This window comes from Streptomyces sp. NPDC051219 (assembly GCF_040682335.1).
Lineage (GTDB): Bacteria > Actinomycetota > Actinomycetes > Streptomycetales > Streptomycetaceae > Streptomyces.
Window position 1 is genome coordinate 1 of the sequence record NZ_JBFBAS010000006.1, and the last position, 56,359, is coordinate 56,359.

The 56,359-nt window shown below is 68.4% G+C and carries 55 protein-coding genes and 1 tRNA gene (1 of these 56 cut by a window edge); 24 read left to right on the forward strand and 32 right to left on the reverse strand.

The annotated features are described in order from the left end of the window. Positions 1-158: 158 nt before the first annotated feature. The 7 genes from AB0M62_RS09565 to AB0M62_RS09595 all read right to left on the reverse strand — a co-directional run bounded on the left by AB0M62_RS09565 (position 159) and on the right by AB0M62_RS09595 (position 6,803). Positions 159-713 carry a hypothetical protein gene (locus tag AB0M62_RS09565; protein ID WP_366073560.1) on the reverse strand — a complete coding sequence of 185 codons (555 nt, stop codon included), beginning with the start codon at positions 711-713 and terminating at the stop codon, positions 159-161. 46 nt (positions 714-759) lie between these two features. Continuing rightward, the gene (locus AB0M62_RS09570; RefSeq protein ID WP_366073561.1) at positions 760-1,956 is read right to left on the reverse strand and encodes a cytochrome P450; all 1,197 of its coding nucleotides are present in this window, start codon (positions 1,954-1,956) and stop codon (positions 760-762) included. A gap of 120 nt (positions 1,957-2,076) precedes the next feature. Then, positions 2,077-2,574: an SRPBCC family protein gene (locus tag AB0M62_RS09575; RefSeq protein ID WP_366073562.1), complete on the reverse strand. Its 498-nt coding sequence runs from the start codon at positions 2,572-2,574 to the stop codon at positions 2,077-2,079. Positions 2,575-2,711: 137 nt separating this feature from the next. Beyond that, entirely contained in the window at positions 2,712-3,887 is a 1,176-nt protein-coding gene (locus AB0M62_RS09580; protein WP_366073563.1) for an acetyl-CoA C-acetyltransferase, read from the reverse strand. 24 nt (positions 3,888-3,911) lie between these two features. Continuing rightward, on the reverse strand, positions 3,912-4,544 hold the full coding sequence (locus AB0M62_RS09585) for a helix-turn-helix domain-containing protein (RefSeq protein WP_366073564.1): 633 nt from the start codon (positions 4,542-4,544) through the stop codon (positions 3,912-3,914). A 55-nt stretch (positions 4,545-4,599) separates the two neighbouring features. Then, positions 4,600-5,322 carry an SGNH/GDSL hydrolase family protein gene (locus tag AB0M62_RS09590; RefSeq protein ID WP_366073565.1) on the reverse strand — a complete coding sequence of 241 codons (723 nt, stop codon included), beginning with the start codon at positions 5,320-5,322 and terminating at the stop codon, positions 4,600-4,602. A 59-nt stretch (positions 5,323-5,381) separates the two neighbouring features. Next, complete coding sequence (locus tag AB0M62_RS09595; protein WP_366073566.1) at positions 5,382-6,803, reverse strand: DHA2 family efflux MFS transporter permease subunit; 1,422 nt, start codon at positions 6,801-6,803, stop codon at positions 5,382-5,384. Between the two features lie 166 nt (positions 6,804-6,969). On the opposite strand from AB0M62_RS09595, the gene AB0M62_RS09600 reads away from it, so the two are divergent. Then, positions 6,970-7,713: a hypothetical protein gene (locus AB0M62_RS09600; protein ID WP_366073567.1), complete on the forward strand. Its 744-nt coding sequence runs from the start codon at positions 6,970-6,972 to the stop codon at positions 7,711-7,713. A 141-nt stretch (positions 7,714-7,854) separates the two neighbouring features. Here the strand turns inward: AB0M62_RS09600 and AB0M62_RS09605 are convergent, their stop codons facing one another. After that, positions 7,855-8,688, reverse strand: a complete 834-nt coding sequence (locus AB0M62_RS09605; RefSeq protein ID WP_366073568.1) for an isocitrate lyase/phosphoenolpyruvate mutase family protein — start codon at positions 8,686-8,688, stop codon at positions 7,855-7,857. Between the two features lie 103 nt (positions 8,689-8,791). Further along, entirely contained in the window at positions 8,792-9,418 is a 627-nt protein-coding gene (locus AB0M62_RS09610; RefSeq protein ID WP_366073569.1) for a ScbR family autoregulator-binding transcription factor, read from the reverse strand. A gap of 567 nt (positions 9,419-9,985) precedes the next feature. Here AB0M62_RS09610 and AB0M62_RS09615 point away from each other — a divergent pair. After that, positions 9,986-10,729: an AfsR/SARP family transcriptional regulator gene (locus tag AB0M62_RS09615; RefSeq protein ID WP_366073776.1), complete on the forward strand. Its 744-nt coding sequence runs from the start codon at positions 9,986-9,988 to the stop codon at positions 10,727-10,729. A gap of 57 nt (positions 10,730-10,786) precedes the next feature. On the opposite strand, the gene AB0M62_RS09620 is transcribed toward AB0M62_RS09615, so the two are convergent. Then, entirely contained in the window at positions 10,787-11,776 is a 990-nt protein-coding gene (locus AB0M62_RS09620) for a DUF2156 domain-containing protein (protein WP_366073570.1), read from the reverse strand. A 268-nt stretch (positions 11,777-12,044) separates the two neighbouring features. Between AB0M62_RS09620 and AB0M62_RS09625 the strand changes: the two genes are divergently transcribed. Genes AB0M62_RS09625 through AB0M62_RS09710 form a run of 18 tightly spaced genes read left to right on the forward strand, consistent with a single transcriptional unit; the run spans position 12,045 to position 27,990 of the window. Further along, a complete protein-coding gene (locus AB0M62_RS09625) occupies positions 12,045-13,637 on the forward strand; it encodes an aldehyde dehydrogenase (RefSeq protein WP_366073777.1) in 1,593 nt (530 codons plus the stop codon). A 28-nt stretch (positions 13,638-13,665) separates the two neighbouring features. Then, a complete protein-coding gene (locus AB0M62_RS09630) occupies positions 13,666-14,802 on the forward strand; it encodes an acyl-CoA dehydrogenase family protein (protein WP_366073571.1) in 1,137 nt (378 codons plus the stop codon). A gap of 8 nt (positions 14,803-14,810) precedes the next feature. Next, positions 14,811-16,103: an aminotransferase class III-fold pyridoxal phosphate-dependent enzyme gene (locus AB0M62_RS09635; protein WP_366073572.1), complete on the forward strand. Its 1,293-nt coding sequence runs from the start codon at positions 14,811-14,813 to the stop codon at positions 16,101-16,103. After that, a complete protein-coding gene (locus AB0M62_RS09640; protein WP_366073573.1) occupies positions 16,096-16,608 on the forward strand; it encodes an SRPBCC family protein in 513 nt (170 codons plus the stop codon). Before AB0M62_RS09635 ends, AB0M62_RS09640 begins: the two co-directional genes overlap by 8 nt. Continuing rightward, on the forward strand, positions 16,608-17,090 hold the full coding sequence (locus AB0M62_RS09645) for a hypothetical protein (protein ID WP_366073574.1): 483 nt from the start codon (positions 16,608-16,610) through the stop codon (positions 17,088-17,090). Before AB0M62_RS09640 ends, AB0M62_RS09645 begins: the two co-directional genes overlap by 1 nt. After that, entirely contained in the window at positions 17,087-17,641 is a 555-nt protein-coding gene (locus AB0M62_RS09650) for a flavin reductase family protein (protein ID WP_366073575.1), read from the forward strand. The genes AB0M62_RS09645 and AB0M62_RS09650 overlap by 4 nt, the downstream gene beginning before the upstream one ends. Then, entirely contained in the window at positions 17,638-18,597 is a 960-nt protein-coding gene (locus AB0M62_RS09655; RefSeq protein WP_366073576.1) for a VlmB-like protein, read from the forward strand. Before AB0M62_RS09650 ends, AB0M62_RS09655 begins: the two co-directional genes overlap by 4 nt. Next, entirely contained in the window at positions 18,594-19,679 is a 1,086-nt protein-coding gene (locus AB0M62_RS09660) for an acyl-CoA desaturase (RefSeq protein WP_366073577.1), read from the forward strand. The genes AB0M62_RS09655 and AB0M62_RS09660 overlap by 4 nt, the downstream gene beginning before the upstream one ends. Beyond that, positions 19,679-20,680, forward strand: a complete 1,002-nt coding sequence (locus tag AB0M62_RS09665) for a beta-ketoacyl-ACP synthase III (RefSeq protein WP_366073578.1) — start codon at positions 19,679-19,681, stop codon at positions 20,678-20,680. The genes AB0M62_RS09660 and AB0M62_RS09665 overlap by 1 nt, the downstream gene beginning before the upstream one ends. A 46-nt stretch (positions 20,681-20,726) precedes the next feature. Beyond that, a complete protein-coding gene (locus tag AB0M62_RS09670) occupies positions 20,727-20,966 on the forward strand; it encodes an acyl carrier protein (protein ID WP_366073579.1) in 240 nt (79 codons plus the stop codon). After that, positions 20,966-22,204 (forward strand): beta-ketoacyl-[acyl-carrier-protein] synthase family protein, encoded by a 1,239-nt coding sequence (locus AB0M62_RS09675; protein ID WP_366073581.1) that lies wholly within the window; start codon positions 20,966-20,968, stop codon positions 22,202-22,204. Before AB0M62_RS09670 ends, AB0M62_RS09675 begins: the two co-directional genes overlap by 1 nt. Before the next feature lie 25 nt (positions 22,205-22,229). Further along, positions 22,230-22,553, forward strand: coding sequence for a ferredoxin (fdxA, locus tag AB0M62_RS09680; protein WP_366073582.1), 324 nt, complete (start codon positions 22,230-22,232; stop codon positions 22,551-22,553). Between the two features lie 44 nt (positions 22,554-22,597). Continuing rightward, entirely contained in the window at positions 22,598-23,302 is a 705-nt protein-coding gene (gene fabG / locus AB0M62_RS09685) for a 3-oxoacyl-[acyl-carrier-protein] reductase (protein ID WP_366073583.1), read from the forward strand. A gap of 5 nt (positions 23,303-23,307) precedes the next feature. Next, positions 23,308-24,081 (forward strand): enoyl-ACP reductase FabI, encoded by a 774-nt coding sequence (gene fabI, locus AB0M62_RS09690; protein ID WP_366073584.1) that lies wholly within the window; start codon positions 23,308-23,310, stop codon positions 24,079-24,081. 54 nt (positions 24,082-24,135) lie between these two features. Beyond that, positions 24,136-25,119 carry a cupin domain-containing protein gene (locus AB0M62_RS09695; RefSeq protein ID WP_366073585.1) on the forward strand — a complete coding sequence of 328 codons (984 nt, stop codon included), beginning with the start codon at positions 24,136-24,138 and terminating at the stop codon, positions 25,117-25,119. Then, positions 25,116-26,423, forward strand: coding sequence for an MFS transporter (locus AB0M62_RS09700; protein ID WP_366073586.1), 1,308 nt, complete (start codon positions 25,116-25,118; stop codon positions 26,421-26,423). The genes AB0M62_RS09695 and AB0M62_RS09700 overlap by 4 nt, the downstream gene beginning before the upstream one ends. Continuing rightward, positions 26,420-26,599: a hypothetical protein gene (locus tag AB0M62_RS09705; protein WP_366073587.1), complete on the forward strand. Its 180-nt coding sequence runs from the start codon at positions 26,420-26,422 to the stop codon at positions 26,597-26,599. Before AB0M62_RS09700 ends, AB0M62_RS09705 begins: the two co-directional genes overlap by 4 nt. Further along, a complete protein-coding gene (locus AB0M62_RS09710) occupies positions 26,599-27,990 on the forward strand; it encodes a YcaO-like family protein (RefSeq protein WP_366073588.1) in 1,392 nt (463 codons plus the stop codon). The genes AB0M62_RS09705 and AB0M62_RS09710 overlap by 1 nt, the downstream gene beginning before the upstream one ends. 13 nt (positions 27,991-28,003) lie before the next feature. Here AB0M62_RS09710 and AB0M62_RS09715 read toward each other — a convergent pair whose 3' ends face one another. From AB0M62_RS09715 to AB0M62_RS09740, 6 genes are all read right to left on the reverse strand, one after another. Further along, positions 28,004-29,542, reverse strand: a complete 1,539-nt coding sequence (locus AB0M62_RS09715) for an MmgE/PrpD family protein (protein ID WP_366073589.1) — start codon at positions 29,540-29,542, stop codon at positions 28,004-28,006. 5 nt (positions 29,543-29,547) lie between these two features. Further along, on the reverse strand, positions 29,548-30,597 hold the full coding sequence (locus AB0M62_RS09720) for a ferritin-like domain-containing protein (protein ID WP_366073778.1): 1,050 nt from the start codon (positions 30,595-30,597) through the stop codon (positions 29,548-29,550). A gap of 93 nt (positions 30,598-30,690) precedes the next feature. Continuing rightward, on the reverse strand, positions 30,691-31,620 hold the full coding sequence (locus AB0M62_RS09725) for a diacylglycerol kinase family protein (protein WP_366073590.1): 930 nt from the start codon (positions 31,618-31,620) through the stop codon (positions 30,691-30,693). Between the two features lie 30 nt (positions 31,621-31,650). Then, positions 31,651-31,738: transfer RNA gene (locus AB0M62_RS09730), tRNA-OTHER, on the reverse strand. An 81-nt stretch (positions 31,739-31,819) separates the two neighbouring features. Then, positions 31,820-32,542: a ScbR family autoregulator-binding transcription factor gene (locus tag AB0M62_RS09735; protein WP_366073591.1), complete on the reverse strand. Its 723-nt coding sequence runs from the start codon at positions 32,540-32,542 to the stop codon at positions 31,820-31,822. A gap of 149 nt (positions 32,543-32,691) precedes the next feature. Beyond that, positions 32,692-33,855 (reverse strand): magnesium and cobalt transport protein CorA, encoded by a 1,164-nt coding sequence (locus AB0M62_RS09740; protein WP_366073592.1) that lies wholly within the window; start codon positions 33,853-33,855, stop codon positions 32,692-32,694. Between the two features lie 136 nt (positions 33,856-33,991). Here AB0M62_RS09740 and AB0M62_RS09745 point away from each other — a divergent pair, with 136 nt between their 5' ends. After that, positions 33,992-35,110 (forward strand): winged helix DNA-binding domain-containing protein, encoded by a 1,119-nt coding sequence (locus tag AB0M62_RS09745; protein ID WP_366073593.1) that lies wholly within the window; start codon positions 33,992-33,994, stop codon positions 35,108-35,110. Between the two features lie 47 nt (positions 35,111-35,157). On the opposite strand, the gene AB0M62_RS09750 is transcribed toward AB0M62_RS09745, so the two are convergent. Further along, a complete protein-coding gene (locus AB0M62_RS09750; protein WP_366073594.1) occupies positions 35,158-35,616 on the reverse strand; it encodes a helix-turn-helix transcriptional regulator in 459 nt (152 codons plus the stop codon). A 92-nt stretch (positions 35,617-35,708) separates the two neighbouring features. Between AB0M62_RS09750 and AB0M62_RS09755 the strand changes: the two genes are divergently transcribed. Together AB0M62_RS09755 and AB0M62_RS09760 are read left to right on the forward strand one after the other, a co-directional pair. Then, entirely contained in the window at positions 35,709-37,457 is a 1,749-nt protein-coding gene (locus AB0M62_RS09755) for an AMP-binding protein (protein ID WP_366073595.1), read from the forward strand. Beyond that, positions 37,454-39,097 carry an AMP-binding protein gene (locus AB0M62_RS09760; protein ID WP_366073596.1) on the forward strand — a complete coding sequence of 548 codons (1,644 nt, stop codon included), beginning with the start codon at positions 37,454-37,456 and terminating at the stop codon, positions 39,095-39,097. Before AB0M62_RS09755 ends, AB0M62_RS09760 begins: the two co-directional genes overlap by 4 nt. On the opposite strand, the gene AB0M62_RS09765 is transcribed toward AB0M62_RS09760, so the two are convergent. The 3 genes from AB0M62_RS09765 to AB0M62_RS09775 form a co-directional block, all read right to left on the reverse strand. Beyond that, positions 39,082-39,570: a glutathione peroxidase gene (locus AB0M62_RS09765; RefSeq protein WP_366073597.1), complete on the reverse strand. Its 489-nt coding sequence runs from the start codon at positions 39,568-39,570 to the stop codon at positions 39,082-39,084. The two genes, AB0M62_RS09760 and AB0M62_RS09765, sit on opposite strands and share 16 nt — an antisense overlap. A gap of 113 nt (positions 39,571-39,683) precedes the next feature. After that, entirely contained in the window at positions 39,684-40,196 is a 513-nt protein-coding gene (locus tag AB0M62_RS09770) for a GNAT family N-acetyltransferase (RefSeq protein WP_366073598.1), read from the reverse strand. Positions 40,197-40,260: 64 nt separating this feature from the next. Further along, complete coding sequence (locus AB0M62_RS09775; RefSeq protein ID WP_366073599.1) at positions 40,261-41,034, reverse strand: hypothetical protein; 774 nt, start codon at positions 41,032-41,034, stop codon at positions 40,261-40,263. A gap of 293 nt (positions 41,035-41,327) precedes the next feature. Between AB0M62_RS09775 and gcl the strand changes: the two genes are divergently transcribed. Continuing rightward, positions 41,328-43,118, forward strand: a complete 1,791-nt coding sequence (gcl, locus tag AB0M62_RS09780) for a glyoxylate carboligase (protein WP_366073600.1) — start codon at positions 41,328-41,330, stop codon at positions 43,116-43,118. Between the two features lie 931 nt (positions 43,119-44,049). Here the strand turns inward: gcl and AB0M62_RS09785 are convergent. The 12 genes from AB0M62_RS09785 to AB0M62_RS09840 all read right to left on the reverse strand — a co-directional run. Then, a complete protein-coding gene (locus tag AB0M62_RS09785; protein WP_366073601.1) occupies positions 44,050-45,507 on the reverse strand; it encodes a catalase in 1,458 nt (485 codons plus the stop codon). A 211-nt stretch (positions 45,508-45,718) separates the two neighbouring features. Beyond that, on the reverse strand, positions 45,719-46,609 hold the full coding sequence (locus AB0M62_RS09790) for a 2-hydroxy-3-oxopropionate reductase (protein ID WP_366073602.1): 891 nt from the start codon (positions 46,607-46,609) through the stop codon (positions 45,719-45,721). A 50-nt stretch (positions 46,610-46,659) separates the two neighbouring features. Beyond that, entirely contained in the window at positions 46,660-47,499 is an 840-nt protein-coding gene (locus AB0M62_RS09795) for a TIM barrel protein (protein ID WP_366073603.1), read from the reverse strand. Positions 47,500-47,674: 175 nt separating this feature from the next. Then, positions 47,675-48,463 (reverse strand): hypothetical protein, encoded by a 789-nt coding sequence (locus tag AB0M62_RS09800; RefSeq protein ID WP_366073604.1) that lies wholly within the window; start codon positions 48,461-48,463, stop codon positions 47,675-47,677. A 45-nt stretch (positions 48,464-48,508) separates the two neighbouring features. Further along, the gene (locus AB0M62_RS09805; RefSeq protein ID WP_366073605.1) at positions 48,509-49,060 is read right to left on the reverse strand and encodes a hypothetical protein; all 552 of its coding nucleotides are present in this window, start codon (positions 49,058-49,060) and stop codon (positions 48,509-48,511) included. Beyond that, positions 49,057-50,337: an MlaD family protein gene (locus AB0M62_RS09810; protein WP_366073606.1), complete on the reverse strand. Its 1,281-nt coding sequence runs from the start codon at positions 50,335-50,337 to the stop codon at positions 49,057-49,059. Before AB0M62_RS09810 ends, AB0M62_RS09805 begins: the two co-directional genes overlap by 4 nt. Next, positions 50,334-51,641, reverse strand: coding sequence for an MCE family protein (locus tag AB0M62_RS09815; RefSeq protein WP_366073607.1), 1,308 nt, complete (start codon positions 51,639-51,641; stop codon positions 50,334-50,336). The genes AB0M62_RS09810 and AB0M62_RS09815 overlap by 4 nt, the downstream gene beginning before the upstream one ends. Then, positions 51,638-52,789, reverse strand: coding sequence for an MCE family protein (locus AB0M62_RS09820; protein WP_366073608.1), 1,152 nt, complete (start codon positions 52,787-52,789; stop codon positions 51,638-51,640). Before AB0M62_RS09820 ends, AB0M62_RS09815 begins: the two co-directional genes overlap by 4 nt. Continuing rightward, positions 52,786-53,766: an MCE family protein gene (locus AB0M62_RS09825; RefSeq protein WP_366073609.1), complete on the reverse strand. Its 981-nt coding sequence runs from the start codon at positions 53,764-53,766 to the stop codon at positions 52,786-52,788. Before AB0M62_RS09825 ends, AB0M62_RS09820 begins: the two co-directional genes overlap by 4 nt. An 8-nt stretch (positions 53,767-53,774) precedes the next feature. Continuing rightward, a complete protein-coding gene (locus AB0M62_RS09830; protein WP_366073610.1) occupies positions 53,775-54,812 on the reverse strand; it encodes an MlaD family protein in 1,038 nt (345 codons plus the stop codon). Beyond that, positions 54,809-56,080 carry an MCE family protein gene (locus tag AB0M62_RS09835; protein WP_366073611.1) on the reverse strand — a complete coding sequence of 424 codons (1,272 nt, stop codon included), beginning with the start codon at positions 56,078-56,080 and terminating at the stop codon, positions 54,809-54,811. The genes AB0M62_RS09830 and AB0M62_RS09835 overlap by 4 nt, the downstream gene beginning before the upstream one ends. Positions 56,081-56,085: 5 nt before the next feature. After that, positions 56,086-56,359 carry the end of an ABC transporter permease gene (locus AB0M62_RS09840; RefSeq protein WP_366073612.1) on the reverse strand. The gene runs 545 nt beyond the window's last position, so the window shows 274 of its 819 coding nt (coding positions 546-819); the start codon falls outside the window, past its right edge; its stop codon occupies positions 56,086-56,088.

Consider the following 56,359-nt stretch of genomic DNA (forward strand, 5'->3'; position numbering starts at 1 on the left):
CTTGGCATGCTGCGCCTCGGTGGCGCGCTCACTGGGGCCACGCCGCGCCTCCTCACGAAGGGAGTGCAGCTCGGCCACACGCCCACGGGAGTCGGCCGGTTCTCGGGGTGTCTTGAGTGTCACGCTGGTCATATGACTCTCTCGCTCACGATTTCCGATCAGTGAAGGCCGATGGACCGGTTCAGGATCTCCATGAATCGATCCTCGCCCATCCTTCGGTTCACCCGGCGTGCAACGCCCGGGCCTTCCAAGTCCTGCCGCTGGCGGGAGGATTCCTCATCGACGTTCCAGTCGACGCCCAGCTCCACGTCCAAGGCCTTCGCGGATTCACGGCATGTCAGTGCGCACTGGGCGGCGTGCAGCGGATCCCCGCTTGCTCGAAACAGAGCGGCCTCTCTTGCGGCCCTGACTGCGAACAGCGCCTGTGAGCCTGCCCAGTGGAGCGGCCGGTCTGATGCCGGGGCCAGTTCCGGGAAGTTCGCCAGCATGCCTGCGTGTTCTTGGAACAGTGAATCCGGCGCATCCGGATTCGACAGGTCCTCGGCAAGCCGCTGCAGTGATTCCACATGTCCGGTCTCCGATTCCCCCACAGTTCTCGAATCCCGCACGGCGCGGACACCGGCGAATACTGGAATCACGCGGTCGATGCAGCCGGAGAGCATCGAGTTGACCCTTGGGCGGTCGAACGGTCCGTACAGCAGGTCGGTTTCCATTTGTATGCCGAGACTCTCCGTCGCTCTGCTGATGACGACCGGCCGCCTACCAGGTGACCGGCACCCTCTCCCACCCTCCCAGCGCCGCGTAGTCCTTCCAGCGCAGTTCTTGGGGCGCGACGGTGAGTTGGAGTGTCGGGAACCTTTCGAACAGGCTGCGCAGGCCGATCTCGAGTTCGGCTCGGGCCAGCTGTGATCCGATGCAGAAGTGCGGGCCGTGTCCGAAGGCGATGTGGGGGTTCTCCGGCCGCTGAGGATGGAAGCCGTCGGGGTCGTCGAAGACGCGGGAGTCCCGGTTGGCCGAACTGATGGAGGCGATCACCGCACCGCCGGCCGGTATGGTCCTTCCACCGATCTCCACGTCGCTGGTCGCGATACGCACGAACGATCCGTCGCCCGGCTCGTTGAGACGTACCAGTTCCTCGATCGCCCCTGCGTACAGCGACGGATCCGCTCGCAGTTTCTCGAGCTGGTCCGGGTGGCGCAGCAGGGTCACGACCGAACCGCCGAGCACGGTGACCGTGGTGTCGTGGCCTGCCAGGAGCAGCACTACGCCCAGGCTCACCAGCTCCGCCTCGGTGAGCCGCTCCTCCTCGTCGTGCTTGCGCACCAGTGCGCTCAGCAGGTCCTCGCCGGGGTTCTGCCTCTTGGCGGCGACGAGATCGACGAAGTAGCCGCGCATATCGGCATTCGCCTTGCCTATCTCCTGCGGGGTGTACTTGGTGAGCGACATGAAGTGGTCGCACCATTCGCCGAACCTGTGGTGGTCCTCGAAAGGCACACCGAGCAGTTCGCAGATGATGCGTAGCGCCAAGGGCTGGAAGAAGGCATCGTTGAGATCCACTTCTCCTTCCCTCTTGCCCATGTCGTCCAGCAGTTCGTCCACCAGCCGTTGGATGTAGGGGCGCATGCCCTCTACGCGGCGGGGGCTGAACTCCCGGGTGACCATCTGACGCAGCTTCGTCTGCCGCGGCGGGTCAAGGTTGAGAATGCTGTCCGGGTCGGGTATTCCCACCTGGGCTCGCGACGCCCCCGGGCGGAAGAGTTCCTCACGGCTGAGCCGCGGATCCGACAGCACCGCTTTGACGTCCTCGTAACGGGAGACCATGAACGCCGGATCTCCGGTCGCCAGACTGACCGGGCACACCGGTTCATCCTTGCGCAGCTCGGCGTAGACCGGAGAAGGCTCGTAGGGGAGTGTCCGGGGAATGGGGTAGGAGTGCTTTGCGGACTCGGCGGACATGTCGGCGATCTCCTTAACCGTGCGAATGCGCAAGGGTCCGGTCGGCTCGTACGGGATTGCATCGCGAGCCGGTGTTCTCAGTGTGATGTATCCGCCTGACATCACACTGAGATCGCCATGTCAGGGATGCGTACGCCTCGTTGCCTCGGCGTCGGTCCGAAGGCGTCGGAGCGTCTCGCGCATCCCCTGCCGATTGACGGCGTACCGGGAGCTCGGCCGTGTGCCCGTGAATATGAGACCAAGGGTCTGAGAAAGCCATGCGCCGCGACCGGAGCGCAGGTCGGTCCAGTGTTCGGTCACGGTCGTCGTGCCGTGACCGTCCTGGGTGAGGCGGTACCCCCAGCGCGCGACCGGGAGTCCGAAGGTCGTGACGGTGAAGGCGAACTCCCGCCCGGGACTGGCCACGGCCACCCGGCAGTTGGTGAACCAGACCAGGCCGCGGCGACGGTTCCAGCCGACGAACGTCTGACCCGTCCGGGCGGGTCCGGGCCGGGCCCAGACGGCCAGGCACTCCGGGCTCCACCGGGCCATATGCCGCACGTCCGCGACCAGTTCATAGATGGTGGCCGCGTCGGCATGGATCCGCATGCTCTCTTCAGCGGCCCACTGTCGGGGCATGAGCTCTCCTCGTCCGCGGCTTCCACCGGCCGGCTGCGGTGCCGGGGCCGTCCAGGACGGCCCCGGCATCGCAGCGGCACCGGCCGCTTCGGCACCGTGGCTGGCGCCGGCCGGATCCCCGCTCGGGTTGTGGGCTGCTACCGGCTGCCGGACGAGCGGATGATCAGGGCTTCTCCCTGCCCCCCACCGCCGCAGATGCCGGCAGCGCCCACGCCGCCTCCGCGCCGGTTGAGGGTCTGCGCCAGATGCAGGACGATGCGCGCCCCCGATGCGCCGATCGGGTGGCCGAGCGCGATGGCGCCGCCATGGGAGTTGATCTTCTTCATATCGACTCCGAGGTCGCGGATCGACTTGGCGACCACAGCTGCGAACGCTTCGTTGATCTCGATGTGATCGAGATCGGACAACGACACGCGCGCCTTCTTCATGGCCTGCTGAATGGCGCAGGACGGCTGTGAGTGCAGCGAGTTGTCCGGGCCCGCGACCATGCCGTGCGCGGAAATCTCTGCCAGCCAGTCAAGACCGAGCTCCTCCGCCTTTGAACGGCGCATGACAACCAAGGCGCTGGCGCCGTCGGAGATCTGTGACGCGTTGCCCGCTGTGATCGTGCCGTCGGGGATGAACGAGGGGCGCAGTCGGCCGAGTGACTCCAGGGACGTGCCGGGACGGATACCTTCGTCCGCGGTCACCAGGGTGTCGCCGATCTTGACGGGGATGATCTCGTCGCGGAAGACGTCGTTCTTCTGCGCTTCGGCCGCTCGCTGGTGAGACAGCACGCTGATCTCGTCCTGGATGCCGCGCTCGACGCCGAACTTCGTGTTGTAGCGGTCGGTCGACTCTCCCATCAGGATGTTCTCGGAGAAGTCGGTCAGGCCGTCGTGGAACATGGAGTCGACCAGTTCGGCGGACCCCGCTCGTACGCCGGCCCGCATGCCGGGCAGTAGATGGGGCGCCTGAGTCATGGACTCCATGCCGCCCGCGACCACGATGTCCTGCTCACCGGCCCGGATCAACTGGTCGGCCAGAGCTATGGCCGTCATGCCGGACAGGCAGACCTTGTTGACGGTGAGAGTGGGCACGACGTGGGGAATGCCTGCCTTCAGTGCGGCCTGCCGGGCCGGGCCCTGGCCGACGCCGGCCGCCAGCACATGGCCCATGATGACGTACCCCACGTCGTCGCCGGTGATCCCCGCTCGGTCCAGAGCTGCTTTGATCGCCACGGCCCCGAGATCGACAGCGGAGAGCTTGCCCAGCGCCCCCATGTGCTTGCCGATTGGTGTACGAGCTCCTGCGACGATGACGGACTCGGACATGAGGGTCCTCCGGTCGGGATTGGTCTACGGATTCAGAGTGGGAGGCATCTGCGCGAGGGACTGGAACAGGTAGCGGAATTGGCGCAGCGTCGCCTCGAGGAGCTGGTCGGGATCATCCGCGTGCACCATGGCCATGGCCGCCTCGCACTGCGCTCCGTGCAGCATCGAGGTCAGTGAATCGATCTCGTGCCGCGGGAAGCGGCCCTTGCCCAAGGCCTGGGAGAGTCCGTAGAACATCATCCGACGGCAGTCGGCACGGATGTCCCGCATCACTTCCCACCCCAGAGCGCCTGGCGCATCGATGAGGGTGATCCGCTGCGTGCTCGGTTCCATGGAGCCGACGAGGAACTCCCGCATTCCCTGGAACAGCCCTTCCCAGGCGTCGTCATAGTGGGAGTAGGTCTGGGCGATCGCGCTGGACAGCCCTTGCTCCTCCCGCTCGTACACCGCCTTGAAGAGCTGCTCCTTGCTTCTGAAGTGGTGGTAGAAGGCGCCTTTGGTGACGCTTGCCTCGTCACAGATGGCCTCGAGAGAGGTGGCCGCATACCCCTCGCGGGAGAAGAGTTTGCGGGCAGCGGTGAGCAGTTGCTGGGTGGTCGCGGAGGAGCGCTCCTGCTGTGTCCGACGCTCGCGCTTCGATGCCGTCCGTTGTGTCATGGCTTCGCACTCCTCCTGACGACCGATTCTCTACCGCATCCTGGGGATCGGTTCGTTACCGGATCGCCGACTCTTCCGCTTCATCGAGACCGTTCACACCCAGGTGCAGACCAAGCCTGCGGATCACTGCTGCCGCGGCTACGGCATGACCACGGCTGTTGACGTGACGGCCGTCCTTACTGTAAATGCCTGTGTCCGCGCCGGCCGGGTGGCTGGTCAGGTCGACGAAGACGGCACCGTGGCTGAGGGACAGGCTGTGAGTCCGGTCCGACAGCAGACGCAGTCGTGCCCGCAGGCCCTCTTTGTACTGCTCCGGGATGTAGTCCGACTGGCTTATGTCGAACAGCCCCATGGTAATGACATCGGCTCCGGACGCCCTGAGCGGAGCGATGATCCTGGCCAGCTCGGCCTCGGTGGCATCCACGTCGAAGGACTTGCGCAGCATGTCGTTGCCGCCGGCGATGACTGCGACCAGGTCCCCCTTGAACGAGAGGGCCTTGTCCAGCTGCTGGGAGCGGATCTCCGAAGCGATGAGATCCCGTTCGCCCAGATTCAGATACGCCAGCCCCGGATTGACCGTGCGCAGGGCCGTGGCCACACGGTCCGCCCACGGAGACGACCCGTATCCCTCGCAGGTGTCGCCCAGTCCTTCGGCAACGCTGTCGCCCATGACGACGAACCGCTGCCACGGGGCCGCCGAGAGAAGGTCGGTGGCCGCTGCCGGAGCCATGCAGTAAGGGTCGTTCTGTTCCGCGGTCACGTCGGATGTGCTGCTCATGTCGGGCTCCTTGTTCGTGTGCCGGATTCGGTTGGGTCAGGGGGCCGTGATCGGTCCGGTCAGCGGGTCGTGGCTGTGGTCTCGCCGGACTCGCGGGGGACGGATGTACGGGCTTGCTGCTGCGGTACGGCCGGCTTGCGCGGCCCGGCCAGCGCAAGGGCCAGCAGACCTGCCGCGACTGAGGCAACGGTGCAGAACAGGTAGACGTTGGAGAAGGCATCCGTTCCGGAGTTGTCCGCTGCCGCCGAGACCAGGACCGCCATGGTGGCCAGGCCCAGGGCGCCCCCCATCTGGCGTGCGGCCACATTGAGTCCGGTGGCACCGGCGAAGCGGACCGGCTCGACAGCCATGGCAGCCGCGGTGGACACGCCGGTGCTCATCGCTCCCAGACCGATGCCGCTGAGAAGTCCGGCCGGCAGCCACAGAGCCAGGAAGTGCGGCTCGGTGGGCAGGTAGACGGTGAGCCATACGCCGGCCGCGGCCAGCAGGGCCGCACCCGTGAGGATCACCGGCCTCGGCCCCGTCTTGGCCATCACGCGTCCGGCCGTGAGTGCGACGATGGCGGACGCGACGGCACCGGGACTCATGGCGAGACCCGCCTTCAGCTCCGAGTAACCCCATACCTGGTTCAGGTACAGGACTCCGACGAGGAGCCATGCGTACAGCGCGGCGCCCAGGCCGACGGAGATCGCGTTGGCGAGCGCGAAGTTGCGGCTCTTCCAGAGACTGATCTCGACGGCCGGCGCGGCGTGCCGGGAGGAACGCATCAGCGCGGCAGCCAGGAGGGCCGCTCCGCCGATCAGGCAGGCGAGCGTCTTGGCGTTGCTCCATTCCCAGTCGTGTCCCTGCGTCACACCCAGGGCGAGAAGGCCGATGCCTCCGCCGAGGAAGACGGTGCCCACGAGGTCCGGGACCTGGCTGCGCTGTCCGGACTTGCGGGGGATGGCACGCGCCACGAACAGGAGTGCCAGACCGAGGGGCACGTTGATGAGGAAAACGGCGCGCCAGTCGAAGGCCTCGACCAGGACTCCGCCGAGGCTGGGCCCGACGGCCGCTGCCGCCGACGCTGCCGCGGCCCACTTGGCGATCGAGGCGAGCCGGCGCTCGGGCGGCGAGTCCATGAGGATGACGGCGAGCGAGGCGGGGATCATCGCGGCCGCGCCGGCCGCCTGGAGACCACGGAAAGTGAGCAGCAGGGGGACGTTCGGCGCGATCGCGCACAACAGGGAGGAGACAGTGAAAAGCCCCATGCCCGTCATGTAGAGACTTCGGCGGCCGATGACGTCCGCCAGGCGTCCGGCGGGGGCCAGCAGGGCGGCAAAGGCGATCGCGTAGATCGTCAGCACCCAGGTGAGGTCCGTGACCTCGGCGTCAGGGAAGTCCGTCGCCAGACTCGGCACAGCCAGGTTGGCCACGGTGGAGTCGAGGAAGGCAAGGAACGATGCACCCGCGGACATGACGACCAGAAGGCCGTATCGCACGGTGGGGGGAGGTTGTGCAGCTGTATGGGCCATCAGAGACTCCTTAATACATACCGACGGTTGGAATGTTAGTGAGGGGTCGGAGTAGTGTCAACGCACATCTGCTCGAGCAGCGCGGGGGCGTTCCGCATACCGAGGTCCCGCATCCGTCCATCGGAGGCAATCAGTGAGTACTGCCTGGGCGACCGCGTACGCGGTCAAGCACTACGTTCGCCGTCTCGGCGGGCTGTTCATGAAGTCGGCCATCGCCAAGCAGCACGCTCGACAACTTCAACTGCCCGGATTCGCCTACTACTTCGGCGGTCGTGGCAGCGTGCTGGGCGAAGTCGACTCCGACGTGGTGACGGCGACGTTCGGCTTCTTCCCGGCCGAACTCGTCGGCGAGCACTGGAGCGTCGCGCGTCGTACGGCGCCCCCCGCACAGTTCCGTGCCCACTATCTGCGTACCTGCCACACCTGGGCCGCCGAGCATCTGGGCGCATTCAAGGAGGCGGAGCAGCTCGGAGCCCTGCTCGAGAAGGTCACGTCCGCGGCGTCGCCCACTCTTCTCCCCCTCTTCGCCGGCTGGCGCTCCGTCCCGCTGCCGGGCGATCCGGCAGCCCGCGTCGCCCAGCTCGCCCATGTACTGCGGGAGCACCGAGGAGGGCTGCACCTGTGTGCGGTGCGCGCGTGCGGCATCACGCCGGTGGACGCCATCCGTACGCGAGAGGACGGCGACCGCAGAGCCGCCTTCCTCGGGTGGCGCTCCCCCGGCGCTCCTCCGGACGCGTCGCTCGTTCAGCTCCGCGAGCACGTCGAGAGGGTCACCGACGATCTGACGGCTCCGGCTTACGAGGTGCTTGACGAAGCGGAGTTGAAAGATCTGCAGACACTTCTCGAGGCTGCCTACCGGCACGCGGTGCCCTCCTGAGTGCGGCATCCGTCACGGGCGGCCGGCGGCCGCACCGTACCCCGTCGCCGGCACGGCTCTCTCGCCGTGCCGGCGACGGCGCCCTGGCGGCAGCATGCCTTCGTCGCCGGCGTACAGGCGCCCGGAGAGGGGCTGGTGCGGTTACGGACTGACCAGCGAGTTGATTTCCCCGAAGTCGACACCTGACGCGAAGGAGGTGTACGTGCCTTCGTTCAGCAGCTCGGTGGCGGAGCGGCGGACCAGGTCGTAGGCCGCCTGGGCGATGGCCATGCCCACGCTGACGCGACGGACGCCGACGGCCTGGAGCTCCTTGACCGAGGGCCCTCCCGGCAACGCCATGATGTTGATACCCAGGGGCGAGTCGGCGACCACCGACTCGATGACGGCGAGATCGAGCAGTCCCGGCACGAAGAGCAGATCCGCGCCTGCCGCGGCGTAGGCCTCCGCCCGCTCACGGACGAGACCGGTCCGCTTGCCGGCGTCTCCCACACCGGCCAGGAAGACGTCCGTGCGCGCGTTGATGAAGAGGTCGGGGACTCCCGCCTCCACCGCTGCCTGGCGCGCGGCCACGATGCGTTCACGCTGTGCGTCGATTCCGTACAGCGGCTCGTCGGCGCCGGTGGAGTCCTCGAGGTTGATACCCGCGGCGCCTGCCGCGACCACCGTCGCCACACTCTTCGCCACCGCCGCAGGTGCCGCGCCGTACCCTCCCTCGATGTCCGCGGTGACCGGTACGGCGACCACGGAAGCGATCCGCCGTACTGCGGCCGCCATCTCGTCGAGGGACAGACCGTGACCGTCTGCGCGCCCAAGTGACCAGGAAATGCCAGCACTTGTCGTTGCCACGGCCGTCGCACCCGCCGACTGAACCAGGGCGGCGCTCGCGGCGTCCCACACGTTGGGCAGTACGAGCGGCCCCGGCTGCGTGTGGAGCGCACGCAGTTGCACGGCCTTGGTCTGTACGGGTGTGCTCACGACAGTCCTCTCGGTTTACGGGACCACGGCACGGCCGCCAGGCCGGGCCGGACCCGACAAGCTACTCGACCTCCGGGATGTTACATACCAACGGTAGGAATGTTCAATCATCCGCGTAGGGGCCGGCGGGCGGAGTGAGCCCAAGTCGGGCGACTGACTGGGGGGTTGCCACATGAGGCAGCAGGTGCCGGAGGAAGGAGACGACCCGTTGCTCGACATCGGCCCCCTCGGGCAGGATCTGCGACGCCAGCCGCGCCCCGGCAAAGGCGCCGATCAGCAGCTCGGCCGTCTCCGACGTGACCGCATCCGGGTGCAGCGCTCCCTGCTCCCGAGCACTCTCCAGCAGTTCCTTGTACCGGTCCGACCAGATCAGGTAAGGGCGCTGCCGCTCGCCGACGCCGAGCCCCTCCTCCAGACACAGCCGGAAACAACCATTCACCACGGGGTCGTCCTTGAGCTGGCGCGCGGTCGCCATCGCCCGCTCCATCAGCTCCTGCAGCTTGAACGGCAGTGGCCCGGCGGTGGGCTGACGGGCGATCCACTCGCTCAGCACCGCTCCGGCGACGTCGTTCTTGGAGGTGAAGTGAAAGTAGAAGGCACCCCTGGTCACACCAGCGCGCGAGGCGATGTTCGCGCAGGTTGCCGCCTCGTAGCCCCGCTCGGCGAACTCCTCCGCCGCCGCTTCCACGATGTGCCGACGGGTCTTCACCGCGCGCTCTTGCTGCGCCACATGCCCTCCTCACCACAGAAGGTCCAGCTTGCCGATGGACCTCGAGGTGCCAAGACTATGCATCGAAATTCGGCCAGTTCGCAGTCATGCCCAACTGGTCAGGGAGCAGCCAAACCAGGCCAAGGAGGAGGAAAAGTTCTGCCGAAACCGGGTCGGTCGACTCGACACGAGCCAGATCCCTGTGGCGCCAAAACAGGCGCCCGTGTATGTTCCTGCAACGTCAGGATATTCGCACTGATCAACGATAGCTCCCTCGGGGGATGGTGCAGACGTTTTCCGATTCCGGCTCGTCCACAGGCGATCACGTTCTTGCGCGCTCTCGCCCGGCTTACGCCGACCCGGTCGAGATCGCCGTGCGTCACCCTGAGCTGTAACCAGCCGGCGCACCTCCTTCGGCTCATCGCTCTGCGGCGTGCCCTCGCATATCCGAACTCATATGTGAGAGCTCGGCGCTACGCGCGTGCACACACTGTCATTGCTATTCGGACGGCAAGGCCGCACGGACCATCACGGCCTCTCAGGTGTTACGGGGGTAACATGCAAATAAGGCTTCTCGGCCCATTGCAGGTGATCGAGCACGGTGTTCCCATCGCCATTCCGGGTGAAAAGCTCAGGGCGATCGTCGCCACATTGTCCCTCTCGCCGGGGACAACAGTCCCGGTCTATGACCTGCTCGACGAACTGTGGGGGGAACGGCCTCCGCGGAGCGCGGCGAACTCGCTGCAAGGTCATATCGCCCGTCTGCGGCGGACTCTGGTACGGCAGAGCGGCAGGGAAGAAATCCGCGACTTCATCCGGACATTCGGTTCCGGATACATGCTCGCGCTGCCGCCGGAGGACATAGACGCCACACGGTTCACTTCCGTGGTGGAAACGGCAGGGCGCCGCGTTGCGCATCATCCGGCCGAGGTCATCGCGTCCCTCAAGCACGCCCTCGCAATGTGGCACGGGCCGGCGCTGCTGGATACCGGACACGGGATGATCTGCCGGACCGCTTCGGCCCGTCTCGAGGAAACCCGCCTCATTGCCCAGGAGCTTCTCATCGATGCCCGGCTGGCTCTCGGAGGGCATCACGAGACGGTCCCGGAAATCGAGCAGCTGCTGTCACGCCACCCTCTGCGGGAGCGTTTCTGCGAGCAGCTCATGATTGCCCTGTACCGCTCAGGCCGGCAGGCCGACGCTCTCAACACCTACCGGCGGGTGCGGCATCGCCTCGCTGCCGAGCTGGGCCTCGAACCGGGGCCCGGAATGCAGAACACACTGGCGGAAATCCTGCGTCAGGAAAGCAGCCTTCTGCAGCAGGCGGGCTGAGGCCGGGGCCCGTACGGGGGCAAGCCGGCGGGGGCGGCGGCGAGTCCGCCGTCCCCGTCAGATGGACTTGGTGACGCGCAGGATCTGCCAGATCGCCCCGAAGCGGGCGCGCCCCTGGAAGGCCAGGTACTCCGGCAGGACAAGGTGCGGACCCCACTTCTCCTTGTAGGTCAGCTGGCTGGCCGCCGGGTACACCGCCTCGCCCTTCTCGGCCAGCAGTCGCATGAACTTCCCCGTCAGCGGACTGCTCCGGGGGAGTTCCAGCGCCGGATCCAGGCCGGTGAACGGCGTGAAGCCGAAGTGCAGCCACTGGGCGTCCTCGCTGATGAACTGCTCGATCGCGGCGGAGTTGATCGCTTCCATCACGCCCGGCATCACGTCGGGCAGACGCCTGCTCAGGTCGTGCAACCAGCCCGAGCGCTCGCCGTAGGCCGGCGAATACGAGACGTACGCGACCGGCTTCTCCTCGATCAGGCCCACAAAAAGGCGCCGGTGCTGCTGAGCGGCGCCCCCGATCTGGCCCACCAGGAACTCGATCTCCTTGACGTGCTTTCCTTTCGACCGGAGCCACGCCTCGTCAATCTCGCCGATCCGGCTCCCGACGTCTGCATGGTGGACCTCACGAACTTCCAGACCGCTGCGCTTGGCTCGCGAAATCTTGTTGCGCAGCTTCATGAAACGCGTGCCCTTCAAGGTGAACTCCGGGAGATGCACGGAGTACGAGGCGCCCACCTGATTGACCGTAAACCCTTCGGCCGCGTAAAGCTCGGCGTCCTCGCGCTGCAACTGAATGCAGACGATCCTGTGCCGCTGTTCGCGTGCATACCTCTGGAACTCCTGGAGGGTCGCCCGGTGCTGGTTCTCCTCCGCGAACACCCCGCCGAACTGGATGAAGTACCTGCCGGCCCTCCGGTAGGCGACGACACCACCCTCGTTGCCTTCGAAGAACTCGTTCCCTTCGTTGACCGCAAGGAAGGAGCTGGGGTTCCTTCCGTATTTCTGGATCGCCTGGAGAGCTGTTTCTGCGTTGCCTTGAGAAGACTTCATCGACCGGCTCATCCGACTTCTCCATTATTTGGCCTGCGAGGGTCTCCGAGAACGTAGCAAGCCGACTGACCGCGGTGCTGAAACGGCCGTATCAGTGGGATCTAAGCGATCTGTCAGAGCCCCCTGCGAGTGTCGTCACGAAGCTGGTTCTCCGAGTTTCCGAACGTAAGGAGTGATCGTGGGCAGTACGCAGCTGTCTCGCCCGGCGCTGCAGAGCCGATCCGGTCTGTCCAGGAATTCTGCACCACTGCGCACCTACCACTCCTACGTGAATGGTCGACCACTTGAGAGCGACGACTGGGTGTACGTCCTCGACTCCAACATCCTGCTGGACGACGTCTTCTCGAGTCTGACGCTCAAGCGCAAACTCGAGCAGGGGCGCATCGCAGCGGAAGATCACTCGGATGTCGTCGTCGGACGCGTCGCCAAAGCTGACCGTGACACGGTACAGCGCGCGATCGAGGCGGCAGCGACCGCCGCCCCGCTTTGGGGAGCGTTCCCGCTCGAAACGCGGCTCCACGAGTTCGGCGCGCTGCTCTGCAAAAGACTCGCCGAACGGGCTGACGAAATAGCCGAGATACTTGTCGCGGAGGGGCATCCTCTGATGCTCGCCCAGTGGCAGGTCTCCGGAATGCTCGAATGCTTCAGCCCCGAGTCCATCGCTTTCTACCGTTCGCAGATGCTGCAGGAGTTCCACCGCGGAGAGCGGCTTCTGCAGGTACGCCGTCAGCCGGACGGGGTGGTGTGCCTCAACCCTCCGCAGAACGCCCCGCTGTCCAGCGCCCTGCTCGGTGTGACGGCGGTGATGGGCGGCAACTCGCTCGTCGTTCGTGCACCGCGCAGCGGCCCGCTCGGCGTCATGTACGTGATGCAGGAGATCGTCGCTCCGGCTCTGGACGAGGTCGGCGCGCCTCCCGGCACCCTGAACGTGGTGTGCGGAGATCCCGGCCCGATGCTCTCGGCCTGGCTCGCCAGCCCGGACGTGAACGACATCATCTACTTCGGCAGCAGTGAGAACGGCATCAAGTTCGAAGCACGCTGTGTGGCGGAGGGCAAGAAGCCCATCCTCGAACTCGCCGGCAACGACGTGGTGACCGTCTGGAAGGACGCGGACGTCGAACTGGCCGCCGAGGCCCTCACGGAGAGCTTCTACGGTTCCGGGCAGTTGTGCATGATTCCCAACCAGGTGCTGGTGCACCCGGATGTGGCCGATGCTCTCGTCGCGAGTCTCGTACGTCAGGTCGGCCACATCCGGCCGGGGTATCCGGCAGAGCCCGATGTGCTGCTGACCCCCGTGCTCCGCAACGAGAAGTTCTTCACGTGCCTGGACGACGCCCTGGAGAAGGGCGCCGAGCTGGCGTGCGGCGGCCATGCCATGCAGATCGATGAGAGCCGCGACCCGAACGGCATCTTCCTCGAGCCGACGGTGGTGGTCGTGCGCGGCCTCGCGAACGCGCGTGACGTCGACGCCGTACGGCACGAGACGTTCTTCCCGCTGCTTCCGATCGTGGTGGCCGACCCGGCGCCGGACGACGAAATGCTGGAGCGGTTCATCGACTTCGTGAACTCCAACGTCTACGGCCTGCGCAACTCTTTGTGGGCAAGGAGCTCCGAGACGATCGACCGGTTCGTGGCCCGGGTCGGCAACGGCGGTCTGCTGAAGGTCAACGATTCGCACATCGGCTTTCTGCCCTGCCTGCCCACCCACGGTGGTACGGGGCTGACGGGCGGCGTCTTCGGCGAGGCCAACTACCCGATCCTGCGCACCTCCCACATCCAGGGCGTGAGCATCAGTACCGGCTCACGTCCACATGACGCGGTCTTCGGGGCCTGGCGGGCCCTGCTCAGTCAGAACTCATGAACAACCCGTCCTTGCTAGGAGTCGTTCGATGCGTGCACTGGAAGCAGCCCGCGAGGTCTGCGAAGGCTATCTGCCCGGGCTGCTGGACAAACTCGGCGGGCACTCACTGGAGGAGCTGGAGCGGCCCGGCAGCCCTGCGATCGGCCTCTTCCGGGCCCATGGAGGCCCCAGCCTGGTCATCCCCAAGACGTACTCCGGTCTCGGCGCCGGCCCACTGGACGCGGTGGCGGTGACCCGGGCGCTGGCCGCGGTGTCTCCCTCGCTGGCCGTGGCCACCACGATGCACCACTTCTCCGTCGCCACCCTCTTCTCGCTCGCCGACAGCCTGCAGAGCGGCGGGGTCGAGTGGGCCCTGCTCGAAGGCATCGTCGAGCAGAACCTGCTGGTGGCCTCGGGCTTCGCCGAGGGCAGGCCGGGGCGCGGCATCCTCACCCCGACCATGCAGGCGCGGCCGGACGCGAAGGGCTATCGCATCAACGGTTCGAAGAAACCGTGCAGCCTGTCCGGATCCATGGACCTCCTCACCGCCAGCGTGGCCCTGCCCAACGAGGACGGTACGAGCGACATGGCCGTGCTGCTCGTCCCCCGCCAGGCCGAAGGTCTTACCGTCCACCCCTTCTGGTCGAGCTGGGCTCTGGCCGGCGCCGAGAGTGACGAAGTACGGCTCACCGACGTACTCGTGGACGAGCAGCAGGTCATGCGCACCCAGTTGGGCAGCAACCGCGAGCTGGACGAGCTGCAGACGGTGGGCTTCATCTGGTTCGAGGTGCTGATCTCCGCCTCGTACCTCGGGATCGCCAGCGGCCTGGCGGAACGCGTCATCAGCTCGGGCCGCGGCTCCGTCACCGAACGGGCGGAGCTCGTGACACGGCTGGAGACGGCATCGCTCCTGCTGGAGGGCGCCGCTCGGATGATCACCGACGGGGAGACCGACAACGCGGCGCTGGCCAAGTCGCTGCTGGCGCGCTACGGCGCTCAGGACGCCATCGCCGACACCGTCCGGCGTGCCGTCGAACTGCTCGGCGGCATGGCGTTCATCGGCGGAGGCGACATCCCGTACCTGGCGGCAGCCTCACACGGGCTGTCCTTCCATCCCCCGTCGCGCTCCAGCTTCTCCGAACCGCTCATCGAGCACGTCACGGGCAAGCCGCTGCGGCTGGCCTGAGGAGAGTCATGACCACACCCACCGTCTCCGCCACCTACGACCGTGAGCACATCGGCGGGCTCTACCGCTCCTACCTGAGCAAGGGACGCGCCACGCTGGGCGAGCTGTTCGGCGGGCACCTCGAAACCCGGTCCGAGGGCGCCTGGCTCACCACGCACGACGACCGCCGCTTCCTGAACTGCGGCGGTTACGGAGTGCTGATCACGGGCGCCCGCCATCCCACCGTCGTGCGCCATGTCGCCGAGCAGCTCGACCGGCACCCGGTGGCCAGCCGCATCTTCCTGGAGCCGCAGGCCGCCCTGGCGGCGGAGTCGCTCGTGGACAAGGCCCCGGCCGGCCTCGAACGGGTCCATTTCGCCTGCTCGGGAGCGGAAGCCGTCGAGACGGCGATCAAACTCGCCCGTACCCTCGGCAAGGACCAACTCGTCGCCACCCACGGCGGCTACCACGGCAAGACCATGGGCGCGCTGAGCCTCACGGGCAAGGACTTGTTCCAGGACCCGTTCCGGCCGCTGCTGCCGGGAGTCCACCATGTGCCCTACGGGGACGTGGGCGCACTGGAGGAGCTGCTCGCGTCCATGCCGGGCCGGGCGTGCTTCATGGTCGAACCGGTCCAGGGCGAAGCGGGGGTGATCCTGCCTCCCGCCGGCTACCTGCGGGCGGTGCAGGAGCTGTGCCGGACGTACGACGCCTTCTTCGTCCTGGACGAGATCCAGACCGGACTGGGGCGGCTGGGGGCCTGGTGGGGGGCGGACCTGGAGGGCGTCACTCCGGACGCCCTGCTGGCCGGCAAGGCGCTCGGCGGCGGCATCATGCCGGTCTCGGCGGTCATCGCGACTCCGAAGGCCTTCGCGGCCTTCGACCGGGACCCTTATCTGCACACCTCGACCTTCTCCGGGACTCCTCTGGCCATGGCCGCCGTCCGCGGGGCGCTGGCTGCCCTGACGGAGGAGGACCTGATCACCCGCGCCCGCGACCTGGGCGAGGAGATCCTGCCGAACATCCGCAGCATCGCCCACCGGCACTTCGGTCCTCTGGTGCGCGAAGTCCGGGGCCGCGGACTGCTGTTGGGCATCGAGTTCACCATCCCCGGTCCGGCCGGGGATCTGCTCATCGAGCTGATCGCCCAGGGGGTCGTGGCCAACCACTCGCTCAACTCGCACCTGGTCCTGCGTCTCACCCCGCCTGCGGTCCTGAGCGCCTCGGACGTGCGGTTCCTGTACGAGGCGTTCGACCGCGCCTGCCAGGCGCAGGCAGCCCGATACGTACCGACTCTCGAAAGCGACTCCGCCCATGCGTAGTGTTCAAGTGGCCGTCGAACTGACCGGGGTCACTCCAGCCGCGGGGTACGACCAGGTCAAGCAGTTCGCCCAGTATCCCGATCTCGTCCCTGTGGTCCGCTCGGTCGCCGTGCACGAGATCAGCGCTGACGAGGAGACCAGCGACTGGGAGGTGTACTTCCGCAACGGCATCCTGCGGTGGACCGAGTCCGATCACTTTGACCCGGTGAATCTCACGATCACCTTCGCCCAGCTGGACGGGGATTTCGACACCTTTTCCGGGGACTGGCGCGTCTCGCCGACCACGCGGGGGTGCCGAGTCGACTTCCGTGCCGAGTTCGACTTCGGGATTCCCAGCCTGGCCGGAATTCTCGACCCGGTGGCGGAGCGGGTCATCAAAGAGACCATCGCACGCGTGATCATCGGCCTGTTCGGCACCGGGTCGGTCATCGAGGACAAGGCGCTGGCGCAGGCCGTGGCACTTCCCGCTGCCGACATCCCTCTCGTCGCGGCACAGGCGGACTGATGGACACCAAAAACCTCTTCATGACGCCCATCACCGCCCGGCTGATCCGGGCGGAATACGGGCTGGGTCTCGTGGTCTCGGTCGTGCTCTTCTTCGCCCACCTCGACGAGGTCCGCTGGTGGCCGGCTGTCGCGCTGTTCCTGTACATCGACCTCATCGGCTACATCCCGGGCGCGATCCAGTTCCGCCGTAGCGGGAACGGTGAGCTGCACAAGGCGTATTACGTGCTCTACAACGTCATGCACAGCCTGGTCACGCAGGGACTCGTGGCGATCGCCTGGATCTCGCTGTGGGGATTCGAGTGGGCTCTGCTGGCCCTGCCGATCCATCTGTTCGGTGACCGGGCGCTGTTCGGCAACTACCTCAAGCCGTTCGCGCTGCGCTTCGAACCGGAGACGCACCAGTCGTACCGGCGCTTCCGCAGCGAGTTCGACGCGAGCACGTCGGCCAGGAGCGACAACCCGCTGAGCGCGATCTCATGACGAGGGCAGCGATCCAGGAGCCGTCGGCGAAGTCGGGGGAGACCGCTGCCGCACTTACCGACACGATACGGCGAGTCGTCACCGGGGTGACGGTCGTGACGTGCGGCAACGCGGCCGACGTCGAAGGGGTGACGGTCAGTACCCTCACCACCATTCCCGGTGATCCGCCCATGGTCTGCGTCGCACTGCGTCGCAACAGCCGCGGGCTGAAGGCCCTCGTCGCCGCCTCCACCTTCGTGGCGAACAGCCTGGCGGCCGACCATGAGCCGCTGGCCCGGCACTTCGCCCGGCGGTACCGCGCCAAAGGGCTGGATCAGCTGCCGTCCGATGCCTGGGCGGGGTGCTCGCCCAGCGGCGTTCCCCAGCTTCGCGACGCCGTGTCGTGGCTCGAATGCCGTCTCGTGCAGACCGTGACCGTCGGGGATCACGAGCTGGTGGTGGCACGCGTCCTGTCCGCCACTTCCGGCACGGCGGATCCTCTGGTCAATTTCGCCGGTGCCCTTCATGCCGGCCCGTCCTGTGTGCAGCACACGGAAAGGAAACATCAATGACACCGCCGAACTTCCCGGCCGAGGCGGACTGGGAGCAGGCGCCCTCGCTCATGGACGGGGCGCTGAATCTGGAGCTGTCGGCTGCGACGTGCAACCTGAAGTACTGGCTCGGCTCAGTGCCGCAGGGGACGTTGCGCGGCCGCATACTCGGCCATGCCGATGACGTACGGCCCATGGATGTCGTACGGCAGGAAGGCCCCCTCAACAGCGCGCTCAAGCAGGAACTGGCCTTCCGGTCGATCGCCGAGGAGAAGGCCACGCGGGCCATCGGCTACATGGTGGCGCTGGCGCCGGACAACGACGGCATGGAGTTCTACTCCACCCAGCTCATCGACGAGGCGCGGCACGCGATGGTCTTCCGCAGCCATCTCCTGCAGCTGGGCACTGCGGAGCACGAGCTGTTTCCCGAGGTCGACCGGCTGGCCGGCGACGACCGGGAGAACATCCTCGTACCGCTGGAGAACTTCGGGCTGCGGGTGCTGCGCGACGAGCGGGACTACATCGGCGGTGTGCTGGTCCTGACCGTGCTGGTGGAAGGTGTACTCGCACCGGCCGCGGAGCTCAGCGAGCGCAAGTGGCGCGTCTTCGACCCCGCCGCGGCCGATATCGAGCGCGGCGCCGGGATCGACGAGATCCGGCATCTGACGGTCGGCAGCTCCATCATCCGCGAGCACCTTCTGAAGCACCCGGAGGACAAGCCGCGGCTTCTGGAGCTGATGGCGGAGGGCTATGCGCTGTGGGGGACGCTGCCGACCTCCGAACAGCTGCTTCGCCGCGAAAGGCTGTTCCAGCAGGGCATCGAGGAGCACGGCCACCTGCTGGGCGACTACGAGGCATGGCCCGGACGCCGGCTGAAGGACACCACCGCCGAGGAGCGCATGGCGACGGGACAGGAGTGGGCCGAGCGCATGCAGCGCACCCGGCTTGCCTACATGGGGCTGGAGGACGCGATATGAGCACGGTCGGCGAGAGCGGTGCCACGGCCGGCGGTCGCGGCAGCTCTGACACGGCGAGTCTCGACGAGGTCACCCAGCTGGTGAAGCGGGCGGGGCTGATGGACCTGCAGCCCGTCTACTACACCTTCAAAATCATTCTCAATCTTCTGCTGCTCGTTGCCGGCTGGACCGTCTTCGCTCTGCTGGGCGACACATGGTGGCAGCTCGCGGTCGCCGTCTTCCTTGCGGTCTGCTTCGGTCAGACCGACCTGGTCGGACACGACGCGGGCCACCGGCAGATCTTCCGGAAGCGGCGCGGCGGCGATGTGATCGGCTACATCCACGGCAACCTGCTCACCGGTGTCAGCTTCGGCTGGTGGGTGAGTCACCACACCAAGCACCACAACTTCCCCAACCATCTCTCTCTCGATCCCGACATCCTGCGCCGCCAGGTCATCTTCGACGCCAAGGACAGGACGAAGAAGACCGGGGCCGTGTCACGGTTCATCGTGCGCCACCAGGCATGGATGTTCTATGTCGTGATCATGATGGAGGGGCTGCGGCTGCACCTGTCCGGCTACGTCGCCGCCAGCAAGGGCGCCCTCAAGCGATACGTGGCCGCCGATCTGGCCCTGCTGACCCTGCATCTCGTCGTCTACCTCGCGGCGGTGTTCTATGTGCTGCCGCCCGGCAAGGCCATCGCCTTCATCGTCGTGCACCAGGCGCTGTTCGGCTTCTACATGGGCCTGCTGTTCGCTCCCAACCACAAGGGGCTGCCCGTACGCGACGGTGAGAGCGAGGAGCTGGACTGGCTGACCCGGCAGGTGGTGACCTCCCGCAACCTGCTGCCGAACCGCGTCACGGACTTCTTCTACGGCGGCCTGAACTACCAGATCGAGCACCACCTCTTTCCCTCCATGCCGCGCAGGAACCTACGGCATGCGCAGCCCCTGGTGAAGGACTACCTGGTGCGTCACGGCATGCCGTACGTCGAGGTGTCCCTGATGCGCTCCTACTTGGACGTGGCCGACTACCTGGGAGAGGTCAGCGACGAAGTGGCTGTCCTGGAAGCCACGGCGCAGCCCCAGGCAGGAGGGGTCTGATGGATCGCGCAGCGGTCCTGTCCGGGCTGGGGACCTGGCTGCCGCCGCGTGTGGTCACCAATGACGACCTGGCGAGCGAGCTCGACACATCGGACGAGTGGATCCGCAGCCGCACCGGTATCGGCCGGCGCCATGTGGCCGAGCCCGGCATGGCGACCTCGGACCTTGCCGTCGAGGCAGGCCGGCGGGCGCTGAAGTCCGCCTCCCTGGACACGGTCGACGCCGTCATCGTGGCCACGACCACCCCGGACCGCCCGTGTCCCGGCACTGCCCCGCTGGTGGCGGCGCAGCTGGGCCTGGACACGGTTGCGGCGTTCGACGTCGGGGCGGTATGCACCGGCTTCCTGTACGCACTGGCCACTGCCAACGGCCTCATCGCCGCGGGCACGGCCCACACCGTGCTGGTCATCGGCGCCGATGTGTACTCCAGCATCCTCGATCCGCAGGACCGCTCCACACGGGCCATCTTCGGAGACGGGGCCGGTGCTGTCGTGCTCCGCGCCGGCGCCCCTCATGAGGCCGGGGCTCTCGGGCCGCTGGTCCTGGGCAGCGACGGCACCGGAAGCGAACTGATCATGGTTCCGTCGGGAGGCTCCCGCGACCCGGTCCGGGCGGCGACCGTGCAGCAGGCCGACCCCTACTTCCGTATGGCCGGCAAATCCGTCTTCCGTCACGCCGTCGAGCGGATGGCAGAGGCCGCTCTGGACGCCGTGGCGCAGACCGGATGGGAGGCCGGTGACATCGAGGTGTTCATCGCGCACCAGGCCAACCTGCGCATCATGCACGCCGTCGCCGACCGGATGCAGCTGCCGAGATCCCGCTTCCCCGTGCACCTGGACCGGGTCGGCAACACCGCTGCGGCATCCATCCCGCTGGCCATGGCGGACGCCGTGACGTCAGGAGCACTGCGCCCCGGACAGCGCACCGTGGCGGCCGCGTTCGGCGGTGGGCTGACCTGGGGCGCCTGCACCTTCCGCTGGCCGGACGTCCATCCCGTCTGAGTACCCGCCGACCCTCGGCACATCCCTCACCACAAGGAGCGACATCATGAGCGACACCTACGAGCGTCTCGTCCAGCTGCTGGTCAAGAGCTTCGGCTTCGAAGCCGGTGAAGTGGAGACCGAGCACACGTTCAGCCACCTCGAACTCGACTCGCTGGCCCTGGTGGAGCTCACCCTCCACGTCCAGCAGGAGTTCGGCATCCAGCTCACCGATGACGACCTGTCCGGCGACGACACACTCGCGCAGGCCGTGAACGTGATCGAAAGCAAGCTGGTGACGGCCTGATGGCAGACTCCACCGGCTCGTTCGACGCCGCCATCACCGGGATCGGCATGGTGACGGCGGCCGGGGTGGGCGCCGGTCCCGCCTGGGACAGGATCCGGGCGCCCGAGGGTACGGCAGCGACGCGGGTGCCCGCGCTCACCGGCACCCCGGCCGACATCGGCTGCTGGATCCCCTCCTTCGACGCGGCCAGGAGTATCGGCCGGCGCAAGGCGTGGCGCCTGGACCGCAGCAGCCAGTTCGCGATCGCGGCCGCCGCGGAGGCGGTGGCGGACTGTGGACTGGACTCCTCCAGCTGGGACGGCACGCGTGTGGCCGTGGTCATCGGCAGCGGCATCGGCGGAGCCGCCAGCTGGGAGAAGCAGCATCACGTGCTGCTGGACGAGGGGCCCCTGAAAGTCTCGCCCATGCTCATCCCCATGCTCGCCGTCAACATGTCGGCCGGTTACGTGGCGATGGAGCACCGGGCGCGTGGCCCCAACTTCGTCACGGCCACGGCCTGCGCATCGGGTACGACCGCCATCGGGACGGCCCGCGAACTGCTCCGTCAGGGGGTCTGCGACGTGGTGATCACCGGGGGGACCGAGGCCTGCCTCATTCCCTCGATCATCACCGGTTTCAGCCAGATGGGTGCGCTGTCAGAGCGTCGAAGCGACCCCACGGCGGCATCGCGCCCCTTCGACGCCGACCGTGACGGGTTCGTTCCCGCAGAGGGCGCAGCCGTGATCGTTCTGGAACGGGCGGAGGACGCACGGGCCCGCGGAGCGCATGTCTACGCGCACATCTCCGGATACGGGGCGTCGGCCGATGCGCACCATGCCACCGCTCCCGAACCGGAAGGAGCAGGGGCGGAACTGGCGCTGCGGGCCGCGCTGAAGGACGCGGACATAGCTCCCGACGCGGTCGACCATGTCAACGCCCACGGGACTTCGACACCGTTGAACGACGAGATGGAGGCGAAGCTGATCCGCCGCGTGCTCGGCGACCGTCCTGCCGTCACATCGGTCAAGGGTGTCGTGGGGCACTCGCTGGGCGCCGCCGGCGCCATCGAGGCGGCCATCACGGCGATGACCATCGACAAGGGGCTCATCCCGCCCACCGCGAACCTCGACAGCCTGGACCCCGCGATCGAGCTGGACGTCGTCGCCAAGGCCGCACGGCCGGCCAAGGTGGAGGTCGCCGTCAGCAACTCGTTCGGGTTCGGCGGCCAGAACGCCGTCCTTCTCCTCACCCGCTCATGACCGACTCGCAGGGGACAGCCACCGCATGACGTATGTGATAGCGCAGCCATGTGTCGATGTGAAGGACAGGTCGTGCATCGACGAATGCCCTGTGGACTGCATCTACGAGGGGCGACGGGCCTTGTACATCCACGAGGACGAATGCGTGGACTGCGGAGCCTGCGAGCCGGTTTGCCCGGTGGAGGCCATCTTCTTCGAGACGGACCTCCCGCCCGAGCTGCATCAGTTCCGGCAGTCCGCCTTGGACTTCTTCACGGACATCGGCGCTCCGGGGGGCGCGGCGTCGGCCGGCATGCACGACCACGACTCTCCGCTGGTGGCCTCACTCGCCCCGAGTGCGTCGCTCTGATCCCCACCCGGCCCTCCGACCACTTCAACGAAACGGAGAATCGCGTGAGCCGTTCGGTCCTTGTCACCGGAGGAAACCGCGGCATCGGCCTCACCATCGCCCGCACTTTCGCCGATGCGGGCGACAAGGTCGCCATCACCTACCGCTCCGGCGAGCCGCCGTCCGGCCTGCTCGGGGTCCGGTGCGACGTCACCGATGCCGAGCAGGTGGAGCTGGCCTACAAGGAGATCGAGGACAAACACGGCCCCGTGGAGGTCCTGGTGGCCAATGCGGGCGTCACCAAAGACCAGTTGCTGATGCGCATGTCCGACGACGACTTCACCTCCGTACTGGACACCAATCTCACCGGCGCCTTCCGCGTCGTGAAGCGCGGCAGCAGCGGCATGCTGCGCGCGCGGAAGGGGCGGGTCGTGCTGATCTCCTCCGTCGTCGGTCTGCTGGGCTCGCCGGGCCAGGCGAACTATGCGGCCTCCAAGGCAGGTCTGATCGGCTTCGCGCGTTCCCTCGCCCATGAACTGGGATCGCGCAACATCACCTTCAATGTCGTCGCGCCAGGGTTTGTCGACACCGACATGACGAAGGACCTCGGGGACGAGCGCCGTCGGAGCATCGCCGCACGAGTGCCCCTCGGCCGCTTCGCCCGGCCCGAGGAGGTGGCCGAGACCGTGCGGTTCCTCGCTTCCGAGCACGCCTCGTACATCACGGGGGCCGTCGTCCCGGTCGACGGCGGACTGGGCATGGGGCACTGATAACCATGACCGGAATCCTCACGGGCAAGCGCATCCTGCTCACCGGCGTGCTGATGGAGTCGTCCATCGCCTTCCACGCGGCCAGGCTGGCACAGGAACAAGGTGCCGAGATCATCCTGACCGCCTTCCCCCGGCCCAGTCTCACCGAGATGGCGGCGAAACGGCTGCCGAGACCGGATGACGTCAAGGTCCTCGAACTCGACGTCACCGACGTCGCCCAGCTCGACGGCCTGGCCGAAGCGGTGCGGGCGGAGCTGGGCGGGCTGGACGGAGTGGTGCACTCCATCGGCTTCGCGCCCCAGGACGCGCTCGGGGGCAACTTCCTCAACACCTCCTTCGAGTCCGTCGCCACTGCCATGCATGTGTCGGCGTTCTCCCTCAAGTCCCTGACCACCGCCTGTCTGCCGGTGATGCGGGAAGGCGGCTCGGTGGTCGGCCTCACCTTCGATGCGCGCTACGCCTGGCCGCAGTACGACTGGATGGGTCCGGCCAAGGCCGCACTCGAGGCCACCTCGCGCTACCTCGCCCGGGACCTGGGCAAGCAGAACATCCGCTGCAACCTGATCGCGGCCGGCCCGATCAGGTCCATGGCCGCCAAATCGATCCCGGGGTTCACGGAACTGGCGGAGGTATGGAACAACCGCTCCCCCCTGGAGTGGGATGTCACCGACCCCGGACCGGCGGGACGGGGCGTTGTCGCCCTGCTGTCGGACTGGTTCCCGAAGACCACCGGAGAGATCGTTCATGTCGACGGCGGCCTGCACGCCGTCGGTGCCTGATCCGGGCACACCGGCAACGCCGCGGTCCGCTCGTCGGTTGATGGAGGTAACGCTGTGGACGTCCTGAGGACAGATGCGGAGGGCCTCGCCCCGCCGGCAGGGCTGGGCGATCTGCTGTACCCGCTGCGGGAGAGCGACTTCCTGGGCAGTCGTCTGGGTACCGCACCCGTGGTGGTCGAAGGACCCGAGGGCCGCTTCGCCGGCGTGTTCGGCTGGGACCAGCTCAACGACATCCTGGCCGCAGCCCGGGTCGACCTGAACCGCATCCATCTGGTGCGGGCCGCGGAGAACGGATCGCTGATGTCCTGCGCGGAACCGGTACCGCAACTCGCGCCGCGCGGACGTCCGTTGCGGATCCGCCCGGATCATCTCCACGACGCGCTGTCCCTCGGCGCCACTCTGGTGATCGACGGCATCGAGGAACTCCATGCTCCCCTGCGCACCCTCGTCACCGGGGTGGAGAACAGTCTTCGCTCCCTGGTGCAGGCGAACCTCTACGCCAATCTCGGCGGGGCGGAGCAGGGCTTCGACACGCACTGGGACGATCACGACGTTCTGATCATGCAGGTGGGCGGCGCCAAGCGGTGGGACATCCACCCGCCGACGCAGGACGCTCCGGTCGGGGTACTCAGCCGCCCTCCTCGTCCCTCCGCAGAGAGCGTCTGCTGGAGCGGCGAGCTCACCGACGGCGACGTCCTCTATCTCCCCAGAGGCTGGTGGCACACGGTCAGGGCGGTCGATGGACAGCCCTCGGTCCATCTCACCCTGGGGACCCGTCTACCGTCGGCCGCGGATCTGCTGCGTCAGCTGCTGGTCCACCTCGCCGTGGAGGACGCCGTGGTCAGGCAGGACCTTCCGCGGTTCGCCGGTGACGAGAGCGCCGCCCAGTGGTACGGACGGTTACGACGCGTGCTCACCGACGCCGTTCACGAGCCGGGGCTGCTGGAGAAGCTGGCCGCGGACCTGGACGGAGGCGCCCCGGTCCGGCCGCGGTTCGGCCTGCCGCACCGGTCGCGGGAGCGCGACGCCACCCCATGAGAGAACCGACGGTGACACGGCGGGTCCCTCCGGCCGGCCTGCGCGGGCTGCCGCCCGCCTTCTGGTGGATCTGGGTGAGCATCCTGGTGAACTGGATCGGCGGTTTCGCCGGTCCCATGCTTGTCCTCTCCCTGACGGTGGGCCGCGACTACTCCGCCTCGTACGCCGGAATCGTCATGTCCCTCATCGGACTCGGCGGGGTCGCGGGATCCGCGCTGGGCGGGGTGCTGGCCGACCGTCTGGGCCGCCGGTGGACCATGTTCGCGGCCCACTGCTGGACGGCGGTGAGCATGGCCATGCTCGGCCTGTGTGAGGGCCGCTGGGCCGTGGCCCTGGCTGCCGTGGCCGTGGGCGTGGGGAGCACCGCCGTACGGCCGGCCCTGCAGGCATCACTCAGTGACCTGGTCCCGGCGCCGGACCGGCAGCGCGCCTTCGCCTTGAACTACTGGGCCCTGAACGCCGGTGGCGCGCTGTCCGGGGTTCTGGCGGGCCTGATGTACAGCCACGGGTACGCCGTGCTGTTCGTCGCCGACGCCGCCGCGACACTGCTGTGCGCACTGGTCGTGCTGATCAAGGTTCCGGAAACCCGTCCCGATCCGGCTGCCGGAGCGGACACGGGCCGTAAGGCCCTGCCCGCCGCGGTCCACCGGGACCGGCCCTTCCTGCTGTTCGTACTGATGACGCTGCTGTTCGCGGTCGTCTTCAAGCAGGGTTCGACGACACTTCCCGTCGTCATGACCGAGCAGGGTCACAGCCCGGGGACCTACAGCCTGGTCTTCGCCCTCAACGGGCTTCTCGTCGTGGCACTTCAGATCCCGGTGACCCGGCTGGCAGGCCGGCAGTCACCCGCCGGTGTACTGCTCGCCGCCGGGCTGCTGCTGGGATGGGGGTTCGGTCTGACCATGCTCGCGGACAGTGCGGTGGCCTTCGCCCTCACCGTGGCGGTCTGGACTGCGGGGGAGATCCTGCAGGCCCCCGCGGGAATGGCCGTGGCCGCGAACCGGGCGCCGACGCATCAGCGGGGCCGCTATCAGGGCACGTACGGCATGGCGTGGACAGCGGCTGCCTTCCTGGCTCCGGCCGGCGGCGGCTGGGTCCTCGACCGGTTCGGCGCGACCACCTTGTGGTCCCTGTGCGCTCTTGGCGGTACGGCGGCCGGAATCGGCTGTCTGCTGATCGTCGGCCGGCACAGAAGCTTCCGTGCAGCCGCCGACGCGGCTGTGCGGGACGGCAGCACAGAACCGCTGTCACCTTCCTCCCCCGAACTCGGGAGAGGTACCGCGACCGAAAGGAAACCTTCATGAACGAGTCGCTCATCGCCAACAACTGCGTGGCGGCGTACGCCGAGCCGCTCATCGCCAACAACTGCGTCGCGGCGTACACGGATGCCGAGACACTCATCACCGACAACTGTGTCGCGGCCTACATCGAGGCCGAGACACTCATCACCGACAACTGTGTTGCGGCGTACGTCAGCTGATGACCGTCTCATCCACCCCGGAGTCCGGCCCGGACAGCACTCGCTGTACCGAGCCGGGCTCCGGCCCGTACCGCTCGGTCATCACCGGGACGCGCGTGTTCACCGGACTGGCCGGTACGCCCCCCGCCCTGCACCTGGCCGTCAGCGATCTGGCCGATCTCACGGAACAGCATCCCTGGCAGGCCGACCGGCAGGCGTTCGGGACGTCCTGGGAGGGGTCGCGGGCCGCCCGCCGCGCGGCCGAGGGCGAGGCCGTCGAGAGACTCTGCGGAGCGATCGCCCCGGACGCCGGCCGCATCCGCTATGCGACCTACGAAGCGCTGACCCGGCAGGGTGTTCCCGCGCTGGATCCACGGGAGCTGGTGCTGTATTCGGCCCGGCAGTACGCCAGTCCCGGCTTCCCTTTCCGTCCCTTCCTGCCGGACTCACCGGCACACTGGATCGAGGGCCGCCAGGTCGGCAGCGACGAGCCCGTCCATGTGCCCGTCTTCCTCGTCTACACCGCCTGGCAGCGCATGCCGCACCAAGGACCCGAGCCGTTGTACGCCTTTCCCGCGGTGGGCGGTATCGCAGCCGGCAGAACGGCGGAACTGGCCCTGCTCTCCGGGCTGGAAGAGGTGATCGAACGTGACGCCTCCGCCCTGTGGTGGGCCAATGCGCACCCTCTTCCCGACTTGCCCCTGCCTGGCCGGCTGGCCTCGCTCACCGGCGATGCGGCCCATTCGTTCGAGGTGCGGCTGGTCCATCTGCCCAACGACTTCGGGGTGCCGGTGCTCGCCGCCGGGGTACGCAGCAGCCCCGAAGGCTGGCTGACCTACGGATTCGCGGCTCGTGCCGACCCGCGTGAGGCTGCCGCCAAGGCGCTCGCGGAGGCGTACATCCTCCAGATCACCTGTCGTACGCTGGACAATCCCACGGCGGCCGCGTCCTGGAACCACGACCGGCCCTCACCGCTCAAACCATGGCGCCGTGACCGGCGTTATCTGGACTCCTACCGGTCCGACTGCCGGGATGTGGTGGAGCAGTTGTGCCAGCAGCAGCTCTACCTCGACCGGCGAGCGGCGGACCGGGTCGCCCCGTGGTCGTGGGACCTTCCGGTCGGCAGCTGGGCAGATGTTCCCTCGCTGCCGCGACGCAGCGCCGATGTCCTGCTCGCCCAGGTCGAGGCCGCCGGGCACGAGGTCATCAGCGTGGATCTGACGACCCCCGAGGCGACCGGGGCCGGGATGCGTGCGGTGCGCGTCGTCGTGCCCGGCACGGTCGGAGCCGCCCCGGCCGCCTACCCCGCGCTGGGGCGCGGCCGCATGCAGTCGGCCGGTGTACGACTGGGCCGGCGGGAGGGAGAGCTGACGGAGGAGCAATTGAACGTCTTTCCGATGCCGCACTCGTGAGGGGCGGTCCCGGTCAGGCGGCCCAGCTGCGGCGCAGGGCGTCCGCCAGTTCACCGGCCGTGAGCTGAGGGAGCCGGCTCAGCCGGTCCACGACCTGTTGCGGGACCCCCGTCCTGTGCAGCTTCTCCCGGACCAGCTCGGGGTGGCGGGTCCATGACGCAGATCCGACGGATCCGCCTCCCTCGGCCCTCTCCGCTGTCAGGGTGCGGCCGTCGGTCAGCCGGACCACCAAGCGGGCACCGATCTGCTTGGTCGCGTCCTCGAAGGTGGAGGCCGGCAGGCCGATCTGTGCCACCAGATCTTCGACCGGCTCCCCCGGGATGCGGGTCATCCACTGCAGTGCCCGCGCTCCGGCCTGCCGCAGTGCTTCGCCCACCGGCGCGGTGGCGTACATGGCGGACCGGCTCAGCTTCTCGTCGTAGTGCAGCCGCACCTTCTTCGCCAGCGTCCAGCGGCGGGGGTCGTGGACAGCCGGAGGACTGACGTCCGCCACCTCCAGGCCGCCGGTGAGCAGGACGGTCGCGATGTTGTACGGAGCACTCAGGTTGAGGGCGGCTATGGGCGAGTCGCCGTCTCGCATATACGGCGCGACGTGCCGGTTCATTTCCAGCATGAGCCGTGGCGCGTAGACGTCGACCGTGGCGATCTCGTCGGGGTGCGTCCCCCGCAGCTGCTCGTGCACGGCGCTCGCGCACTCGACCGGAGCGTCGAGGTGCACGGCAGTGGGATGCGTCTTGAACGAGATCGTCTCGGTGTGCCAGCGCCGTCCCAGGCTGTGGGTGACGGCTTCCGGGATGGCTGCGTGCGAGAACGTTTCCAGGAAGCCGCCTGGACGTTCCAGCAGGTCGGGAAGGCCTGTCAGACCGGCACGCGCGGCGGCTGCGGCGTCCAGCCCGGCCCGCACGGGCACAGCGGCGGAGAGTGCCTTGGCCTCGCTGCCCAGAAACGCCGGGCGCAGCGACCACGGCGGAGCCGCGAGGGCGAGGCCCCAGGCGTTGCACAGGACCGCCGGATCGCACCGGCCACTCATCCGCAGTCGGGCGGCGGGTGCCCCGATGAGGTGGGTGTGGGCGGCGGACTGTCCTCGGAACGGGCCGAGCGTGGCGGCTGCCGTGAGGCGCGCGGCACACTCGTTGGCCGCCACCACGGCGGTGATGAGGGTGCGGCCGTCGGCATCCTCGACGCCCTGGTAGGCCAACGGCACGCTCACCGTGGAGTGGGACAGATGGCCGGCGTAGAACGTGTCCTCGAGGTAGAGGCAGGAGGACAGGCCGGCGAGTACGTAGGCGGTCTGCTCGGGATGGGCGGCGCGAGGAGCGCCGAAGGCGGTGACGAGCTTGGCGCCGATCGGGTGGTCGAGGGCCGCGCGTGCCGTTGCCATGTACGACAGGACCTGGCTGGTGGCGATCGTGATGAGACGTTCGGGGATGTCGTCGTAGCGCAGTTCGCCGGCCCAGGCGGCAAGGGTGGGCAGCAGCCCCGCCGTGGTGGGGTGCGGTGCCGTGGACGCCGCCTGTCCGGTCTCTTCCGCTTGTGGCCGCGCAGTCTCCATCGAGGCTACGAACCGGCGAGAGTGCCGTGCGCGATGGCTTCGTCCACTTCCGCCCGCCGGGCCTCGAGTTCACGCCGTTCCGCGTCGAGGGCCTCGGCCTGAGCCTCGTCCGACTCCATGAGTTTGATCAGGTCGGCGCCGGCCAGATCGAGGACGCCCATGTCGTCATATGCCTTCTGAATCCTGGGGCTCCACAGACCGATGTCCTTGACGCAGGGCACGATGCGGGTGAAGAGCAGAGAACGGAAGGCGCGCATGCGCGGCCCCACGTTCATGTACTCCATGCATTCCTTCATGTCGAAGCCGAGGTTCTCCCACACCTCCTGCATGCGAAGGCGGTCACGCATCAGGTAGCAGCCCTCGATGATGAACTCTTCGCGCTCGGCCAGCTCTTGGGTGCTCAGGTTCGCGTAATAGTCACGAAGTGCCAGTCGGCCGAATGCCACGTGCCGGGCCTCGTCCTGCATGATGTACGACAGGATCTGTTTGGGCAGGGGTTTGGTGGTCTTGTCCCTCAGAATTCCGAAGGCGGCGAGCGCGAGGCCCTCGATGAGGACCTGCATGCCCAGATAAGGCATGTCCCAGCGGGAGTCGTTGAGGGACTCTCCCAGCAGTGTCTTCAGATGAGGGCTGATCGGATAGGTCATCTCGATCTTCTCCGTGACGAACTTGGAGAAGAGCTCGACGTGCCGGGCCTCGTCCATGACCTGCGTCGACGCGTAGAACTTGGAATCCATGTCGGGAACCGACTCCACGATACGCGCCGAACAGATCATGGCGCCCTGCTCGCCGTGCAGGAACTGGCTGAACTCCCATGAAGCCATGTGCTGGCGCAGTTCCTGCTTTTCCCGCACGTTCAGCTTGCCGTACTGCTTCGAGCCGTACAGGCCGAGCGTGTGCTCAGGCGTGCCCAGCACGTCGAAGGGGTCGACTTCTATGGACCAGTCGATCCGCTTTGCGCTGTCCCACTGCTTGTCCTTGCCCTTTTGATAAAGGTTGAGGAGACTCGTACGTTCGGAATCGTACTCCCATGCGAAGTGATTCCTGCCCTGCATGGGGAAGGTCCAGGCTGTGGTGCTGTCTTCGTCAGAGTGGGCACTGATGCTGCGCATAAGAGGTTTCTCCTGAAGTTTCGAGCAGTGTCGGATCTACGCGGGCTCCGGAGGTGCCAGGACGGAGAGCACGCCGGGAAGGATTTCCAGCGTGTAAGAGGTCCGCGTGGAGTCACGTGCCTCTCCGTCCCACTCGAATGTCAGCGGTTTCCCGTCGGTGCGCTCGATGACGATCCGCCTCCCTCGCCGGTAGGTCACCGCGGGATGGGCGAGGTGGCTGCCGTCACGGGTCAGGCCGGGAAGTTCTCGCAGGTCGAGCTGCCCACCCACCACGCACACATCAAGCAGTCCGTCGTCGAGGACCGAGTGGGGAAGCACCTTGAACTGGCCTCCGCGGTAGCGCCCGCCGCCGACGTTGGCGAACACGACGCTGCCGTCATGGACGACATCACCGTCCACCGTGACCCTGCCGGGGTGCGGAGTGAAGTTCTGCAGCGTCAGGGCAACGGCGCGTTGGTAGCGTTCCCGCCCGGCGGTGTCGGTGATCCCGGCCGCCACGGTGAGGGCCTCGGCGACCAGCCCGGAGCAGGCTCCGAGGATCACCAGGTCTCCGGTCTCGGCGACCCGCATCATGTCCAGCCGGCGCACCCGCGGTTCCGCACTTCCGAAGGCGATGTCGAGTGCCTGCTGCCAGGGCCGGTCCCGCCATATCTCGCGGTAGAAGGAGTTGCCCGTGCCGGCCGGGATGTTGATCAGTACCGGCTGCATCTCCGCGGGGACTTTCAGGAGTCCGTTGACCGCCTCACTGGTGGTTCCGTCACCCCCGACGACGACCACTGTGTCGATCCGGTCGCCGGCCGCCTTCGCCGCCAGCTCGGTGGCGTGACCGCGGTAGGCCGTGCGGCTCAAGGTCACATCGTCGATGACCTGTGCGCATTGCCGGACGACGGAGTCGATGAGTTCCGTGGAAGCTGTGCCTGCCCGTTCGTTCGCCACAACCAGTGCACTGCTTGCCCAAGAACCCATCTTCCCCGCCCGTCCCTCGTCCTACTGCAGCGGAGAGAGCAGGATTCGAACCTACGTGGGACCAAAGTCCCTACCAGGACAAGTCCTGGTCCCGTTAGGCCACTACGGGTATCTCTCCCTGTTCTCGTCGAGGAGTTGCGTCCTCGGCGACGTGAACTACGGTGCCAGACCGTCCTTACACGCCGCTGAGACGGGCGTCTCAGCGGCAGATCGGGTCGACGGCCGGGGCCGCTGTCCTCTCCGCACCGGTTGACGAACGGGGCCGCCGCGCGGGTTCGGCTGCGGCCTCACCGGTCTCGCTGAGCAGGCGACTGCCGCGGTCCGACCTCAGGTCCAGCTCGTTCAGCACCTCCGCATCGGCAATCCCGGGAAGAACGTTCCGAAAGAGCAGAGCGATCCGGTGTTCCAGGTCCGCGTAGTCGCTGAGGACCTGCGACATCAGGTGCAGTCCCATGAAGGAACTCACCAGGAACTCCGCTGTTTCACACACCTCCACACCCGGCAGCAGCTCTCCGCCATTTCGCGCCGCGGTCAGCAGTGCCGCGTTGAACCGCGCCCGTTCCACATAGGGGTCTCGGCGGTACCGGCCGTCCTGGCCCTGTTCCAGGGCCAGCCGAAAGCAGCCACGGGCACGAGCGCTGCGGGACAGCCGGCAGGCCAGGACGAGGTGGACGTCCACGAGTTCCTGGAGCCGGAACTTCTGTGCCGCCAGAAGGTCCTGCTGCGGCACCTGTTCGCTCAGCAAGGCCAGGGCGACTTCCTCTTTGGAGGAGAAATGGAAGTAGAAGGCCCCCTTGGTCACTCCCGCCTGTGAGAGAAACTCCAGAACGGTCGCTGTCTCATAGCCCCGTTCGGCGAAGACGGCTCCGGCGGCGTCCAGAATCATTCGCCTGGTCTTCAGTGCCCGCTCTTGCCGCGTCATCACGTTCCTCCCGGCGGGCAGGGGCCCGCTTGCGCAATTGCCTTACTGACGGCGCTTCACCGTACTGGAACACATCCCTTGCGGTAACAGGCGGTTGCACATGCCAGGGGACCGGGTATCGACTGCGGCCTGGCTCACCCCCCTCGGCTTCAGAGCCAGTCCCGGCGCTTGAAGATGAAGTACAAACTCGTGCAGACAACGGCCATGAGGGCGACGGCGAAGGGGTATCCGAAAACCCAGCGCAACTCCGGCATGGCGTCGAAGTTCATGCCGTAGATCGTGCCGACCAGGGTCGGGGCGAAGAGGATGGCGGCCCAGCTGGAGATCTTCTTGATCTCCTCGTTCTGTTCGAAGCCGGCCTCCGCCAGCGCCCGCATCTCCGCGTTCTGCTGCTGTGTCACCAGCGTCGCGTTCACGGTCAGGATCTCGGTCAGGGCCTGCCGGAAGCCGTCCACGCGTTCGCTGGTGTGCGTGACGTGGTCGGCGACGTCGCGGAGGTAGCGCTGCAGTTCCTCGTCCGTGCCGTACTTCGCGAAGCCGGCCATCAGGCCGTGCAGCATTCCCACCAGGGGGCGAGTGGCGCGCTGGAACTCCACCATCTCGCGGGAGAGTTCGTAGATGCGGCGGGACACCTCGGGGTCGCCGCGGAAGACCTCGGTCTCGATCTCGTCGATGTCGATCTGTACGCCCTGGACCACCGGGATGTAGCCGTCGACGACCGCGTCCAGGATCGCGTACAGCACCGCCTCGGGGCCCAGCGCCAGCAGCTCCGGGGTCTTTTCCATGCGGCGGCGGACGCTGGACAGGTCGGGGGCGGCGCCGTGCCGGACCGTGATGAGGAAGTCGGGGCCGACGAAGACGTGCAGCTCGCCGAAGTCCACCTCCTCCGCCGCGTCGAGGTAACGCGCGGCCCGCAGGACCACGAACAGGGTGTCGCCGTAGCGCTCCAGCTTGGGGCGCTGGTGGGCTTCGAGCGCATCCTCGATCGAGAGCGGATGCAGGTCGAACTCGGCTGCCAGGGAGAAGAGTTCGGCCTCGGTCGGGCCTTGCAGGCCGATCCACGCCATGCCGTCGTGCTGCTCGCGCAACTGCCGGAAGGTTTCGGCGAGCGTGACGGGGGAGGAGACACGCCGGCCGTCCCGGTAGAGCGCGGCCTGAACGACACTGCGGTGGTCGGCCGCCTGCGCCTCGGCGGGCGCGGCCGGCGGCTCGGAAGGTGCGGCGGTGACCGGGGGACCGACCGGTGGTGCGGCCGGGCGGCGCCACGCGTGCTTCTTCGGGGACAGCGCGGGACGGGCTCGTCGCTCCGGCATCGCAGGTCACCTCCGGATCGAGCGTGTGCGTTCTGACCACGGAGAAGGATATCCGGATCAAGGGGCATGGGCATGGCGGCGGAGGGCCGCCACTTGCGGACAGAAACTGTCCGCAAGGACGAGTAGCGTGCCGGGCATGGCCCCGAAGACGAATCCCGTACTCGGTACGCGCGCCCTGAACCGCGCCACCCTTGCGCGCCAGCTCCTGCTCGCCCGTGCCGCGATGCCCGCCGAGGACGCCGTCACGCACCTCCTCGGTCTCCAGGCGCAGAGCGTCAAGCCGCCGTACTACCAGCTCTGGTCCCGGCTGGAGGACTTCGACCCCGAAGAGCTGTCAGGCCTGATGGACTCGCGCGCGGTGGTCCGAATCGTCTCCATGCGCTCAACCATCCACACGCACACCGCCGACGACGCACTCACCCTGCGCCCGCTCGTCCAGGCGGCGCGGGACCGCGAGCTGAAGATGTTCCGCAAGGGCCTGGACGGAGTGGACCTGGACCGGCTGGCCGCGCTGAGCCGCGCCCTGGTGGAGGGGCAGCCCCGCACGATGCAGCAGATCCGCGAAGCCCTGCTGCGGGAGTGGCCGGACGCCGACCCGCAGTCCCTGGGCATCGCCGCCCGGTGCCTGCTGCCCCTCGTACAGGTCACCCCGCGTGGCCTGTGGCGTCGAAGCGGGCAGGTCACACTGACCACCGCGGAACACTGGCTCGGCCGCCCCTCCGCGCCGGCCCCGGCGCCCGACGGGACCGTACTGCGCTATCTGGCCGCCTTCGGGCCGGCCTCGGTCAAGGACATGCAGACCTGGTCGGGACTGACCCGGCTGCGTGAGTCCTTCGAACGGCTGCGCCCTCGGTTGCTCGCCTTCCAGGACGAGAACGGCGTGGAACTCTTCGACCTCCCCGACGCGCCCCGACCGGACGATGACACTCCGGCGCCACCGCGGTTCCTCCCGGAGTACGACAACCTGCTGCTCTCGCACGCCGACCGCAGCCGGCTCGTCCCCGCCGAGACCAGGGCCCGCACCTGGAAGGGGAACCAGCCCTACTGCGTGCTCATGGTCGACGGCTTCCTCGCCGGAATCTGGAGGCTGGAGGAGAGCGGCGACAGCGCGGTTCTCACCGTGCAGCCCTTCGGCAGCCTGACCAGCCCCCAGCGCAACGAGGTCGCCGAGGAAGGCGGCAGGCTGCTTGCCGGGATGACCACTGCGTCCTCGTACGAGGTCCGGTTCGCCGACTTCGCCGACTTCGGCGGCTGAGCGCCTGGCGCGCGGGCGGATCCCGCGGTACGCACCGTCGGCAGGGGTCAGGGCAGCAGGCCGGCCCGGCGCGCCGCCACCAGCGCTTCCGGGCGGGTGTGTGCGCCCAGCTTCCGCATGGCCGAGCGCAGATAGCCCTTCACCGTCTCGGGACGCGGCCCGAGACGGTCCGCGGCGCCGGCGTTCGTGGCCCCGGCCGCCACACAGGCGAGTGCATCCACTTCGCGCGGGGCCAGGGCGACTTGGCGCCCACGGGGCGGCGGCAAGCCGGTTGCGGCCGCCAACAGGTCGCAGACGGACCGGAGTTCCTCACGCAGAGCGGGATCGGCGATCCGCGGCGCCGGCGCGCGCAGCTCGCCGTGCGCGGTCGCCATACCGCTCAGCTCGGCGATACGCAGCCGGCCCGGCGCGCCGACCATGCCGCCGAAGACGACCGGCAGCCCGGTGGTACGACGCATCCGCGACAGCGCCGCGCGCAGCTCCACTGCCTCGTTCGGCTCCGGCACGCCTTCTTCCTTTCACCCCCGTCCGGGGGTAGTGAGACCTGAGTCACTGATTACACGATGTCAGTGAATGGTCCGGCAAACGAGGAGGGCACATGACGGCATGCGGCGCGACCGAGGAGTTCCGGGCGGCGCGGGACTTCCTGCTGCAGCACCGGGAGGACTACGCGACGGCGTACGAGGGCTTCCAGTGGCCGCGCCCCGAGCGGTTCAACTGGGCGCTGGACTGGTTCGACGAGATCGCCACCGGTAACGGCAGGACCGCGCTGCACATCGTCGACGAGGACGGCCGCGAGACGCAGACCTCGTTCGGTGAGATGTCCCTCCGCTCCGACCAGGCCGCCAACTGGATGCGAGAACAGGGCGTCCGCGCCGGTGACCGCATCGTCGTCATGCTCGGAAACCAGCGGGAACTGTGGGAGGTCGCGCTGGCGGCGATGAAGCTTCGCGCCGTCGTCATCCCGGCCACCCCCCTGCTCGGCCCGCTCGATCTGCGAGACCGTATCGAGCGCGGCCAGGCGAGCCATGTGCTCGTACGCTCCGAGGACACCGTCAAGTTCGACCGGGTGCCCGGCGCCTACACGCGGATCGCGGTCGGTGAGACGGTGCCCGGCTGGCTCCCCTACGAAGAGGTGTACTCGGCGGACGCGGCGTTCCGGCCCGACGCTGTCACCCTTGCCGACGACCCGCTGATGCTGTACTTCACCTCGGGTACGACGGCTCTGCCCAAGCTGGTCGAGCACACCCATGTGTCCTATCCGGTGGGCCATCTGGCGACGATGTACTGGATCGGGCTGAAGCCGGGGGACGTGCATCTCAACATCTCCTCGCCGGGGTGGGCCAAACACGCCTGGTCGAATCTCTTCGCGCCGTGGAGCGCGGAGGCGACGGTCTTCATCCACAACTACACGCGTTTCGACGCGGGCCGGCTCATGCGGGAGATGGACCGGGTGGGGGTGACGAGCTTCTGCGCGCCGCCGACCGTGTGGCGGATGCTGATCCAGGCGGACCTGAGCGCCTTGCGGACGCCGCCGCGTGAAGTGGTGGCAGCGGGCGAGCCGCTGAACCCGGAGGTCATCGAGCAGGTTCAGCGGTCCTGGGGTGTGACGATCCGGGACGGTTTCGGGCAGACGGAGACGGCCGTGCAGATCGCGAACACGCCGGGTCAGCGGGTGAGGGCGGGGTCGATGGGGCGGCCGAGCCCGGGCTTCAAGGTGGAGCTGCTCGATCCGGCGACCGGGCAGCCGGGCATGCAGGAGGGTGAGATCTGTCTGGACCTGTCGGTGAATCCGGTGGGGCTGATGGCCGGCTATCACGGCGAGCCGGAGCGTACGGCGGAGGTGACGGCCGGCGGCTACTACCGCACCGGGGACATCGGGTCGCGTGACGCGGACGGCTACCTGAGCTTCACCGGGCGGGGAGACGATGTGTTCAAGGCGTCCGACTACAAGATCTCGCCGTTCGAGCTGGAGAGCGCCCTGCTGGAACACGAGGCGGTGGCGGAGGCGGCGGTCGTGCCGGCGCCAGATCCGCTGCGGCTGTCGGTGCCGAAGGCGTACGTCGTACTGGCGAAAGGCTGGGAGCCGGGGCCGGAGACGGCGCAGGCGCTGTTCGCGCACTCGCGGAAGGTCCTCGCGCCGTACAAGCGGATCCGCAGGATCGAGTTCGCCGAGCTGCCCAAGACGATCTCCGGCAAGATCCGCCGGATCGAGCTGCGCGAGCGGACCGCGGCCGGCTCGATGGACGAGTACACCGAGTACACCGCGAACACCGAAAGCACAGAGGGCACGGAAGACACCGGGACCACGGAAAACACCGGGAACGCGACGGGGGATGTCCGATGACCGGCCTTTCGTACGCCCACGGGACCGGTACCACCGCGCTGCTCGGTGACACGATCGGCCTGAACCTCGACCGGGTGATCGCCGCCCACCCCGACCGCGACGCGCTGGTGGACCTCCCGGCCGGAAAGCGCTGGACGTACGCCGAGTTCGGCGCAGAGGTGGACCGGCTGGCCCGCGCACTCCTGGCGACCGGCGTCGCCAAGGGCGACCGTGTGGGCATCTGGGCCGTCAACTGCGCCGAGTGGGTACTGGTGCAGTACGCCACCGCCCGGATCGGCGCGATCATGGTGAACATCAACCCGGCCTACCGTGTTCACGAGCTGGAGTACGTGCTGAATCAGGCCGGGATCACCGTCCTCTTCGCCTCGCAGTCCCACAAGACCAGCGACTACCGGGCGCTGGTGGACGAGGTCCGGCCGCGCTGCTCCGGGCTGCGCGCCGTCCACTACATCGCAGACGGCTCCTGGGATGTCCTGCTCGACGCGGCCGAGGGTGTCACCGCCGAGGAACTCAAGGTTCGCGAGGGTGAGTTGTCCTGCGACGACCCGGTGAACATCCAGTACACCTCCGGCACCACCGGCTTCCCCAAGGGAGCGACCCTCTCCCACCACAACATCCTCAACAACGGTTATTTCGTCGGGGAGATGATCGGCTACACCGAACAGGACCGGGTCTGCCTGCCGGTGCCCTTTTACCACTGCTTTGGCATGGTGATGGGCAACCTGGGAGCCACCTCGCACGGCGCGTGCATCGTCATCCCCGCGCCCTCGTTCGACCCGGCGGCCACCCTGCGGGCCGTGGAGCAGGAGCGCTGCACCGCGCTCTACGGCGTCCCGACGATGTTCATCGCGGAGCTGAACCTTGCCGCGTTCGCGACGTACGACCTGTCGAGCCTGCGCACCGGGATCATGGCCGGCTCGCCCTGTCCGGTCGAGGTGATGAAGCGGGTGGTCGCCGAGATGCGGATGGCGGAGGTCTCCATCTGCTACGGCATGACCGAGACCTCACCGGTCTCCACCCAGACGCGCCGGGACGACGACCTGGAACGCCGCACGGGCACGGTCGGCCGGGTCCTCCCGCACGTCGAGGTGAAGATCAGCGACCCGGTGACAGGCACGACCGTGCCGCGCGGCGAGGCGGGCGAGCTGTGTACCCGGGGGTACAGCGTGATGCTCGGCTACTGGGACGAGCCGGAGAAGACCGCGGAGGCGGTGGACGCGGGCCGCTGGATGCACACCGGCGACCTAGCCGTGATGCGGGACGACGGCTACGTACAGATCGTCGGCCGGATCAAGGACATGATCATCAGGGGTGGCGAGAACGTCTACCCGCGCGAGATCGAGGAGTTCCTGTACGGCCATCCCAAGATCGCCGACGTACAGGTGGTCGGAATCCCGGACGAGCGGTACGGCGAGGAGATCCTGGCCTGTGTCATCCCCCGGGACCCGGCGGACCCGCCGACCCTGGGCGAGCTGACCGCGTACTGCACCGGTCGGCTCGCCCACTACAAGATCCCGCGAGGCCTGCAGATCCTGGAGTCCTTCCCGATGACGGTCAGCGGGAAGGTCCGCAAGATCGAGCTGCGCGAACGGTACGCGGATCAGAGGACGGGGCGGGCGGGAGGTCAGGCGGGCAGCTGAGCCTCGACGGCCGCGACGACCTCCGCGGCCTCCGGCTCGACGGCCGGACGGAAGCGGGCGACGACCTCTCCCTGCGGGGAGAGCAGGAACTTCTCGAAGTTCCACGTGATGTCGCCCGCCTCACCGGCGGCGTCGGCGGTCTCGGTCAGCTCGGCGTAGAGGGGATGCCGACCGGGGCCGTTGACCTCGATCTTCTCCAGCAGGGGGAAGGTCACGCCGTAACTGACCGAGCAGAACGTCTGGATCTCCTCGGAGCTGCCGGGCTCCTGGCCGCCGAACTGGTTGCAGGGCACGCCGAGCACGGTGAAGCCGCGCTCGGCGTACTTCTGCTGGAGCCGCTCGAGGCCCTCGTACTGCGGGGTGAGACCGCACTTGGAGGCCACGTTCACCAGCAGGACGGCCTTGCCCCGGTAGGCGCCCAGGGTGGTGGGCTCGCCGGTCAGGGTGTGGAGGGGGATGTCGGTCAGACTCATGAGGGCTCCTCGGGAGAAAAAACGTGCACGCCCGATGATGCCTTGTGGCGGTCGCGGCTCACAGCGCGCCGCTCACAGCCGGCCGCTCGCACGCGCAGCCCGCTGCCCGCGGCTCACAGCCGGCGTCGCATGCACACCCGGGGCCAGCGGTCCAGGCCGTGCGCGGCCTCGGCCCGCAGGATCTCGCGCAGACCGGGCGTGAGGCCGGGGCCGTCAACGACGTGGAAACCGAGCCGGCTGTAGTAGGGCGCGTTCCACGGGACCTCGGCAAAGGTCGTCAGGGTCAGGGCTGCCAGGCCCTCGGCACAGGCGTGGGCGGCGAGATGGTCGATGAGGGCCCGGCCGACGCCACGGCGCGCGGCTTGCGGATGGACCGAGACCTGCTCGATGTGGGCGGCGCCGTCCACGACCTCCGCCATCAGATAGGCCACCGGCCGGTGCTCCTCGTCGGTGGCGACCCAGGCGCGGCCGGCGTCCTGGAAACGGGCCAGCACGTCGAGGGCGGGCGGCTCGTCGTCGGCTATCGCGGCCATGCCGAGAGCGCGGAAAGGCTCACCGGCGGCGCGTTCGATGTCCTGGAGCGCGGGCAGCTCCGCGGCGGTCGCGAGGCGGATGGCGGCAGGCATACGACGAGTATCGCGCCACGCCCGTCTTCCCCGACTCCCGTTTCAGGCGGTTTCCGGCCCGGTTTCATGCCCCGGTGCTCAGGAGTTCGTCCGCGGGGTCGTTGACGGGCTGCGGCACTCCCGTGAGGTCCATGACGAACAGCGGGATGCGGAGATCGTCCGCGCGCGTCCTGGCCTCGGCGGTGTATCCCGCGAGAGAGAAGAAGACGCTCACGGCCGAGGTGGTGAGGCCGTTGAGCCAGAGGCACTCGATGTCCCGGAGGGCCGCCGGCCGGGTGCTCGGGTCCACCTGGGCCACCAGCCCCGGCGCGCGGAGGTCGATGCCGGACGAGGGCCGCTTGTCCGACTGCCGTACGTCGCGGAATCCCAGCCAGCGCAGGTAGAGCGCGGCGGCGGTCACCGCGTCCCGGGCGGTCCTGATGGTCACCGGCTGGAAGGCGGGCCGCGGGACCGCCGCCGTGGGCGGCAGCGGGATGTGGGCCGGGAGGGTGGTGGCCGGGCGCGCGCCCGCACCGCCCGAGGACGAGGTCCCGACGGCGCCCGGGTCTGCGCCGGTGTCCGCGTACACCTCCGAGACGGGACGTACGGGGATACGGGCCACCGTTCCGCAGCCGCCGCAGCCGAACTCCGGCTGAGGCCATTCGTCCTCCCGCCCGCAGGCGGGGCAGCGGACGGCCACCCAGGCATCGGTCCAGTTCCGGTGCGTTATCGGGGACAGCGTCGCGCCCCGCACCAGCGGCGGTGCGATGGGGGTTCCGCAGGCGCACGGGAAGACCGGGGGAGCGTAGGCGTGCTCGCGGTGGCAGGCCGGGCAGCGCACCGGCACGGTCTCCGCCATGGACTTGCCTCCAGCACCAGTTCGGTCGGGTCGTCGGGATGTGCGGGTCATCGTTTTGCGCGGGGTTGCGGGGTCGTCGGGGTACGGGTCGGCGCGGTTCCGCCTCAGCGTCCGGCGACCGCGAACCGTTGGGGAGAGTCTGCCGCGTTTCGTACGACGGGCCTACCGATGCGGCGCTTTTGGTGGCATCCGCTCCCCATCGCCTTGACGTGTCCGGTGAGCGCCTCCTACATTGTTCCGTATAGCAGAACAAAACTTCCGCATTACGGAAATGCCTGACGCAGGAGTACACGATGCCCCGAATGACAGCCGCGCGCGCGGCAGTTGAGATCCTCAAGCGCGAAGGCGTTGACGTCGCGTTCGGCGTGCCCGGCGCAGCGATCAACCCCTTCTACGCGGCACTCAAGGCAGGCGGCGGCATCAAGCACACGCTCGCCCGGCACGTCGAGGGCGCCTCGCACATGGCCGAGGGCTACACCCGCGCCAACCCTGGCAACATCGGTGTCTGCATCGGTACGTCCGGCCCGGCGGGTACCGACATGATCACCGGGCTGTACTCCGCGATCGCCGACTCGATCCCGATCCTCTGCATCACGGGCCAGGCGCCGGTCGCGAAGCTCCACAAGGAGGACTTCCAGGCCGTCGACATCGCCTCGATCGCGAAGCCGGTCACCAAGGCCGCGACGACGGTCCTGGAGGCCGCGCAGGTCCCGGGCGTCTTCCAGCAGGCCTTCCACCTGATGCGCTCCGGCCGTCCCGGCCCCGTTCTCATCGACCTGCCGATCGACGTCCAGCTCACGGAGATCGAGTTCGACCCCGAGACGTACGCGCCGCTGCCCGTCTACAAGCCCGCCGCGACCCGCGCCCAGGCCGAGAAGGCGATCCAGTTCCTGCTGGAGTCCGAGCGGCCCCTGATCGTCGCCGGTGGCGGCATCATCAACGCCGACGCCTCCGCGCTGCTGGTCGAGTTCGCCGAGCTGACCGGCACACCGGTCATCCCGACCCTGATGGGCTGGGGCATCCTCGCCGACGACCACGAGCTGAACGCGGGCATGGTCGGCCTGCAGACCTCGCACCGCTACGGCAACGCGAACTTCCTGGAGTCGGACTTCGTCCTGGGCATCGGCAACCGCTGGGCCAACCGCCACACGGGCGACCTTGCCGTTTACACCAAGGACCGCAAGTTCGTCCACGTCGACATCGAACCCACCCAGATCGGCAAGATCTTCGCCCCGGACTACGGAATCGCGTCCGACGCGAAGGCCGCGCTGGAGCTCTTCGTCGAGGTGGCCAAGGAGCTCAAGGCCGCGGGCGAGCTGCCGGACCGCAGCGAGTGGGCCGCCTCCACCCAGGAGCGCAAGGCCACGCTGCAGCGCCGTACGCACTTCGACAACGTGCCGATGAAGCCGCAGCGCGTGTACGAGGAGATGAACAAGGCCTTCGGCCCGGAGACCCGGTACGTCACCACCATCGGTCTCTCCCAGATCGCCGGCGCGCAGATGCTGCACGTCTACAAGCCGCGCCACTGGATCAACTGCGGCCAGGCCGGTCCGCTCGGCTGGACCATCCCGGCCGCGCTCGGTGTCGCCACCGCGGACCCGGAGACCCCGGTCGTCGCCCTGTCCGGTGACTACGACTTCCAGTTCATGCTCGAAGAACTGGCGGTCGGTGCGCAGCACAAGATTCCCTACGTCCACGTGCTGGTGAACAACGCCTACCTGGGCCTGATCCGTCAGGCGCAGCGCAACCTGGACATCAATTTCCAGGTCAACCTGGAGTTCGAAAACATCAACTCCCCGGAGCTGGGCGTCTACGGCGTCGACCACGTCAAGGTCGTGGAGGGCCTGGGCTGCAAGGCGATCCGGGTCACCGAGCCGGACCAGCTGCTGCCGGCCTTCGAGGAGGCCAAGAAGCTGGCCGCCGAGTTCCGCGTCCCGGTGGTCGTCGAGGCCATCCTGGAGCGCGTCACCAACATCTCGATGGGTGGCGCCGGCATCGACGCGATCAACGAGTGGGAAGAGCTCGCCACCGAGCCGGGCCACGCGCCCACGGCGATCCGCCCCCTGGTCCGCCCCCTGGTCTGACCGCTGGTCTGACCGCTGGTCCGGCCCCTGGCACCCTGAAGGCCCCCGCCTCCCAGAACCCAAGTTCTCCGGAGGGACGGGGGCCTTCGGCATGCGGCCGCTCGCGTCGGCGGTCGGGACGGTTGCCCGCGCCCAGTTCCGGGATGCCCTTGTGTCAGCGCCCGGCCGCGCTGATCGCGACGACTTCACGAGTGGACCAGGCGCGGCGGCGCGGTGATGCCGTGGATGCAGCCGTCTGCGGTACTCGCACAGTGGCCGGTGCGGCGCACGCTGGTCAGTCGGCACATTCGCCTGGCGTGGGAAGACGCTTTCCCCGCTCTCGCCGGCCGGACGCCAGTGACGGCGTGAACCTCGGCGATCCGCATCGTCGACTCCTGGCCGACGTCCTCAGCATCAGCGCCGCGTACCCGCTGGTCATCACTGGCGGATGCGCAGTGCAGGCCCATGGCCAGTCGAACGACTGAGTCCTCAACGGGGTGTGCGGCTGAACCGGCAGGCGCCATTCGTTACACACCGCACCTTTGCCGCGGCCCCGCACGCAACAGAGCGCCGAGTCACGGGACCGTCCGTGACTCGGCGCTCTGGCCGGGAAGTTGGTACCGCCCGACGGAACGAGGCTGGCGCGACAGGACGTTCGCACCGCCGGGCGGAGACTGGGTGTGGCGAGACTGCGGGTCGGACGTGTGGCTGGGACCGCGGCGGCGGCGATCGGTCAGCGGAGTTGCCGCTTCCCTCAGGTCAAGAAGCGGTTCCGGCGACCTTGACCACCGCACTGGCATCGCACGGCCGCCGCGGTCCTCACGCGGCGTCAGCCGCATGGGCTGACGCAGCCTCCCGTACCGCATGACCACCCCTCATCCGGGTCCGCGGTGCGGGCTCGGCGCCCGGACACCTGACCTCCCGTCAGGTCCCGGGCGCAGCCTGCTTGCTCCTAGTCCTCGCGCAGGGCGCGGACCGCCTCCTCGACGCGCTTGCCGTACTCGGCGTCGGCGGCGTGGAAGTGAGCGAGGTTCTTTTCGATGACGTCGTCGCGCGTGACCTGCGAGAGGCCGCCGGCGATGTTGGCGACGAGACGGGCCTTCTCCTCGGCGGACATCAGGCGGTAGAGCTCGCCCGCCTGGAAGAAGTCGTCGTCCTTGGTGTGGGCCGGCGCGGCGTGCGTGCCGGTGTGGCCGTGGACCGCCAGCGCGGCGGAGAGCGCCTGACCGGTCTCGGCCGGGCCCTGGTACGAGTTGGGCTCGTAGTTCTTGTCGTGGCGCGATCCGTTGCGCAGGGCCATGGCCCCGTCGCGGCCGTAGTTGACGGCTTCCGTCGCCTTCGGCGCGTTCACCGGCAGCAGCGTGTGGTTGACGCCCAGGCGGTAGCGGTGGGCGTCCGCGTAGGCGAAGAGACGGCCCTGGAGCATCTTGTCGGGCGAGGGGCCGATACCCGGAACGAAGTTGTTCGGGGAGAAGGCGGCCTGCTCGACCTCGGCGAAGACGTTCTCCGGGTTGCGGTCGAGGACCAGACGGCCCACGCGCTGGAGCGGGTAGTCCGCGTGCGGCCACACCTTGGTGAGGTCGAACGGGTTGAAGCGGTAGTCGGCGGCCTCGGCGGCCGGCATGAGCTGGACGTACAGGGTCCACGAGGGGTTCACACCGCGCTCGATCGCCTGCAGCAGGTCCGTCTGGTGCGAGTTGGCGTCCTGGCCGACCAGCTCGGCGGCCTGCTCGCTGCTCAGGGAGCGGACGCCCTGGTTCGTCTTGAAGTGGTACTTGACGAAGAAGGCCTCGCCCTGCGCGTTCGTCCACTGGTAGGTGTGCGAGCCGTAGCCGTTCATGTGACGGTACGAGGCGGGGATGCCGCGGTCACCCATGAGCCAGGTGATCTGGTGCGTCGCCTCGGGGGAGTGCGCCCAGAAGTCCCAGACGTTGTCGGGCTCCTGCTTGCCCGTGAAGGGGTCGCGCTTCTGGGAGTGGATGAAGTCGGGGAACTTGATCGGGTCCTTGATGAAGAACACCGGGGTGTTGTTGCCGACGAGGTCGTAGTTGCCCTCTTCGGTGTAGAACTTCAGCGCGAAGCCGCGCGGGTCCCGGACCGCGTCGGCGCCCCCCAGGGAGTCGGCGACGGTCGAGAAGCGGATGAACGTGTCCGTCCGCCTGCCGACCTGGTTCAGGAAGTTGGCGCTGGTGAAGCCGGTGACGTCGTCGGTCACCTCGAAGTAGCCGTAGGCGCCGGAGCCGCGGGCGTGCACCACACGCTCCGGGATGCGCTCGCGGTTGAAGCGTGCGAGCTTCTCGAGCAGGTGCTGGTCCTGCAGAAGAAGCGGGCCACCGACGCCGGCGGTGGAGGAATTCTGGTTGTCGGCGACCGGGGCGCCGGACTCGGTCGTCAGCGTGCGCTTCGACATGGTGACCTTCCGCGTGCGGGGAGCTGCTGACGGAAAACGGCTTCCGTCATGTGGAGCCTAAGTACGGGCTGAACGCAGCGTCAACAGTTTGTTGAAGAAAGATGAAGGGTGTTGGTGTTCCGGACGGCGCCGGCGCCTGGGCGCGACAGGACAGGTGTCAGCACCGGCGCCGTCCGGAAACTCGAGGCGGGCCGTCAGGCCCGGCTGAGCGTCAGACCTGCTGGCCGGAGAGGCGCTCGACGGCGCGCAGCAGGGCCGAGTGGTCCAGGCCGCCGTCGCCCTGGGCGCGCAGCGAGGCGACCAGCTGGGCGACCACGGCGCCGACCGGGAGGGCCGCACCCACATTGCGGGCGGCGTCGGTGACGATGCCCATGTCCTTGTGGTGCAGGTCGATCCGGAAGCCGGGCTTGAAGTCCCGGTTCAGGAAGTTGTCCTTCTTGCGGGTGAGGACCGTGGAGCCGGCCAGGCCGCCGTTGAGGACGTCCAGGGCCGCCTGAAGGTTCACGCCGGACTTCTCGAGGAAGACGACGGCCTCGGCGCACGCCTGGATGTTGACCGCGACGATGAGCTGGTTGGCGGCCTTGACCGTCTGGCCGGAACCGTGCGGCCCGCACAGGACGATGGTCTTGCCCAGCGCCTCGAGGATCGGCAGGGCACTGTCGAAGTCGGTCTGCTCGCCACCGACCATGATCGACAGTACGGCCTCGATCGCGCCGGCCTCGCCGCCGGAGACCGGGGCGTCCAGCACGCGGATGCCCTTCTCGGCGGCCTTCTTCGCGAGGTCCACGGAGGTCTGCGGGGTGATGGAGGACATGTCGATCAGGAGGGCACCCTGCTTCGCGTTCTCCAGGATGCCGTTCTCGCCGTACGAGATTGCCTCGACCTGCGGGGAGGCGGGGACCATGGTGATGACGACGTCGGCGTCCTTGACGGCCTCGGCGATCGAGGACGCGCCCCTGCCTCCGGCCGCCACAAGGCGGTCGATCTTGTCCTGCTCCAGGGTGAAGCCGGTGACGTCGTAGCCCGCCTTCAGCAGGTTCTCGGACATGGGCGAGCCCATGATGCCGAGGCCGATCCATGCGATCTTGGGGAGGTTGCTCATGAGGGTGCCTCTCTGAAAACTTTGGTACGTGAAGACGGGTGCACGTCCGGTCAGCGGGCCGCGCGGGCCTCGGCCGGCAGCCAGCCGAAGGATTCGGCGCTCGGGGCGTCGCCGGCCTTGTACTCCAGGCCGACCCAGCCGCCGTAACCGGCCTTCTTCAGCTGGTCGAGGAGGTCCTCGAGCGGCAGCGAGCCGGTGCCGGGGGCGCCGCGGCCCGGGTTGTCAGCGATCTGGACGTGGCCGGTCCGGTCGGCGTACGCGGCGATGACCTGGGGCAGGTCCTCGCCGTTCATCGACAGGTGGTACAGGTCCAGCAGGAACTTGGCGTTGCCCAGTCCCGTGGCCGCGTTGACCTGGTCCACGACCTCGATCGCGGCCGGGGCGCTCACCAGCGGGTAGAGGGGCGACTCGGGCTTGTTGAGCGTCTCGATCAGGAGGATCGCCCCGACCCGGTCCGCCGCGCGGGCAGCGAGTACCAGGTTCTCGAGGGCGAGCTCGTCCTGTACGGCGGGGTCTACGCCCTCGACGCGGTTGCCGTAGAGCGCGTTGAGCGCCTTGCAGCCGACCGAGGCGGCGAAGTCGGCCGCCACGTCGATGTTGGTGCGGAAGCGCTCCGACTCCTCGCCGGGTACCGAGACCGCGCCGCGGTCCGGGCCCGGGAGCTGTCCGGCGTAGAAGTTCAGGCCCACCAGCTGGGTGCCGGCATCCTCCAGCGCCCTTTTGAGGGCGTCGAGTCCGGCCTGCGGAGGGGCGGGGGTCTCGATCCAGGGCCACCACAGCTCGACCGCCGTGAAGCCCGCCGCGGCGGCGGCCGCGGGGCGCTCCAGAAGCGGGAGTTCCGTGAAGAGGATCGACAGGTTCACATCGAAGCGCTGGTCCGTGTATCCCATGAGGGGTATGCGCTCCTTCCGTATTGCGGAAGTTCATTTCTGCTTGATGGAAGACTGCCTGGCGTGGGGGAGGGCTGTCAAGAGCGGCCCACAAAAAAATGCCCCCCGAGAAGGGAGGCAGAAGCCACGTCCAGGCCTCTGTCGTCCCAGCTCGGGGGGCCGCTCTCGTACGGAACTACAGCGCGTCGACGGCGCTCACCTTCCAGCCTTCGGGGGTGCGGGTGAGAGTCATCCGCACCCGGTTCAGGTCGACACGGTCGCCCGTGACCTGGGTGCTCCTGGTGACCTGGTTGACGAAGAGCAGGACGACCGCTCGGTCCGGCGAGGCCGACACCACCGAGGCTGCCGGGGCACCACCTCCCGGAGGCTTCACCACCGTGGCCCTGACGACTCCCTGGTACTTCTTCGCCGTCGGCGCCACCACCGCCGTGGTCGTCCTGCGGTACTCCTCCCGGAAGGGACCGGTCAGATGGCCGAGCGCCGCCGCGAAGTCCTTCTCCAGCCGGCGGTGGTCGTACGACAGGACTACCGGCGCCGCCTTCCGCGCGGCGGCCAGTGCCTGCACCCGCGCCGCGTCCGCCCGCCTGCCGTCCTGGTACGCCCACCCGAGCACCGCGACCGCGACCAGCCCGGTCACGACCAGGACGGCGAGGGCGGCCATGACCAGCCCGCGCCGCCGCCCGCGTGACGGCCGGGACGCCATGTCGCTGGAACCCGCATCCCTGGAATCCACGGTCCCCGAGCCGGCGTCCCCGGCTTCGTCCGGCGCCTGCGGGCCGGAGACCGGCTCATCCACGCGCAGGACGCGTCCGGCGTGCTGTTCCGGTGGCCGCTGCACGAGCGGCGTGCCGGCCCCGGCGAGACCGGCACGCTCGGTGCGTCGGGCCGCGGCGCGGGCGGCTGCGGTCACTGAGCGGCGGCCGGGCGAGCCGGCGCCTCGGCCTCGGGTGGTCGGGTTCGCCACGGTGTCTCTCCTCACGGGTGGTACGGGTGGTACGGGTGCGCGCGGTCAGCCGACGAACTCGACGTTGGAGGTCAGCCATCGGCCGTCCTCGCGTACGAGGTCGAGCTGCAGGCGGTAGGTGCGGGCCTGTCCCTCGGGGGCGGCGGTGTTGGTCACCTTGCTGTCGGCGACGACCAGCACGCGGGCGGTGCGGTCGTCGGCCCGGGTGATGCCCGCTTCGAGCACCTGTCCCTCGGACACCGACTTGTTGGCGGCGACCAGCTTCGTCAGTTCCTCGGTCTGCGCCGCGAACTGCTGCTTGAAGTCGCCGGTGGCGCCGTCCAGCACGCTCTTGCTGTCCCGCGCGTAGTGCCGGTGGTCGAGCGAGGTGAAGTTCAGCGCCGACTGGCGGGCGGCAGCCAGGATGTCCTGGTTCCGCTTCTGCTCCGCGCGCTGCTCGACCACCTGCACGCTCAGCCACACGGCCAGGGCCGTCGTCACGAGGGTTGCCACGGCGAGTGCCGCGGGCAGTGCCCGGCCGAGCCGGGCGGCCTGCTTCAGCCTGCCGCCGAGGGCGCGCAGCGGCCGGGTCACGGGTGCGAGAGGGCTTCGGTTCATGCCATCGGTCCGACGAGCAGCCATTGCCACGAGTCCTTTCCGAACATGCTCTGTTCGCCGCCTGTCGAGCCGATCTCGACAGGCGTTCCGTCCGGGCCGACGGCGGTGCCGGTCTCCGGGTCGTACGGGGTGATGTACGCGGCCCGCTCCGCCCCGCCGGGACCACCGCGCCCCGAGGCGCCGGGGGCGTTCTGGGCGCCCCGGACCGATGTGTCGCCGCCCCGGGGGGCGGCGCAGCGCGCACCGGTGTTCGCGGGGCGCTCGCTCGTGTCCGAGGGGTCGCGGCGCTGCGTGGTGTACCCCTGCCGGCACGGCGGCGGATCGTCGGCGTTCACGACCATGCCGAAGTGGGTGGTGCCGTCGCCCGGGATCACCGTGTGACTGCCCGCGACCACCACCGGAAAGGTGACCAGGGCCTGCTCCACGCCGGGCAGCCGCGCCACCGTGATCTGCCCGCCGCTGATCAGGTTCCCCAGCAGGACCGGCAGATGGGGCCGGTTGGCCTGGAGCAGCGAGTTCACCTCCTGCGCGGCGGGCGCACCGGCGCCGATCAGCCGGCGAATGTCACCGTCGCTGGACTTGAGCTCGGTGGTGAGGGCCGCCAGATCGCGGGAGAACGACTTGATGGCCGAGCCCTGGTCGGCCTGTGTCTTCAGCACCGTCCGTGAGTCCTCGATCAGCGCGATGGTCTGCGGGAGCGAGGCGGAAGCCGATTCGACCAGCTCGTTGCCCGAGTCCACCAGGCGGCTCAGGTGCGGGCCGGTCCCGGCGAAGGCCTTGCCCAGCTCGTCGACCGTGATCTGCAGATCCTTCTTGCCGACGGAGTTGACGAGCCGGTCCAGGCTGAGGACGAGATCCGTGGTCGGCAGCGGTACCCGCGTGTCGCGGCGGGCGATCGTGCTGCCCTCACGCAGGTAGGGGCCGCCGGACGCGCGCGGCTGGAGATCGACGTACTGCTCGCCGACCGCCGAACGGTTCGCCACGACCGCCAGCGTGTCGGCCGGGATCTGCGACGCGTCCTCGATGTCCAACGCCACGGACACGCCGCCCGAGCCGGTCAGCCGCAGTTCGCCGACGCGGCCCACCGGCACCCCGCGATAGGTGACCTCGGCTCCGGAGAAGATGCCCCCGGAGTCGGCGAAGTCGGCGCGCACGGTGTAACCGCGGTCGAGGAGGGCGTCGGTCATCCCCGTGTACTGGGCGCCCACGTACGACACACCCACGGCGGTGACGGTGGCGAAGGCGAGCAACTGGGCCTTGACCGTACGTGTGATCACGGCTGCATCCCCTTCAGCATGAGCTCCGCGAGGGCGAGATCGACCCCGGGCGGGAGGCCGTCGCCCTTCCCGTTGCCGTAGGCGGCATAACTGCTGGTGCACATCGGCGGGCACAGCAGATCGCCGCTGTCCGGCGGACCCGTGGGAGCGCCGGGTCCGCCCGGCGGCTTCGGCGGCTTGGGCAGCGCGGGGGGCAGAGGCGCACCGGGCACTCCGGGGACACCGGGGACACCGGGCAGCTCCGGTACGTCCGGCAGCTCGGGCTTCCCCGGCTTCCCCGGCTTCTCGGGCAAGTCGGTGAGATTGCCGTAGATGGCGGCGAGGTCGAGATCGGCGGTGACCTTGAGGTTGACGTAGTCACCCTTGATGGCGTTCGTCGCGTTGCGCGGGAATGGATACGTCGTCATCAGCTCCAAGGCGTTCGGCAGATCGTCGCCCGCCTTGTTCAACTGCTCCAGGATCGGCCGCAGGCTCCGCAGATTGGCGACCACGTCGTCCCGCGAGGCGTTGATCACGCCGGTGCCCGCCTTCCCCAACTGCGACAGGGAGGTGAGCATCCTGGTCAGCTTCCGGCGCTGGTCGGCGAGCACCTTCAGGGCGGGCGGCATGGTGTCGACGGCCAGGGCGATCGTCTTCTTCTCCTTGGCGAGCGTCGCGGCCAGCCGGTCGATGCCTTCGAGCGCCCGGACGATCTCCTTGCGCTGGCCGTCGAGGCCGCCGATGAAGGTGTCCAGCTCGGTGAGCAAGGACTTGACCCGGTTCTCCCGGCCCTCCAGGGCCTTGTTCAGTTCCACGGTGATCGTCTTGAGCTGGGCCACTCCGCCGCCGTTGAGCAGCGCGGACAGCGCGGACAGCACTTCTTCGATCTCCGGGTTGCGGCCACTGCGGGACAGCGGGATCCGGTCGCCGTCGGTGAGGCTGCCGACGGACGCGGTATCCGGCGGGGCCGACAGTGACACGTACTTCTCGCCGAGCATGCTGGTCTGCCGCAGATCGGCGATCGCGTTGCCGGGCAGCTTCACCGAGCGGTCGACCCGCAGCCGTACCCGGGCGTGCCAGCCAACCAGTTCGACCTTCTCGACAGCTCCGACGGTGACGTTGTTGACCTTCACGGCCGACTGCGGCACGAGATCGAGAACGTCCCTGAACTCCACGGTGACCCGGTAGGAGTCGCCGTCCGCGGCGGCGCCCCCGGGCAGCTGGACGTCGTACAGGCCGTTGAACTCGCAGCCCGTCAACAGCAGCGAACCGACGGCCGCCCAGGCGGCTGCCCCGGCCGCCCCGCCCTTGCGCAGTACGCTCATGCGCCGGCCTCCAGGATTCCGCCGAGTGTCCGGTCGACCGGGCCGGTACCCGACACCGGTGCGGCGTGGGGCAGTTCCGGCAGGGAGTCGAAGAGTTTCTGCAGCTCCCGGCAGTCGGGGTTCTTTCCGCCGGCGTCCCCGGTCGTCTTGAGCAGGGAGCACAGCAGCGCGGCCGGGTCCTGCGGCTGGTCGGGGTTGTTGCGGGTGTCGAGGGTGCCGGAGGACGGGTTGTAGGCGTTCTGCAGGTTGGAGAGCCCGGCGGGGGCGACCTCCAACAGCTCCTCCAGAGCGGCGCGCTGGGTGACCAGCACCTTGGTCACCTTGCTGAGGCCCTTCACATCAGCCGTCAGCGCCTTCTTGTTGTGCTTCACGAAGTCGCTGATATCGGCGAGGGCCACGCCCAGATGTTTCAGCGCAGCCGCGAGGTCCTTCCGTTCCCCGGCGAGCTGGTCGGCCACCTTGGCGAGGCTGTCGTTGAACGACCGCACATTACTGTCGTCGGCCGCCAGCGCGGCCGTGAACACCTGAAGATTGCGCACGGTGCCGAACAGGTCCTGCCTGCCGTCGGACAGCGTGGTGACCGCCAGCGACAGGTCCTCGACCGTCTGGTGCAGCTGCTTGCCCTGGCCTTGGAGGTTGTCGGCGCTCACACCGAGCAGCCGGGAGAGGGAACCGTCCGCGTTCGCGCCTCGCGGGCCGAGCGCCTCGGACGTGGTGTGGAGACTTTCGAAAATACGGTCCAGCTCGACCGGTACGGCGGTGCGGTGTTCGGGTATCACGGCGCCGTCGCGCATCCTCGGTCCGCCGCGGTAGACGGGCAGCATCTGCACATAGCGGTCGCTGACCACCGAGGAGTTGATGATGGCCGCCCGCGCCTCGGCGGGGACCTTGCGCCCGGGCTCGAACTCCAGCTCCACCCGCACTCGCCGGCCCTCCGGCGTGATCTTCTTGACCTCACCGATCCGGACCCCGAGGACGCGGACGTCCGAGCCGGGGTAGATGCCGACGGTGCGTGGGAAGTAGGCCGTGACCTGGACCGGGGACGAGCGGGGCCAGAGGACGACCGCCGTCGTGGCGACGAGCACCAGCACGGTGACCAGCGCTAGGCGGCGCGTGAGACGCCCCTTCAGCGCGAAGCGGCCGTTCATCGCGAGCCTCCCGTCCGCGGGACCACCGGGGTGGCGACGAGGTTCTGGATGTAGCTGTCGAACCAACGGCCGTTGCCGAGGGTGTTGGTGAAGACCCGCACATAGGGCGCGAGGAGCGCGACGCTGCGGTCGAGGCTCGCCTGGTTGCGTTCGAGCATCCTGACCACCGTGTTCAGGCCCTTGAGCGCCGGGCCGATCTGCTTGCTGTTGTCCTTCACCAGGCCGGAGAGTTCGATGCCGAGCGCGGCCGAGCTCTTGAGCAGCGCGTGGATCGCCGCGCGCCGCTTCGAGATCTCCTTGAACAGCTTGTCGCCGTCCTTGATCAGTCCGGAGAACTCCTCGGTACGGTCCGAGAGCACACCGGTGACTCCGTTGGCGTGGTCGAGGAGTTCCCGCAGTGCCTTGTCGCGGGACGCGACGGTCCGGGAGATCCTCGAGAGACCCTTGATGGACGCCCGGACCTCCTCCGGCGAGTCCTCGAAGGTGGTGGAGAGGGTGTCCAGGGCGGTCGCCAGCCGGTCCGTGTCGACCTGCTCCGTCGTGGTGGTCAGATCGCTGAACGCCGCCACGACGTCGTACGCCGGAACCGTCCGGTTCAGCGGGATCTCGCTGCCGGGCTGCAACTGCCCCTCGCCCTGCGGCTCCAGTGAGAGGTACTTGGCGCCCAGGATCGTCTTGATCCGGATGGAGGCGCCGGTCCTGGTGCCGAACTCCGGATCGCCCTTGACCCGGAAGGTCACCTTGACGTGATCGCCGTCCAGGTCGACCTCGTTGACCTTGCCGACCTTGACGCCGGCGATCCGCACCTCGTCGCCGGGCTTTAGTCCCCCCGCCTCCGAGAAGGCCGCGCTGTATGTCTCACCGTCGCCGATCAGCGGAAGGCTGTCGGCGTTGAACGCGGCGGCGGCCAGCAGCGCGAGCGTGGAGATACCGATGGCCCCGATCACCACCGGATTGCGGTCACGGAACGGAACCATCCGGGGCCTCATCCGCCGCACCTCGCCCGTGCCACATGGAGCTCAGGAGTGATGACCTCCCTGGTCTTCGGCAGCACGATCCGGCCGTCGAAGTCACAGAGGTAGAAGTTGAACCAGGAGCCGTACGACGCCGTCCCGGTCAGCTTGTTGAGTTTGCTCGGCAGCCGCTTCAGGACGCCCTCCACGGTCTTCTCGTTCTTGTTCAGCGTTCCGGTGAGGTCGGTCAGTTCGGCGATGTCGTCGCGCAGCGGCGGCCGGGCGTCCTTCAGTAGACCCGAGGTGGCCTCGGTCAGGGCGCCGATGTTCGCCAGTGAGTCGCCGATGGGCTTGCGGTCGGCGGACAGCCCCGAGATCACCCGCTGCAACTGCTTGAGCAGCGCGGAGAAGCGCGTGCCGCGCTTGTCCAGGGTCGTCAGCACCTCGTTGAGGTTGTCGACCACGGACCCGATCAGCGCGTCGCGGTCGGCGAGCGTCGTGGTCAGCGAGGCCGTGTGGGCGAGCAGGCTGTTGACCGTTCCGCCCTCACCCTGGAGCGTCTTGACGATCTCGGTGGCGAGCTGGTTCACGTCCTTCGGGCTCAGCGCGGCGAACAGCGGCTTGAATCCGCCCAGCAGCGCGTTGAGATCGAGCGCCGGCTCGGTCCTGGACAGCGGGATCCGGCCGCCGGGGCTGAGCTGCTTGCCGCTGCCGGCGCCCTCCGTCAGCGCGATGTACCGCTGGCCGACCAGGCTCCGGTAGCGGATGACGGCGCCGGTGGTGGTGAACAGCGGGCGGTCTCGCGTGACGGTGAAGGAGACCTCGGCGAGCGTCCGGTCCTTGATCTTTATCTCCTCGACCTCGCCCACCCGCACTCCGGCCACCCTGATGTCATCGCCCTCCTCCAGGCTGGTGACATCGCTGAACACCGCGCGGTACGTGTGCTCGGGGGTGAAGGAGACGTTGACGATGGTGGCCGCGAGCAGCGCGGTCGCCAGCACTGTGACCACCGCGAACACACAGAACTTGATTAGCGGTGCCGCGGTCTCCGTGGCGCGTCCCGTCCTCATACGACGCTCACCGCCGTTCCGCGTGCCATCGGGCCGAACAGCAGCGTCGCCACGGCCGGCACCTCGTCGGCGGGGACCCCCAAGACCGGGGCCACGAGCGAACCGACGGCCCGCTGCTCGGCCTCCGTTGCGGACACATGGGACCCGCCGGGCAGCGCGTTTGCCGAACTCCGGCTTGACGTACCGTCATTGAGCTTGGTGTCCGGAGCGGGCACGTGGGGGTGGGGGAGACCTCTGCAATCGGGTCCTGAGCGCTCTGCATAGCGCGGTTCCTCGCCGGGTCGGTAAGCGGATCGCGGGCGGACGAATTCGAGGGTGATACGCATCTCGCCGCCCCTGAAGGCCTCTTCGGACCTCGCCGTCTGTTTCACCAGGCCGTCCAGGAGGCAGGGGTACTCCGGTGCGTAGCGGGCGAACAGTGCCAGCGTGGGGCGCGAGACGCGGCCGAGAGTGATCAGCCGGTCGCCGTTCTCGTCGAAGAACGTCTTCGCCGTGCCGGCCATGGTGGCGGTCGAGCCGAGTGCGGCGGCGAGCTGTTCCTGCTTCTCGACGAGGGTGCGGCTGGTGGTGACGGTGTTCCGCAGAATCCGCAGCAGATCGGGCGCCGCGTCCCCGTACACCTCGGCCACGTCGGCGAACCGGGAGATGTTCTCCCTCAGGGACGGCATGTGCGGGTTGAGGCGGCTCAGATACTGCTCGACGCGGGTGAGGTTGTCGCCGATCCGATCGCCGCGGCCCTCGAGCGCGATGGCGAACGCGGAGAGTGTGGCGTTCAGTTCGGCGGGCTGGACGGTGCGCAGCAGCGGCAGCAGGTCGTTCATCAGCTGCTGGACTTCGATGCCGACCCTGGAGCGGTCCTGGGTGATGACGTCCCCCGCGCGGATGTGCCGGGTGGACGGCTCCTGGGGAATCACCAGGTCGACGTACTTCTCGCCGAACAGCGTCTTGGGCAGCAGCCGGGCCTGCACGTCGGCCGGGATGCGGGAGACGTGCTCCGGCTTGAGGGCGATGTCGAGCGTCGCCTTCTCGCCGTCGGCGCGCACCTCGCGCACCTCGCCGACCAGCAGCCCGCGGAGCTTGACGTCGGCCCGCCGGTCCAGCTGGTTGCCCAGGCTGGACGCCTCCAGGGTGATCCGTACGACGGAGGTGAACGCCTGCTGATAGACGGCGACGGACAGCGACAGCAGAACCGCGATGACGGCGATGAAGACGATGCCGTACAGCCGCAGTCGCGCGCTGCGCGTCAGGACGGGTACTGGAATACGCATCGGCCCTACCCCGCAATCCGGACGGTGGTGTTGGCGCCCCAGATCGCGAGGCTGAGGAAGAAGTCCAGAAGGTTGATGGCGACGATGGAGGTCCGCACCGCACGGCCGACCGCGACCCCGACTCCGGCCGGGCCGCCGCTCGCGTAGTAGCCGTAGTAGCAGTGCACCAGGATGATCACGACTGCGAAGACGATCACCTTGCCGAAGGACCAGAACACGTCGACCGGCGGCAGGTACTGCTGGAAGTAGTGGTCGTACGTGCCCGCGGACTGCCCGTAG

Coding starts and splice junctions, on each gene's coding strand:
- AB0M62_RS09580 (WP_366073563.1), bottom strand. CDS start 3,887: ATGTCCGAGTCCGTCATCGTCGCAGGAGCTCGTACACCAATCGGCAAG.
- AB0M62_RS09665 (WP_366073578.1), top strand. CDS start 19,679: ATGGATCGCGCAGCGGTCCTGTCCGGGCTGGGGACCTGGCTGCCGCCG.
- AB0M62_RS09590 (WP_366073565.1), bottom strand. CDS start 5,322: ATGAGCAGCACATCCGACGTGACCGCGGAACAGAACGACCCTTACTGC.
- AB0M62_RS09660 (WP_366073577.1), top strand. CDS start 18,594: ATGAGCACGGTCGGCGAGAGCGGTGCCACGGCCGGCGGTCGCGGCAGC.
- AB0M62_RS09775 (WP_366073599.1), bottom strand. CDS start 41,034: ATGGCGGAGACCGTGCCGGTGCGCTGCCCGGCCTGCCACCGCGAGCAC.
- AB0M62_RS09585 (WP_366073564.1), bottom strand. CDS start 4,544: ATGACACAACGGACGGCATCGAAGCGCGAGCGTCGGACACAGCAGGAG.
- AB0M62_RS09795 (WP_366073603.1), bottom strand. CDS start 47,499: ATGGGATACACGGACCAGCGCTTCGATGTGAACCTGTCGATCCTCTTC.
- AB0M62_RS09835 (WP_366073611.1), bottom strand. CDS start 56,080: ATGCGTATTCCAGTACCCGTCCTGACGCGCAGCGCGCGACTGCGGCTG.
- AB0M62_RS09770 (WP_366073598.1), bottom strand. CDS start 40,196: ATGCCTGCCGCCATCCGCCTCGCGACCGCCGCGGAGCTGCCCGCGCTC.
- AB0M62_RS09575 (WP_366073562.1), bottom strand. CDS start 2,574: ATGCCCCGACAGTGGGCCGCTGAAGAGAGCATGCGGATCCATGCCGAC.
- AB0M62_RS09635 (WP_366073572.1), top strand. CDS start 14,811: ATGACCACACCCACCGTCTCCGCCACCTACGACCGTGAGCACATCGGC.
- AB0M62_RS09700 (WP_366073586.1), top strand. CDS start 25,116: ATGAGAGAACCGACGGTGACACGGCGGGTCCCTCCGGCCGGCCTGCGC.
- AB0M62_RS09620 (WP_366073570.1), bottom strand. CDS start 11,776: ATGAAGTCTTCTCAAGGCAACGCAGAAACAGCTCTCCAGGCGATCCAG.
- AB0M62_RS09720 (WP_366073778.1), bottom strand. CDS start 30,597: ATGCAGGGCAGGAATCACTTCGCATGGGAGTACGATTCCGAACGTACG.
- AB0M62_RS09710 (WP_366073588.1), top strand. CDS start 26,599: ATGACCGTCTCATCCACCCCGGAGTCCGGCCCGGACAGCACTCGCTGT.
- AB0M62_RS09705 (WP_366073587.1), top strand. CDS start 26,420: ATGAACGAGTCGCTCATCGCCAACAACTGCGTGGCGGCGTACGCCGAG.
- AB0M62_RS09815 (WP_366073607.1), bottom strand. CDS start 51,641: ATGAGCGTACTGCGCAAGGGCGGGGCGGCCGGGGCAGCCGCCTGGGCG.
- AB0M62_RS09790 (WP_366073602.1), bottom strand. CDS start 46,609: ATGAGCAACCTCCCCAAGATCGCATGGATCGGCCTCGGCATCATGGGC.
- AB0M62_RS09820 (WP_366073608.1), bottom strand. CDS start 52,789: ATGAACGGCCGCTTCGCGCTGAAGGGGCGTCTCACGCGCCGCCTAGCG.
- AB0M62_RS09640 (WP_366073573.1), top strand. CDS start 16,096: ATGCGTAGTGTTCAAGTGGCCGTCGAACTGACCGGGGTCACTCCAGCC.
- AB0M62_RS09655 (WP_366073576.1), top strand. CDS start 17,638: ATGACACCGCCGAACTTCCCGGCCGAGGCGGACTGGGAGCAGGCGCCC.
- AB0M62_RS09565 (WP_366073560.1), bottom strand. CDS start 713: ATGGAAACCGACCTGCTGTACGGACCGTTCGACCGCCCAAGGGTCAAC.
- fabI (WP_366073584.1), top strand. CDS start 23,308: ATGACCGGAATCCTCACGGGCAAGCGCATCCTGCTCACCGGCGTGCTG.
- AB0M62_RS09765 (WP_366073597.1), bottom strand. CDS start 39,570: ATGAGTCTGACCGACATCCCCCTCCACACCCTGACCGGCGAGCCCACC.
- AB0M62_RS09745 (WP_366073593.1), top strand. CDS start 33,992: ATGGCCCCGAAGACGAATCCCGTACTCGGTACGCGCGCCCTGAACCGC.
- AB0M62_RS09645 (WP_366073574.1), top strand. CDS start 16,608: ATGGACACCAAAAACCTCTTCATGACGCCCATCACCGCCCGGCTGATC.
- AB0M62_RS09630 (WP_366073571.1), top strand. CDS start 13,666: ATGCGTGCACTGGAAGCAGCCCGCGAGGTCTGCGAAGGCTATCTGCCC.
- AB0M62_RS09570 (WP_366073561.1), bottom strand. CDS start 1,956: ATGTCCGCCGAGTCCGCAAAGCACTCCTACCCCATTCCCCGGACACTC.
- AB0M62_RS09670 (WP_366073579.1), top strand. CDS start 20,727: ATGAGCGACACCTACGAGCGTCTCGTCCAGCTGCTGGTCAAGAGCTTC.
- AB0M62_RS09715 (WP_366073589.1), bottom strand. CDS start 29,542: ATGGAGACTGCGCGGCCACAAGCGGAAGAGACCGGACAGGCGGCGTCC.
- AB0M62_RS09740 (WP_366073592.1), bottom strand. CDS start 33,855: ATGCCGGAGCGACGAGCCCGTCCCGCGCTGTCCCCGAAGAAGCACGCG.
- AB0M62_RS09785 (WP_366073601.1), bottom strand. CDS start 45,507: ATGTCGAAGCGCACGCTGACGACCGAGTCCGGCGCCCCGGTCGCCGAC.
- AB0M62_RS09675 (WP_366073581.1), top strand. CDS start 20,966: ATGGCAGACTCCACCGGCTCGTTCGACGCCGCCATCACCGGGATCGGC.
- AB0M62_RS09760 (WP_366073596.1), top strand. CDS start 37,454: ATGACCGGCCTTTCGTACGCCCACGGGACCGGTACCACCGCGCTGCTC.
- AB0M62_RS09735 (WP_366073591.1), bottom strand. CDS start 32,542: ATGACGCGGCAAGAGCGGGCACTGAAGACCAGGCGAATGATTCTGGAC.
- AB0M62_RS09830 (WP_366073610.1), bottom strand. CDS start 54,812: ATGAGGACGGGACGCGCCACGGAGACCGCGGCACCGCTAATCAAGTTC.
- AB0M62_RS09825 (WP_366073609.1), bottom strand. CDS start 53,766: ATGGTTCCGTTCCGTGACCGCAATCCGGTGGTGATCGGGGCCATCGGT.
- fdxA (WP_366073582.1), top strand. CDS start 22,230: ATGACGTATGTGATAGCGCAGCCATGTGTCGATGTGAAGGACAGGTCG.
- AB0M62_RS09725 (WP_366073590.1), bottom strand. CDS start 31,620: ATGGGTTCTTGGGCAAGCAGTGCACTGGTTGTGGCGAACGAACGGGCA.
- AB0M62_RS09805 (WP_366073605.1), bottom strand. CDS start 49,060: ATGAACCGAAGCCCTCTCGCACCCGTGACCCGGCCGCTGCGCGCCCTC.
- gcl (WP_366073600.1), top strand. CDS start 41,328: ATGCCCCGAATGACAGCCGCGCGCGCGGCAGTTGAGATCCTCAAGCGC.
- AB0M62_RS09755 (WP_366073595.1), top strand. CDS start 35,709: ATGACGGCATGCGGCGCGACCGAGGAGTTCCGGGCGGCGCGGGACTTC.
- AB0M62_RS09650 (WP_366073575.1), top strand. CDS start 17,087: ATGACGAGGGCAGCGATCCAGGAGCCGTCGGCGAAGTCGGGGGAGACC.